Origin of the sequence: Aeromonas tecta (genome assembly GCF_000820185.1) — a bacterium.
Classification (GTDB): Bacteria; Pseudomonadota; Gammaproteobacteria; order Enterobacterales; family Aeromonadaceae; genus Aeromonas; species Aeromonas tecta.
Map to the genome: position 1 here is coordinate 1 of NZ_CDCA01000026.1, position 53,236 is coordinate 53,236.

Here is a 53,236-nt window from a genome sequence, read left to right on the forward strand (position 1 = left end):
GGGCGGGGGCTCAGCGGGGTGTGAGCAGACTGGAAAAAATCATGAGCGCTTTCATGTGGATACCATAACCATTCTGGGCGGCTTTGGCAATTGTCCCGACTCGCGCTCAGGGCGCCTGATAATCGTACTGCTTGAGGATGCGGGCCAGGCTGCCATCGCGCCGCATTCCCTGGATGGTCTTGCGCCAGCGAGTGGCCTCTGCGGGGGAGAAATCGGGGTGGGCGGCGAGGTAGATGGCCGTGCGTTGCAGGGTCTGGCCACGCACCAGGTTGGCCAGCGGCAACCCGGCCTGCTGCTGATTGTAACGGGCGCTGTTCCAGGCCACGGCCCAGCCCTGAATGCGGCCCCGTGCCAGCTTGCTGGCGTTGCTTATCTCCTCCGCCACCCTCTCCACCTGTATCCCGGGGATGGGCTGGATCAGGCTCTCGCCATAGGAGCCACGCATCGCCCCTATGGTGGGCGCAGGGGTCAGCGCGGACAGCGTCTTGACGAAGAGCGGATCGGCATGATGCCGCTGGTCGCTGACCAGCACGAAGGCTTCCTCCAGCAGGGGGACAATCCAGAGCAACTGGGATGCTCGCTGCGGGCTACGCACCGGTGGCAGCAACAGCACGTCGGGGCGGTGGCGAGTCTGGATGAGGGCGCGGGCCAGCGGCATCATCTCTATGGTCAGCGGCTCGTGCAACCTGCGCGCCGCCTCTTCCAGCACCTCGATGGCCATGCCGCTCGGGGCGCCCTGTTGGGAGCGAATGACGAAGGGGGGCACGTCGGCCGCGATCACCGTCACGGCATGGGCCATGGTCGCCATCAGCCAGAGAGGGCTGAGGAGGAAAAGCAGGGCAAGAGTGCGCATGGAGAGCCGATGTGGAGATGGGAACACTGAGTGTATCATTCCACGGGTTCAAAGCGGCCCACCCCACTCGGGGGAGCGCCTCAGTCGAAGAAATCGCGCAAGTCCAGACTCTGGTAGCCATCGAGTTGCTGCCAGGGCAACTGCTTGGGCAGAGATTTGGGGGTCACCTCCATCCGGTAGCTGCGATAGCCATCCAGGCTCGCGGATTCCACTACCAATGGGATCTGCCACTGACTCGACCAGAGGATGCGGGTGCGCTGCCTGCCCTCGCGTTTCTCGTACCAACGCGCCTGATTGGGGGCCGCCTCATCGAGGGGGGTCATGCCCTGCAACAGGGCCGGATCCACCAGATGGCGGATCTTGTCCCAGTCCGGGGTGAAGCCGACCTGACCGTACTCCTCCGCGGGCACCTCTACCAGCTGGTTGTGCCAGGCATCGGCGTAGCGCAGTTGCAGCCCGTCATCTTGCTCATGGGTGACCCAACGGGCCGCCATCTGGTGGGTGAAGTGTTTGTGGCCAGGATTGGCGTCATGGGTGGCGTGATAGGCGCGGGCAAGGGGCAGGGGAATGAGCCGTTGGCTCCACACCTGATCGCCGACACGCATCCATTTCTCCTGCCACTCATGCTGTTTGGTGACGCCATCGCTGCTGGTCACGCTGTCCTGGTAGCGGATACGGGCCGCAAGATCGGGGACCTCGTCGGCCCGCGCCTGGGTAAGGAGGGTGCTGCCGAGCAGCAATAAAGGGAGCAAGTGTTTCATCATCATTCGTCGCTCGAAAGAGCGGGGGTCCCTGCGCCTTGGCAGCCGGACCCCCGTGTCTTACAGGCCGAGCGCCTCCCGCAGTTTGCCGAACACCTTGGTGTTGTCCAGTGTGCCCTTGAAGCGGTTGCTGCCGGCGCCACCGGCGAACAGCATGACGTCGCCGCCACCGTGGGTCTCGGAGCCGAGCTTGACGCCGGTCTCCTGCAGGTAATCATCCGCCATCACCTGATCGCTGGTGAGGGTGGGGCGCAAGTCAGGGCGATTGGGGCCGTTACCGAACACCAGGGTGGTGAACGGCTTGCCGTCCACGTCGTTCTGGGTCGAGCCATCCTGGTTCTTGACCAGATCCAGCACCGGGTTGCCCTTGGCGGAGTAACCGTTGATGGTCATGGTGTGATCGTGATCCGCGGTGACCACGATCAGGGTGTTGGCGAGATCCACCTTAGCTAATGCCGTCTTCACCGCCTCGTCCAGCGCCACCGCATCGGTGAGGGAGCGTTTGGCGTTGGTGGCGTGCAGGGCGTGATCGATGCGCCCCCCTTCTACCATCAGGAAATAGCCCTGGCTGTTCTGGCTCAACAGATCGATCGCCTTGGCGGTCATCTCGGACAGGGACGGCTGGGTGTTGGCGGCCCCCTTGGCGACGCGGTCCAGCTCATAGTCGAGGTGGGACTTGGCGCTAAAGAGGCCCAGCACCTTGCCGCTGCCGACCTTGGCGAGATCGGCCTGGGTGGTGACGTACTGATAGCCCTGGGTACGAAGCTCTGCGGTGAGATCCCGGCCATCGGCGCGGCCACCCTTGTTGCTGGCGCTGTAAGGCGTCCAGTGGTTGGCTCCGCCCCCCAGCAGCACATCCACTCCGTCCCCCAGCGCCGCGTTGAAACCGGCGCCGCCCGGCACCGCCTGCTCGGCGATGGCGTATGCCGCATCCCGGTGGCAGATGTGGGAGTAGGTGGCCGCCGGGGTGGCGTGGGTCAGCTCTGTGGTAGTGACGGCGCCGACCGATTTCCCCGCCGCCTTGGCCAGCTCGAGGATGCTGGACACAGGGGCGCCGTTGTCGCTGGCGCAGTTGTTGACGCCTTTGTTGCCGTTCACATCTTTGCCGGGCGCCACGGCCTTGGTGTCACTGCTCATGGCGATCACCTCGTTGTTCATCTTGACGCCCGTGGTGTAGGCCGCCATGGAGGGGGCCGAATCCGTGGTCTGGGCGTCGTTGGAGAAGGTCTTGATGCGGGCGCTTTGGGGCAGCTTCATCATCTCCAGATTGCCTTCTTCCCCCACCTTGAACAGGCGGGTGGCTGTGAGCACGGTGGGGCCCATGCCGTCACCGATAAACAGGATCACATTCTTGGCGTCGCTGGCCTGGGCCTGGCCTGCCAGTGCCCCCAGTAGGGCGGTGCATACGAGGGTTTTGTTCATGCTTGTTTTCATCTGAATGTTCCTTACAGCTTGGCTGCGGCCTTGACCTTGCCAAACACGGCGGTGTTGTCGAGAGAGCCGTGGAAGCTGTCCGCTCCCTGGCCGATGGCGCCGAGGAAGACGTCGGTGCCGCCGTGGGTTTCGTTGCCTATCTCACCGACCTTGACCACCACTTCCTGGTGATAGTCGTTGGCCGAGACGGTGGCGTCATCGAGGGCGGCCACGCTGCTGCGCGGGCCATCCACCCGGTTGTAGCCGTTGCCAAAGCCGATGATGGTGTAGGGCATGCCATCGCTGTCTTTGCTGGGCTCGCCAGTCTCGTAGTTTTTCACCAGTCCGAGCACGCCCGGATTGCTGGCTGTGGTCTTGCCGGTGCGTTTGGCATAGCCGTTCAGCACCAGGGTGTGGTCATGATCGGCGGTGACCACTATCAGGGTGTTTTTCAGCTCAGGATCGGTCTTTTTCACCTCGTCGATGGCGGCCTTGATGGCATCGTCGAAGGCGAGGGTGTCTTGCAGGGCGCGCTTGGCGTTGGTGTCGTGCAGGGCATGGTCGATGCGGCCCCCTTCCACCATCAGGAAATAGCCCTTCTCCTTGTCCTTGAGCTGCTTGATGGCTGCCAGGGTCATCTGGGCCAGTGACGGCTCGTTGGCCGGTCTGTCCAGGTCGTATTTCATGTGGCTTGAGCCAAACAGCCCCAGCAGCGGCTTGTTGGCATCGGCCTGATTCAGCTGATCCAGACTGCTGGCGAACTGATAGCCCTTGGCCTGCATCTCCGCGATGAGGTCACGGCCATCGCTGCGCTTGCCCTTGGCTGTAGTGGGCAGGAAGAAGCTGCTGCCGCCGCCGAGCACCACGTCCAGCCCCTCTTTCAAGGCCGCGTTGTAACCGGCGCCACCCGGGACCAGCTGGGCGGCGATGTCGGCCTCCAGATCCCGGTTGCAGATGTGGGCATAGGTGGCGGCCGGGGTGGCATGGGTCACCCGGGTGCTGGTGACCACGCCGGTGCCGCGGCCATCGGCCTTGGCCAGCTCCAGCAAGGTGGTGACCGGTTTGCCGGCGCTCTTGCTGCAGTCGCTCTCCTGGGTGGCGTCGCTGTCCATGCTGATGACACCATTATTGCTCTTGACCCCGGTCATGTAGGCCGCCATGGAGGGGGCCGAGTCGGTGACTTGGGAGTCGTGGGAGAAGGTCTTGATGAAGGCCGTCTCCGGCAGGGTATCAATGGTGAGGCTGCCCTCTTCACCGACGCCGTAGATGCGGGCCGCGGTCAGGGTGTTGAGGCCCATGCCGTCACCGAGGAAGAAGATCACGTTCTTGGCGCTGGGCTCGGGGGTGGTGCTGTCGTTTGTGGAATTGCAGCCGGCAGCCAGGGCGGCGCCGATCATCAATGCAAGTCCTGCCATTTTTCTCATTGGGGTTCGCTCCTTGTAAAACCTGAGCGCAGCCTAACGGTGGCAAATGACACTTTTAGTGGATACAGATGACAATCCGGTGACGGTGCTATCTAAATGTGATGATGTATCAATCACTTATTGATGATAACTCTGTCACTTTAGGCAACTTGGCAGGGCGATCCGGTCCGCGTCACCGGCTTGGTGGTTTGCGTCTCTCGGGCTAGAATGGCCTGTCAAATTGCGGCGCCAACGGGTAAAATGCGCCCCCTTGCGACGCCAGACGTCCGCCACCGCTCGGCCCTCGCCGCTCGTTCTTATAGCAAGCCAGCGCCCGCAGCCCTTACTGAGAGTCACGGATATGTCCATCAACTGGTTCCCCGGCCACATGCACAAGGCCCGCAAAGAAATTGCCGAGGTCATGCCCCAGGTCGATGTCATCATCGAGATGCTCGATGCTCGCATCCCCTTCTCCAGTGAAAACCCGCTGGTGCCCGAGCTGCGCGGTGATACCCCGGTGATCAAGGTGCTGAACAAGGCGGACCTCGCCGATCCTGCCATCACCGAGCTGTGGGTGGCGCACATGGAAAAAGAGAAAGGGATCAAGGCATTGCCTCTGACCCAGCAGGAGCCGGAGAAGATAAAGAATCTGCTGGCCCTGTGCCACGAGATGCTGCCTGAGCGCAACTTCGACCTGCGCGGGGTGCGCGCCATGATCATGGGCATCCCCAACGTGGGCAAATCTACCCTGATCAATACTCTGGCGGGGCGCACCATTGCCCGCACCGGCAACGAGGCGGGGGTGACCAAGTCCCAGCAGCGGATCAAGCTCGACAACAACGTCATCCTGACCGATACCCCGGGTTTCCTCTGGCCCAAGCTCAATCCCCCTTCCTGTGGTTATCGGCTGGCGGTCACCGCGGCCATCAAGGATACGGTGTTCGACTATGCCGACATCGCCATGTTTGCCGCCGATTACTTTATCAAGGCTTATCCGGAGCGCATCAAGGCGCGCTACCAGATTACGGACTTGCCAGAGACCGAGATTGAGCTGCTTGAGCTGATCGCCCGCCAGCGCGCCTTCGTGCGCAAGGGGGGCCTCGCCGATCTGCACAAGGCGTCCGAAATCCTGGTCAACGAGTTTCGCTCCGGCCTGCTGGGTCGCATCTCGCTGGAGACCCCGGAGATGGTGGCGGCCGAAATCATAGCGGCGGAAGAAGAGGCGGCGCAGAAGGCAGCAGAGAAGGCCGAGCGGGAAGAGGAGCGCCAGGCGCGCGCCCGTCGCAAGTACGCCAAGAAGCGTCAGAAATAGCCGCCATTGTGCTTGGTATAAAGAAGAGGCGACCCCTGGGTCGCCTCTTCTGTTTATGGCGTTCAGGGTCAGAACAGGGGCCAGGCAAGACAGCGGTGCACCTTGGCCGACATTATGGTGCGCCTCCTCGGTGAGGCGGGAGCCGCAGCTGTCAGTAGCACCGGTCGCAGTCACAGGGTGCTTTGTGTTTGTCCTGCCTGTTCTCGAAATAACAACAGCACGTATTAATTTTGATGTTTCGGCTGGTACGTTTAACAGGGAGTGCCTTGCCGTGGCAGTTAAATATCCCGTCAATCAAGAAGATAAATTTGATGTCGAGTGGGCACTTTGCAGTGAAGAGAAACGGCTAAAACCCCTGGATGAGAAAAAGCCGCTTGGGCCATCTCAGGCTGATTGACAATGGTGTTGGCGGTGGCATGATGCGCTCGCATTTTGCATATCCTCAAGGTTTCCCCCATGACCACCTACACCCGGCCAGTGCTGTTGTTGCTCTGTGGCCTGCTGCTGCTTACTCTGGCTATCGCGGTGTTGAACACCCTGGTGCCGCTCTGGCTCGCCCATGAAAAACTGCCGACCTGGCAGGTGGGCATGGTCGGCTCCTCCTATTTCAGCGGAAACCTGCTGGGGACCCTGCTCGCGGGGGCGCTGATAAAACGGGTCGGGTTTAACCGCAGCTACTATCTGGCGTCCCTGCTCTTTGCCGTGGGCTGCGTTGGGTTAGGGATAACCCTCGGATTCTGGAGCTGGCTCGCATGGCGATTCATCGCTGGGGTCGGCTGCGCCATGATCTGGGTGGTTGTGGAGAGCGCGCTGATGTGCAGCGGCACCTCCCACAATCGTGGCCGTCTGCTGGCCGCCTATATGATGGTCTATTACGCGGGCACAGTGCTGGGGCAACTCCTGGTCAGCAAGGTGCCGACGGGCCTGATGGAGGTGCTGCCCTGGGTGACAGCGCTGGTATTGGCGGCCATTTTGCCACTGCTGTTCACTCGCCTCGTTCACGATCGCGGTGAGCCGCAGGCCACTACCCTGGTGTGGCCCATGCTGCGCCTGCGTCAGGCCCGTCTCGGGGTCAACGGCTGCATCATCTCCGGCATCGTACTGGGGTCGCTGTATGGGTTGATGCCGCTCTATCTGAACCATCAGGGCGTGAGTGATGCCGGCATCGGCTTCTGGATGGCGGTGATGGTGAGCGCCGGCATCCTGGGACAGTGGCCCATCGGCCGCCTGGCGGACAGGTTCGGGCGATTGCAGGTGCTGCGGGTACAGGTCTTTGTGGTGATCCTGGGGGCCATGGCGATGCTCGGCAACGCGGCCATGGGGCCGACGCTGTTTATCCTTGGCGCCGCGGGTTTTACGCTCTATCCGGTGGCCATGGCCTGGGCCTGCGAGAAGGTCGAACAGCATCAGCTGGTGGCCATGAACCAGGCGCTGCTGCTGAGCTATACCATCGGCAGCCTGCTCGGCCCGACCTTTACTTCGCTGCTGATGCAGCACTATTCCGATAAGCTGCTGTTTGTCATGATCGCCTGCGTCTCTTTTATCTATCTGCTGATGTTGCTGCGTAAAATGGGCGAGCATCCGACGCCGGTGGCCCATGCCTGATGGCCCAAGAGGCGCGCCTGTAACGGGTGGGCCTGATTGGCGGGAAAAAACGCGGTAGAACACTGTTGTGCTTTATATAAAGAAGAGGCGACCCTGGGTCGCCTCTTCAGTTTTTGGTATGTGGGAAATCACCTTCTTTCGATAACGCGATGCAAGGGGCTAGCCAAAGCGCCGCCGGGCTTCCTCAAATAGTGACTGGAGAAGCTCTATGAACTACATTTCGTGATTATTGTAGTCGTATTAACTAAATTTATTATAATTCGTGGTTAAGTTAACTTTAAATATTTAATTTAATGGTGATGTTATCTGATGTTGGTCGCATCGATACCCCCCTGCACGGCGGTGATGGCCAGGCCATGCTGCTTCGCGCAATCGAACACCATAAGTCCTATAGGCGCACGCCCGCATCACTCAAGGCGAGATAATCGAGCTTATCGACCTGATGCACGTCGACCCCGGCCTGATAGAGGATGATTTCCGGGCTGTAGAGGTGCTGCGTTAGGGAGGATAGGAGGAGCCGCTGCGATGATGAAAGGATGCGCAGGGACAGGAGATCCGAGTCAGTGAGACATAAAAAAGGGGAGCCATGCTCCCCTTTTTCTGTGGGCACCAGGGTGCCGTTACTGCTGCTGGATAACCCAGATCTGGAAGGCTTTGCGGGTTTCCGCATCGGCCTTATTGTACCAGCTTTGCAGCTGGGTCAGGGCTTCTGGGTTGCTTTGGGCTTTGCTCGGAGCCACTTCAACCGGCGCGCTGGCGGCGGCCATCACGGCGGCGGTGGAGACGGCGACCGTCTTCGGCTGGTTGAAGGCCTTGCCCATCTTCAGCAGCTCTTGCTGATAGTCACGGGTCAGCTGGAAGCCGCCCACGGTCGGCATCACGAACTGTTCGCTCTCGACCACTTGGCCGCTGGCTTTGTCCTTGAGCAGAACTTTCTGATCCTTGATGAAACGCTTGGCTTCATCTTCCTTACGAGGTTTCTTGAAATCGAGGAACAACTGCTGGTTGTCGCCGGCAGTGAAGTTGATCACCAGGGGCTCGGCAGTCACCAGTTTGGTTTCGCTACGGCTGGAGTAGTTACCTTCGAAGGCCACGACGACCTGGTGCTTGCCAGCACTCAGGGGGAAGGTGCTGGTTTTCTCGAGCAATTTGGGATTGATGGTCTCACCATCAAGCAGTTGCACCACGTAAGGGGTTGTTATTTCCAGTTGGCTATCAGCCAGGGCGCTACCTGCCCACAACAGACCAGCCAGGGCCGGCACCAGAACAGTCAGTTTCATTTCATCTCCTTTGAACAGTCAGGCAAGTGCCCACTGAAAAATAGGGGGTCATTTTTACAGGTTTGCTGCACAGCGGCAATAGGCGTTTAGGGCGTCTCTGGCGGGGTGGGCAGCCATTTTTATCGTGGGAAAGAGGGCAGGCAGCGAATTGTATTGCCTATTCCACCCGCCGGGTGAAGGGAGGCAGGGCGTCGAGCAGCCCCTTGCCGTAGCGTTTGGTCAGCAGGCGGCGATCGAGGATGGTGACCCGGCCCCGATCGGCTTCTTTTCGGATCAGACGGCCACAGGCCTGGATCAGTTTTCGGGATGCTTCTGGCACCGTCAGTTGCAGGAAGGGGTTACCCCCCCGTTTCTCGACCCACTCGGCGGTGGCCTCTTCCACCGGCGAGTTGGGCACGGCGAAGGGCAACTTGGTGATCACCAGATTGGTGAGGTAGTGGCCGGGCAGATCCAGTCCCTCGGAGAAGCTGCCGGTACCAAACAAGATGCTGGCCTGACCGCCGTCGCATTTCTGCTTATGCAGGGTGAGCAGGGCATTGCGTGACGCCTCTCCCTGCACCAGCAGCGACAGTCCCTTGGCTCGCAAACCGACCGCCACCTCGTTCATCTGCCGGTAGGAGGAGAACAGCACCAGGCTCGCCTCCTTGCCGGCCAGCAGGCGTGGCAGTACCTCGACCAGCTCCTGGGTAAACGCGGGGGCGCTGGGCTCATGGTTCATCTTGGGCAGATAGAGCTCCGCCTTGTGGTAATCAAACGGGGATCGCAGGCGCAGATAGCGGGTACCATCGTGCTCTTTGAGGCCGACCTGATGACGGAAATAGCTGAAAGAGGAGAGGGCGGTGAGGGTGGCTGACACCAGCACTGCGCCGAGGCAACGGGACCAGAGCCACTCCTCCAGCAGGTAGCCGACTTCGATGGGGGAGGCGTGCAACCAGATGTCGCCATCGTCGCTTTTGGCCATCCAGCGGGCGAGCGGGGTCTTGCCGGCGGGGACATGGCGGCCCAGCATCTCCCACAGGGCGCAGAAGCTCTCCAGCCGCTGCAGGTGAAAACCGCTTTCCGCCAGCAGGGGTTCAGCCTCCTTGCGACGAATTTCGCCATCCTTGAGCGCCTCGCCGATGGCGCCCTGCATCCGATCCAGTGCCCGCAGTGCCTTCTTGCTCGCCTCTTTCAGGTTCTCCGCCAGCATGGGCAGGGGATCTGGCAGCACCCCATCGGCAAAGCGGTGGTGCTGTTCGCTGCCAAACAGCTGATCGTTACCGGCGAGCCATTGCTCCAGCGCCTTGAGATCGGGCTGCAGGGAGGCCAGTGCGTCCTGCAGTTTGAGTTGGGGATCGAGCAAGCTCTCCTTGTTGAGGGCGCGGGCCAGCTTGCCGGCACTCTGCGCCAGCTTCTCCAGCCAGCGGCGAGAGCCCTTCACACTGGCCGAGGCGGCGCCGTGATCCCGCGCTATGGTGGGCAGGTGATGGGCTTCATCCAGCACATAGATACACTCGTCCGGTGGCGGCAATATGATGCCGCCACCCATGGTGAGATCCGATAGCAGCAGGGCATGGTTGACCACCAGCACATCGGCGGCATCCATGTCGTTGCGAGCGCGATGGAAGGGGCAGTGCTGATGGTGGCTCAGGGCCTTGTTGCAACTGTGGCGATCGGCGGCGATCCGCTCCCAGCACAGATCCGGGATGGGCTTGGGCCAGTTGTCCCGATCGCCATCCCACTTGCCCTCGGTATAGGCCTGCCACAGCGCCTGATAACGCGTCTTGTCGGCATCCGTCGGCTTGTGCTTACTCAGTGCGCCGAAATCCAGCTCGAAGTTGGCCATCTCGGCACCGTTGGCGGCCTGCTCCAGCAGATGCTCGCAGCAATAACGCTGGCGCCCCTTGACCAGCATGAAGCGAAACGGCAGCTCGCTGTGGCGATGATAGAAGGGCAAGTCCTTGTGGATCAGCTGCTCTTGCAGGGCAACGGTGGCGGTCGAGATGATCAGCTTCTTCTGGGTGAGGCGCGCCACCGGGATGGCGCCCTGGGCATAGGAGAGGGATTTACCGATGCCGGTGCCGGCCTCGGCCACCAGAATGCGGCGGGCCCTGTCATATTCCCCGGTCAGGGTCTTGGCGATTTCGGCCACCAGAAAATTCTGCTCCTTGCGCGGGACAAAACCGGGTAAGCCATCGGCAATCTGGCGATAGGTATTGCGAATGGCGGCTTTGAGGCGAGTAGATAGCATGAATGAGGTGTGGCCCTATCGGTGGTGAAGAAAGACAGGATACCCGCAACAGGCCGGTGGGGTCGAGGCGATGGAGAGACGAGAGCTACCGCCTGGGCCCTGCATTTATATTATGAGGACTCAATATGGTGCAATAAACCACCAAAAAGGGACGATTCAAGCAGTGAGTATCGCTGTAAACGTTTTCCCCAGCGGGGCAAACAATGTGAGATTCAGCTCACAAAATTTTTGTTTTGACTATGCATTTGCCAAAAAGTTCCAAGTTTTTTCGTTGCGGATTGGAAAACCCGGTGATAGTCTCGGCGGCATAGTGATGCAAAGAACATCGCTAACACAGGGAATAACAAGGACTTAGTGTTTAATTACAGTAGGCATTGGAAACAACTATGAAAAAGACAATTCTGGCTATCGCTATCCCGGCTCTGTTCGCATCTGCCGCTAACGCCGCAGTAGTTTATGACAAAGACGGTACCTCTTTTGATATTTATGGCCGTGTTCAGGCTAACGTATATGCAGATCACGACGACGCTGATACTGAGCTGGTTGGTTCCTCCCGTCTGGGCTGGTCCGGCAAAGTTGCGCTGAACAACACCTGGTCTGGTATCGCCAAGACCGAGTGGCAAGTATCTGCCGAGAACTCTGACAACAAGTTCAACTCCCGTCACATCTACGTCGGTTTCGACGGTACCCAGTACGGTAAGATCATCTTCGGCCAAACCGACACCGCGTTCTACGACGTGCTGGAGCCGACCGATATCTTCAACGAATGGGGTGACGTAGGTAACTTCTACGACGGTCGTCAAGAAGGCCAGGTCATCTATTCCAACACCTACGGTGGTTTCAAGGGCAAGCTGTCCTATCAAACCAACGATGACGTAGCCGTCAAGGTTACCGACATCGGCCAAGGCATCAAAGAAGACGCCGTTTACGGTCCGAACGTAAAACGTAACTACGGTTACGCTGCTGCCGCCGGTTATGACTTCGACTTCGGTCTGGGTCTGAACGCTGGTTACGCTTACTCCGACCTGGAAAGCACCACTACCTCCGCTTCTGGCGACAAGAAAGAGTGGGCCCTGGGCGCACACTACGCCATCAACGGTTTCTACTTCGCCGGTATGTACACCCAGGGTGACCTGAGCTATGACAATACCCTGGCCGGTAGCAACAAGGACAAGGGCCGTGGCTACGAGCTGGCTGCTTCCTACAACGTTGACGCCTGGACCTTCCTGGCTGGCTACAACTTCGCCGAAGGCAAAGTGCTGTCCAACACCTCCGGTTCTTCTTACGAAGACATGATTGACGAAACTCTGCTGGGCGTGCAGTACAACTTCACTTCCAAGTTCAAAGCGTACACCGAGTACAAGATCCAGAGCATCGACGACAAGGACGACGAGTTCACCGTTGCCCTGCAATACAACTTCTAATCCAGTCTTAGTACTGAGTTAGCGAGTAAACGGCCAAGCATAGCTTGGCCGTTTTGTTTTATATGCCATTAACGCATTGATTATTTAGCCCTTTCCCCTTTCCTTCTCGCACTGCGTCACATCACGTTGTCTCCCTTTTTCCCTTGGTTCCGGGTCGGTAAATCGCTAGATTATTCCTCTCGTTGAAACATGATCGACCAACAGGGAAGCACAGGCTTGATCGATTTCAGTCACCCCGAATGGCGGGCGCTGGCTCAGCAACTGCTGGGCGATGCCCCCTTGCCCGTCCGTGGTCGCCAATGGCAACCCCTCATCGGCATGCTCAAGGACAATCAGCTGTTGCTCGCCCTCGGCAATCATCGCTATGAGCTGACCCCGGCCGGTCGCCGTTATCTCACCCGCGAGTTGATGCTGGCGGAGATGGCTTTGGCGCCCCCCGAGCCGGAAGAGTGGCTGCAAGCCCACGGCTGGCAACTGGGTGAACGGGTGAACGAGCGGGTACTGGCGGCGCTCTATCGCAAGGGGGAGGGCAGCTTCAGCCCGGTGGAGCAGATCAACTTCGAAGACAAGGGTATCCGCTTGTGCCGCGATCAGTCGCTGCGGCTGCGCGCCTCCCGCCCGTTTAGCCTGTTTTTCAGTGGCGGTACTTTGCTGGATGCGGGCCCCTGGTTGCAGAGTCTGGGGGAGGTCGCGCTGCCCGTGCGCACCCTGGAGGGCCTTGGCAAGATCTTGTGGGGGGAGGGGGAGTTCCAGCGGGTGATCAGCACCGATTCCATCGGCGCCTTTGCCGAGCTGAGCTTGCCTGCCGATGCTCTGTTGGTCTGGCTCCCCCCAGAGGAGCCTGGCGCCTTGCAATCCCTGGTTGCCGCCTTGCCGCCCCATGTCATCTGGAGTCACCTCGGCGCCCTGGATCCGGCTGGGGTCGACCGGGTACTGGTGCTGGCCCAGCGACTGGGTCGCCCGGCTAGCTGGTGGCTGCCACAGGCGCTTTCCCCCATCAAGGCGACCTATGCCACTGTGCTGACTGATTCCCGCCCCTGGGAGCCAAGCCGGATCCCGCGGCCATTATTGGCAGTTTGTAGTGATTTAATTGAATCAAACAGTGGTTTGTCCGTCGAGGTCTGCGCCCTGGCGTCAGACTGGCATGCCGTCGGGTAATACAGTGGTGGATATGGTCAAAGATACCCGCGAAAAAGCGGTTTTCCCCTATTGAGCGCGGTGGTATAAAGAGTTGACGAGGCGCCTGCCAAACGGACGCCTTCGTTCGCCACCCTTTGTTTGCCGCTTTTCGTTTGCCATTGTGTTTTAAAAAAGCGCCTGCCACCCAACACATTCAATGGAATACAGGGACTACCATGTTTGAAAAGGTTGTTGCCGCCCCAGCGGATCCGATCCTGGGCCTGACCGAATCTTTCCGTGCCGATACTCGTAGCCACAAGATCAATCTGGGGGTCGGGATCTACAAGGATGAGTCCGGTGCCACCCCCATACTGCACTGCGTCAAGAAAGCCGAACAGAAGCTGCTCGAAGGCGAGAAAACCAAGAATTACCTCGGCATCGAGGGCAATCTCGAATATGCCCGCATCGTGCAGCAGCTGCTGTTCGGGCAAGATGCGGCCCTGATTGCCAGTGGCCGCGCCAAGACGGCGCAAGCCCCGGGTGGTACCGGTGCCTTACGTATCGCCGCCGAGTTCGTGGTGCGCAACGGTCTGGCCAAGACCATCTGGATTTCAGACCCCACTTGGGCCAACCACGTCAGCGTGTTCCAGGCCGCTGGCCTCACCGTCAAGCAGTACAAATACTATGACGCCGCCACGAAGGGGCTGGACTTTGCCGCCATGCAGGCGTCGCTCAGTGAAGTGCAGGCCGGTGAACTGGTGTTGCTGCACGGTTGCTGCCACAACCCGACCGGTATCGATCCGACCACCGAGCAGTGGCAGGCCCTCGCCAAGCAGAGTGCGGCCGCCGGCTGGTTGCCGCTGTTTGACTTTGCCTATCAGGGCTTTGCTCGCGGTATCGAGGAAGATGCCGAGGGTCTGCGCATCTTCGCCGAATGTCACGACGAGCTGCTGGTGGCGAGCTCCTTCTCCAAGAACTTCGGCCTCTATAACGAGCGGGTCGGCGCCTTCACCCTGGTGAGCGCGAGCAAGGCCGTTGCCGATGTCGCCTTCACCCAGGTGAAAGCCGTCATTCGTGCCAACTACTCCAACCCGCCCTCACACGGCGCCGCCGTGGTGACTGCCATCGTCAGTGACCCGGCACTCTACGCCGAGTGGGTGGAAGAAGTGACCGCCATGCGAGTGCGGATCCGCGAGATGCGCGAGCTGCTGGTGGCGAAGCTGGCCGAGCGTGGGGTGAATCAGGACTTTGGCTTTATCCGTGAGCAGAACGGCATGTTCTCCTTCTCCGGTCTTTCCAAGGATCAGGTTGAGCGCCTCAAGAGCGAGTTTGCCATCTACATCGTCGGCTCCGGCCGGATCAGCGTGGCCGGGATCACCCGTTCCAACATAGATCCCCTCTGCGACGCTATCGCCAAGGTGTTGTAAGCGAAGTAATGCGCTTGGATTGAGGTTTACCGCTGACAAAAAGCCCGCCAGATTTGGCGGGCTTTTTTGACTCTGGCCGTGACTCAGCGGCGGCCCTTGTTGCCACCCAGCAGGGAGCCCAGCACGCCGCGTACCAGCTGACGGCCCACCTCGTTGCCGAGGGTGCGGGCCACACTCTTGGCGGCCGTCTGCATCACACCGTCATGCTGACCGCCACGGGGGCCGGTGCGGCCAAATAGCATGCCACTCAGGGCATCGAGCAGGCCCCCTTCCGCCGGTTGGGCTGCCTGAGAGGGGGTTGGCGCTATCTCGGCGTCCTGCTTGTGCTCATCGGGTTTGCCCTTGAGGCGCTCGAAGGCGGATTCCCGATCCTCGGTCTGCTCATATCGGCCATAGAGCAAGGAGCCCTGGATCAGCGACTGGCGCTCGGCTTCATTGAGCGGGCCGATCCGGCTGGCGGGTGGCGCGATAAAGGCGCGCTCCACCACGTTGGGGCGACCCTTCTCATCGAGCAGGGAGACCAGCGCCTCACCCACCCCGAGTTCGGTGATGACGCCGGCGGCATCGAAGGCCGGATTGGCCCGCAGGGTGTTGGCGGCGATCCGCACCGCTTTCTGATCGCTCGGGGTGAAGGCGCGCAGGGCATGCTGTACCCGGTTGCCGAGCTGCCCCAGCACGGTGTCCGGGATATCGGCCGGGCTCTGGGTCACGAAATAAACACCCACCCCCTTGGAGCGGATGAGCCGCACCACCAGTTCGATTTTTTCCAGCAGCGCCTTGGGAGCATCGTTGAACAGCAGATGGGCCTCATCGAAGAAGAACACCAGCACGGGCTTTTCCGGATCCCCCACCTCGGGCAGTTGCTCGAACAGCTCGGACAGCAGCCAGAGCAGGAAACAGGCATAGAGCCGGCTGGACTGGGTCAGCCTGGCTGCCGCCAGTACATTGATGTGGCCGTGACCAGCTTGGTCTGTCTGCAGCAGATCCTGGATATCCAGCATGGGCTCGCCGAAGAAGTGATCGCCACCGGCGCTCTCCAGGGTGAGCAGGTTGCGCAAAATGGCGCCGACGGATGCAGTGGAGACATTGCCGTAGTGGGTGGTCAGCAGCTTGGCGTTCTCGCCCACGAACTGCACCATGGCGCGTAGATCCTTCAGATCGAGCAGCAGCAAGCCTTCATCGTCCGCCACCTTGAACACCAGCTCCAGCACCCCGCTCTGGGTGTCGTTCAGGCCAAGCAGCCGGGCCAGCAGCAGTGGGCCCATGTCGGAGACGGTGGCCCGCACCGGATGGCCCTGTTCGGCGAACAGATCCCAGCACAGCACTGGGTTGGGGGAGAATGTGGGGGCGCTGATACCGAGTTGGGCCAGCCGGGCATCCAGTTTGGCTGACGGCGTGCCAGCTGCGCCGAGCCCACCGAGATCTCCCTTCACATCCGCCAGAAACACCGGCACACCGATGCGGGAGAAGCCCTCGGCCATGACCTGCAAGGTGACGGTTTTGCCCGTGCCGGTGGCGCCGGTGATGAGGCCATGACGATTGGCCAGCGCCGGTAGCAGGCTGATGGGGCGGCCATTGGCATAGGCGACGGTCAGTGGTTCGGCCATGGAGGACTCCTTATTTCGGTCGGTCGTACGCGTTGTACAAAGAGAAATCAGGCTGATAGGAGTGTGGTGGCAGAGGCATGGGATGGCAAGGCGATGGCGTCGTCAGATGAGGGCGTGGCGCGGCTCATCATGGTGACGAGTCAATGACTTAGGGGGTATGAGAGCGCTGTTTGCCGAGCCTGCCCAGCTGCAGCAGCAACAGGGTGAGCAGGGCACCGGCGGCAGCGGTCAGCAGCGCCAGCAGCAGGCTGCCAAGCAGGAAGGGAGGCATCAGGGTAGCCGCCTCATGCTCCAGCCAGTGCAGGGACCAGGTGAGATGGAAGGGCTCTGGCGTCTGTTGCAACAGCAGGCAGCCGGTGCGATACGCATAGAGGTACATGAAGGGCAGGGTCAGCGGATTGTTGAACCAGACCGCCAGCAGGGCCAATGGCAGGTTGAAGCCAAAGACCACCGCCAGCGCTACCGCGATGAGGGAGTGCATGGGCACCGGGATCCAGCTGGCAAAGAGCCCGGCGGCAATGGCGCCACACAGGGCCCTGCGGCCATGCTGCCACAGGGCGGGGGCAAACAGGCGCTCCCCGAACAGGGCAAACCACTTCTGCTGGCGCAGGGTATCCGGGTTCAATTTGAGACGAGCCAGCCAACCACTCAGCATAGGCGCGCCGTCTTGCGTCTCTGCCATTGGCGCACCGTGTTGATGCGCCAGAAGGTGCGAATGAAGGCGTAGCCAATCAACGAACTCAGGATGGCGAGCACCAAGGATCCCAGCAGCAGCGGTGGGGCCAGGGTTTCAAACACCGAGACCAGCCAGGCCCAGGTGAACTCGATGTCGATGTGCTGGGAGGGTTGGCCCAGCAGTTGGCAGCCGACCAGATAGGCGGCATAAAACAGTGGCGGCATGGTGAAGGGGTTGGAGAGCCAGACCAGCGCCACCGAGAGTGGCAGATTGACCCGAAATGCGATGGCGCCTCCGGCCGCCAGCAACATCTGGCAGGGCAACGGGATCCAGGCCATGAACAGACCGACTGCGAAGGCGCCTGCGGCAGAGCGGCGATTGAGATGCCACAGGTTGGCATCGAGCAGCAGCTTGCCAAACAGCCGCAAATGCTTGTGTTCCTTGAGCTTCTCCTGATCGGGTAGCCAGCGTTTTATGAGTCGTTTGGGCATGTTTGAAACCTTGCTAAATACTTGCTCAATGGATCTGCGTCTGTTGTGCTTTGCCCTTGGGGCAAGCTCCTCACTGCTCTGGCCCTGGTTACCTTCGCTGGCATGGGGAGGGTTGCTGCTGGCTCTTGCCGCCCCGCTTGCTTTTGGTCGCCATTGGCGGCTGCTGTTCCTGTTGCTCGGCATGCTCTGGATGCAGCTCAACTTGCCGTATCGGCTGGCCTGGCTGGATAGCCTGGAGGCGCAGACAACCCACATCATAACCGCACGGGTGCAAAGTACGGAGCCCTCAGGTGATAAACAGGGAGATAAATTTGTCCGCCTGCTGCTGCGGGTGGTGACCCTGGATGAGCGCTCCCTCACCCCTGAGCCTCTGATCCGGCTCAACGCCTATCAGGCGCTGCCGCCGATGCCGGCGGGCAGTGCTATCACGCTGGTGAGTACCCTCAAACCCGCCCACGGGCTCGCCAACGAGGCGGGCATGGATGGGCGGCGCCTGCTGCTCGGCAAGGGCATCACAGCGACCGGCAATCTGCGCCGGGTGATTGAGATAAAAGAGGTACCTCCGGGCTGGCGTGAACGCTGGCTGGCGCAGGCGAATGCCGGTTGGCGGGGGCTAAGCCAGGCCCCCTTGCTGGCGGCGCTCAGCTTCGGTGAGCAGGCGGGCATCACGGACGGGCAGTGGGATCTGTTTCGCGGCAGTGGCCTGACCCATATCATCGCCATCTCGGGTCAGCATATCGCTCTGGTGGCGGTGCTTGGCTGGTGGCTGGGACGACTGTTCGGGTTGCGTGGCGCTATCCTGGTCTCCCTGTTGTTTGCCGCGACTTACAGCGCCCTGGCGGGATTTGCGGTGGCGACCGAGCGGGCACTCATCATGGTACTGGTCTGGAGCCTGCTGCGCTGGCTGAAACGGGACTGGCCTAGTTATCGCATCTGGTTGTGGGCCTTCGTTGTCATCACGCTCTGGGATCCCCTAGCCCTCTATTCGGCCGGATTCTGGCTCTCGTTCATGGCGGTGGCCTTGCTGTTGCTGGCCGGTTATCTGGATCCCAAGCCCGGTCTGGTGCGGCTGCAGTTCTTGTTGCTGCTGGGGCTGCTCCCCTTGCAACTACTGCTGTTCGAGGGCATGGCACCGCTGGCACTGCTACTCAATCTGCTGGCCCTGCCGCTGTTTTGTATCGGTATCATCCCGCTCGCACTGATTGGCGTGTTGCTGGCGCCACTCTCCAGCGATCTGGCCCACGGCCTGTTCTGGCTGGCCAATCTGGGATTGGAGTGGGTGTTGTGGGGGCTTGGCCTGCTGGCCGAACATCTGCAACTCTGGTGGCCGGTACCTGACTGGCTGATGCCCGCCAGCATCCTGCTCATCTTGCTGTGGGGTGGCTGGCAGTTGCCGGGTGGCCGCCCCTTGCTGCTGCCGGTGGCAGCGGCCCTGTTGCTGGCGGCCTGGCCAGCACCAGTTCGTTGGCAAATACGAGTGTTGGATGTGGGGCAGGGGCTGTCGGTGCTCATCACCCGTGGGGAGCGCGGCATCCTGTATGACACCGGCGATCGCTATCCTGGCGGCTACAACATGGCGGATGCAGCCATCTTGCCGCAGCTCAATGGACTCGGCGTGCGGGTGCTGGACGCGCTTATCATCTCTCATAAGGACAAGGACCACGCCGGTAACAGGGACGCCATCCTGCGGGCGGTGCCGGTACGCCGTGAACTCTCCTCATTCAAATTCGCGCAAAGCACTGAGCTGTGTCGGCGTGGCCAGCAGTGGCGCTGGCAAGGGCTTGACTTTGCCGTGCTCTGGCCCGAGCGACCGGGCGCCGGTCACAACAACGATGGTTGCGTGCTGCAGATAAGTGACGGCCAGCAGCGCATCCTGCTCAGCGCCGATATCGAGAAGGAGGCGGAGCGCCGCCTGCTTGCGCTCGAAGGGGAGGGGCTTGCCAGCACTCTTGCCAGTACTCTTTCCAGCACTCTGCTGGTGAGTCCGCACCACGGCAGCCGCACCTCCTCGACCCCGGTTTTCGTGGCGGCGGTAAACCCTGCGTTTGTAGTGCACAGCGCAGGCTATATGAATCAGTGGCAATTTCCCCGCCCCGAGGTGGTGGCGAGATACGAGCATGCCAGACAGTGGGTGACCGGTCAGGATGGCGCCATTCTGATCGAGGGCGGGGATCACGGGCTCGAGATCCGGGCCGAGCGCGGACAGGGGCCCTGGTATCGGCGAGGCGGCGCCTGGTGGCGACCCCGCCTCTGGCGAGAGGAATAAGCCGTCATTTCGTCTCTTTACGTCTGAAACCGCTAGAAATGATTCAAATTTGCTCTGGATGGGAGCTGCGGGTTGAGGGTATCCGCATGGCGGCACTTGGTGGTTGCCCAAGCTTTGGCTAGAATAGCCCGTCATTTCCCTTATTAACGGCTATTCATGCAACAAGAAACCTCACAAGAGAGCTGGCCCGTCTTCAAGCGCCTGCTCGGGTATGTCCGGGATCGCAAGCTGGGTCTGGTTGGCGGCATCATCGGCATGCTGGGCTACGCAGCCGTGGATACCACCTTCGTCTATTCCATCAAGCCGCTGATCGATCAGGGCCTGAACGGCAATGACAGCACTGTGCTGAAATGGATGCCCTTCTTCGTGCTCGGCATCGTCGCCCTGCGCGGCTGCGCCGCCTTCCTCTCCAACTACTGCATGGCCTGGGTCGGTAACCATGTGGTGATGCGGCTGCAGCAACAGGTGTTCAGCCACCTGATGGCCATGCCCATGAGCTTCTTCGATCGCCAGAACACCGGCAACCTGCTCTCCAAGGTGACCTATGACGCCGGTCAGGTGTCGTCCGCCGCGAGCTCCACCCTGGTCTCCCTGGTGCGGGAAGGGGCCACCGTCATCGGTCTGCTCGGCCTGATGTTCTGGCACTCCTGGCAGCTGTCGGTGATCTTCCTGGTGGTGGGCCCGGTGGTGGGCATCCTGATTGGTCTCATCAGCCGCCGTTTTCGCAAGATCAGCCGCCATATCCAGCAGGCGGTAGGCGATATCACCACTTCGACCGAGCAGATGCTCAAGGGTCATAAAGAGGTGCTGATGTTTGGCGGCCAGCAGGTGGAAGACAAGCGCTTCTTCACCGTCAGCAACCGCATGCGCCAGCAGACCATGAAGATGGTAGCCGCCGATGCCATCGGCAGCCCCATCGTCCAGATGGTGGCCTCGGTCGCCCTAGCGGTCTTCCTCTACGTCGCGACCATCGACAGCGTCAAGGCGACCCTGACTGCCGGTACCTTCACCGTCATGGTCACCTCCATGATGATGCTGCTCAAGCCGCTCAAAAGCCTGACCGACGTGAACAACCAGTTCCAGCGCGGCATCACCGCCTGCCAGAGCCTGTTCGGTCTGCTCGACTCGACCCCGGAAGAAGATACTGGCACCCGCACCCTGGAGCGGGCCCGTGGCGAAATCGAGTTCCGTAACGTCACCTTCACCTATCCGACCAAAGAGACCCCGGCGCTGCACAATGTCAGCTTCAAGGTCGAGGCGGGTAAATCCGTGGCGCTGGTGGGGCGCTCAGGTTCTGGCAAGAGCACCATCGCCAGCCTGCTGACCCGTTTCTACGACATCGAGCAGGGCGAGATCCTGCTGGACGGCGTCAACATCCGCGAATACAAGTTGAGCGAGCTGCGCAAGCAGTACGCCCTGGTGTCACAGCACGTGCACCTGTTCAACGACTCCGTGGCCAACAACATCGCCTATGCGGCGGAAGATCGCTACAGCCGGGAAGAGATCCAGCATGCGGCCCGCATCGCCCACGCGGACGAGTTCGTGCGCAAGATGCCGAATGGCTACGACACCGTCATCGGTGAAAACGGAGCTTCTCTGTCTGGCGGCCAACGCCAGCGGATCGCCATCGCCCGCGCCCTGCTGCGCGATGCGCCCGTGTTGCTGCTGGATGAGGCGACGTCTGCCTTGGATACCGAATCCGAGCGCCACATCCAGGCCGCCATCGACGAGCTGTGCAAGGCGCGCACCTCGTTGGTCATCGCTCACCGCCTCTCCACCATCGAGAAGGCTGACGAGATCCTGGTCATCGACGAGGGTCATATCGTCGAGCGTGGCAATCACAGCGAACTGATGGCCGAGCAGGGCACCTATGCCCAACTGCGCGCCATCCAGTTCGGTGCGAGCCACCCTGCCGTGAGCCAACAGGGCTGATGCTGGAGCAGATCTGGTATGGGCGAAGCGGCTGGCGCTGGTGGCTTGCCCCCTTCGCCCTGCTGTTTGCGCTCATCAGCGGTGCTCGTCGGGTCGCCTATCGCCGCGGCTGGAGCAAGGCCTATCGCGCCAGCGTGCCGGTGATCGTGGTCGGTAACCTCTCGGTCGGTGGCAACGGCAAGACCCCTGTGGTGATCTGGCTGGTGGAGCAGTTGCAGGCCCGGGGCTTCAAGCCCGGGGTGGTCAGCCGCGGTTATGGCGGCAAGGCGCCCCATTATCCCTATCGACTCGATCAGCAGAGCACCACCGCAGAGGCGGGGGATGAACCCGTGCTCATCGCCCGGCGCTGCGGCTGCCCCGTGGTGGTGGCCCCCAAGCGCGCCGATGCGGTGCGGCTGCTGGAGCAAAGTGGTGAGGTGGACATCATCATCACCGACGATGGCCTGCAGCACTACGCGCTGGCCCGGGATCTGGAACTGGTGGTGGTGGATGGCGTGCGCCGTTTCGGCAATGGCTGCCTGCTGCCCATGGGGCCCCTGCGCGAGCCGCTAACTCGCCTGAAGCGGGTGAATGCCATCATTTGCAATGGCGGCACCCCGGCCAGGGGCGAGTATCCCATGGCGCTGGTGGCGGATGCGCCGCGGCGGGTGCGGGACGACGCGCTGGCCGCTGAGCCCTTGCCGCGCGAGGTAGATGCCCTGGCGGGGATCGGTCATCCCCCCCGTTTCTTTGCGACGCTCACCAGCCTTGGCTATGAACTCAAACAGAGCGTTGGCTACGCGGATCATCAGGCGTTCGACAGCGCCGAGCTGCTGGCTCGTTTTTCTGATCGTCCCTTGCTGATGACCGAGAAGGATGCGGTCAAGTGCCGGGACTTCGCACCGGCGCACTGGTGGTATCTGCCGGTCAGTGCCGAGCTGCCGACCTCCTTGCTCGATACTCTGCTGGCGTCCCTGACAGAGTCCCGTGCTGGTGCGGATAAATAAACAATGCGTTTGTGCTGTTGGGGTGATATTTACCTTGTGTAATGACTGCCTAATCGGCCCGCTAAGCTGAAAATACTGACATGTCCGGCGTGAAGGTGAGGCGGGTGCCGTTGAAGGCATCTCCTCATCGGCGCCGGACATGTCCATTGGATTGCCCGGTATCATTGCCGGTATCGCCTGTCCGAAATCGTTAAAGGAGTTTCGTTGTGGCACTGGATATTAAACTGCTCGACATCATTGCCTGCCCGGTTTGCAAGGGGAAGCTGCACTACAACAAGGCCGCCCATGAGCTGGTCTGCCGCTTCGACAAGCTGGCCTATCCGCTGGAGGAGGGGATCCCGGTGCTGCTGGAGAACCGCGCCCGCTTGCTCAGTAGTGACGAGATGCCGTCATGAGTTTTGTGGTGGTCATCCCGGCTCGCTATGCGTCGACCCGGTTGCCGGGCAAGCCGCTGGCGGACATCCATGGCAAGCCCATGGTGCAGCACGTGGTGGAAAAAGCCCTGCAGTCCGGCGCCGATCGGGTGATCGTCGCGACCGACGATGTGCGGGTACAACAGACGCTGGCGGCGGTGGCGCAAGAGACCGGCGCCGAGGTGTGCATGACCTCCCCGGATCACCAGTCCGGCACCGAGCGTCTGGCCGAGGTGTGCCGTCACTACGGCTTCGCCAGCGACACCATCATCGTCAACGTGCAGGGGGATGAGCCACTCATTCCGCCCGTCATCATCCGTCAGGTGGCCGACAACCTGGCCGTCGCCACAGCGCCCATGGCGACACTCTCCGTGCCCATTGTGGACGCCGAAGAGGCGTTCAATCCCAATGCGGTGAAGGTGGTGACCGACAAGGATGGCTACGCGCTCTACTTCAGTCGCGCCAGCATTCCCTGGGACAGGGACAGGTTCGCCCAGAGCCATGAGCAGATTGGTGCGCATTATCAGCGCCATATCGGCATCTACGCCTACCGCGCCGGTTTCATCCAGCGTTATGTGGATTGGGCGCCGAGCCTGCTCGAGCAGGTCGAGGCGCTGGAGCAGCTGCGGGTGCTCTGGTACGGGGAGAAGATCCACGTGGCCCAGGCGCTGGAAGCCCCGCCGGTCGGGGTGGATACCCAGCGCGATCTGGACAAGGTCCGTGCCCTGCTGGCCCCTTGAGACGAGCACCGGTATCTGATGTGAAACGGCGCCCATGGCGCCGTTTTTTGGTTGAAACTTTATATAATTAGTTGATTGAAAAAGGTATTCACAAACAGGTTCAATCTTTTCCCGACCATGGTTTGCCAAAGCAGCGAGTTTGGTTATGATGCAAGACGCCGTGTTAACCCTAACTGGCATATAACGAGATAAAAAACGGGGTGTATGGGTGATTAATGTATTCCTGGTCGATGATCATGAGTTGGTGCGTACAGGGATAAGACGCATTTTGGAGGATGTCCGCGGGATCAAGGTGGTAGGCGAAGCACAGAGCGGCGAAACAGCCGTGACTTTCTGCCGACAGCACCACCCTGACGTGATCCTGATGGACATGAACATGCCGGGCATCGGCGGCCTGGAGGCGACCCGCAAGATCCTGCGGATCCGGCCCGATGTGCGCATCATAGTGCTGACCATTCATTCAGAAAACCCGTTCCCGACCAAGGTGATGCAGGCGGGTGCCGCCGGTTATCTGACCAAGGGCGCCGCCCCGGACGAGATGATCCACGCCATTCGGCTGGTGCACTCCGGCCAGCGTTACATCTCCCCGGAGATCGCCCAGCAGATGGCACTGAGCCAGTTTGCCTCGGCGGATGAGAACCCTTTCAAGTCCCTCTCCGAGCGCGAGCTGCAGATCATGATGATGATCACCAAGGGGCAGAAGGTGACCGACATCTCCGAGCAGCTCAACCTGAGCCCGAAGACGGTCAACAGCTACCGCTACCGGCTGTTCAGCAAGCTCAACATCAATGGCGATGTGGAGCTGACCCATCTGGCCATTCGCTATGGCATGCTGGATGCCGACACCCTGTAACTGGGTGTGATGAACTCTGGTGAATAGACAAAGGCGGCCCGGGCCGCCTTTTTGCTTGCTGCGCTCTCATGCCTTGAGGCCTTGCCGCCAGTGCTTTTTGCTTTCCAGCGAGGGGACGCAGTATGATCTCCCCCGTGAATCCTTGTCCTAAGCCGAGTCGCCGATGATCCCTTCTCCCGCGCCCCTTTTTGATAATCAGGCTTTGCCGAGTGCCGTGACCCAGTCCATTCCTCTTTGTTGCGGGGCTCATCGTGACGGCCTCTGAACCTATCTTCGACAGCAAAGCCTTCCTCAGCGCCGTGACCAACCAGAGCGGCGTCTATCGCATGTACGACAGCGGTGGCACCGTCATCTATGTGGGCAAGGCCAAGGATCTCAAGAAACGGCTCGCCTCCTACTTTCGCACCAACGTCGACAGCATCAAGACCCGCACCCTGGTGCGTCAGATTGCCGACATTCAGGTGACGGTGACCCACACCGAGACCGAGGCGCTGATCCTCGAGCACAACCTCATCAAGCAGTACCAGCCGCGCTACAACGTGCTGCTGCGGGACGACAAGTCCTACCCCTGGATCATCATCACCGGCCATCGCCATCCCCGCATCGGTGTGCACCGCGGCGCCCGAAAAATCAAAGGGGATTATTTCGGCCCTTATCCTTCTGGTGGTGCGGTGCGCGAGAGTTTGCACCTGATGCAGAAGATCTTCCCGGTGCGCCAGTGTGAAGACGCCGTTTATGCCAACCGCAGCCGCCCTTGTCTGCTCTATCAGCTCAAGCGCTGCGCCGGCCCCTGTGTCGCCGGTCTGGTAAGCGAGGCGGAATATGCCCAGCAGGTGGAGCTGGCGAGGCTGTTTCTGGCGGGCAAGAACCAGCAGGTGATAGGCGAGCTGGTGGGCAAGATGGAGTCTGCCAGCGGCGATCTGCGCTTCGAGGAGGCGGCCCGTTACCGGGATCAGATCCAGGCGCTGCGGCGGGTCACCGAGCAGCAGTCGGTGAGCGGCAACGTGCTGGACGAGCTGGACGTGGTGGGGGTGGCCTTCGATCAGGGCACCGCCTGCATCCATGTACTGTTTATCCGCCAGGGCAAGGTGCTGGGCTCACGCAGCTACTTCCCCAAGGTGCCGGCCGACACGCCGCTCGATGAGGTGGTGCAATCCTTCCTGCTGCAGTTTTATCTGTCGGGGCAGGGGGGACGGCAGATACCGAGCGAGGTGCTGCTGGATGTGGCGCTGGAGGACGAGGAGGTCATCGCCCAGACCCTGAGCCAGACCGCGGGTTACAAGGTGCGGGTACAGAGTCGCACCCGCGCCGAGCGGGCCCGCTTTATCAAGCTCGCGACCATCAATGCCGAGACGGCGCTGCGCTCGCGCCTCGCCCACAAGAGCACCACCACCGCCCGTTTCACTCAGTTGGAAGAGCTGTTGGAGCTGGAAGCCCCTATCGCTCGCATGGAGTGTTTCGATATCTCCCACACCATGGGGGAGCGCACCGTGGCCTCTTGCGTGGTGTTCAACCGGGAGGGGCCGCTGAGCTCCGAGTATCGCCGCTTCAATATCGAGGGCATCACCGGCGGGGATGACTACGCCGCCATGGAGCAGGCGCTGGAGCGGCGCTTTGGCAAGTTGCAGGAGCCGGACAAGGTGCCGGATGTGCTGTTTATCGACGGCGGCCTCGGTCAGTTGCGCCGTGCCGAAGAGATCCTGGCGCGTCAGCTGGAGTTTCTCGGCGGCAAATACCCGCTGCTGGTAGGTATCGCCAAGGGGGTGACCCGCAAGGCGGGGCTGGAGACCCTGATCCTGGGGGATAGCCACGAAGAGCTGCACTTGCCGGCAGATATGCCCGCTTTGCACCTTATTCAGCACATTCGCGATGAATCTCACCGTTTTGCCATCACCGGTCACCGGGCGCGGCGCGCCAAGGCCCGTACCACCAGTACCCTGGAAGATATCCCCGGCGTGGGTCCCAAGCGCCGTCAGGCCCTGCTCAAATACCTGGGAGGCTTGCAAGAGGTGAAGAAGGCGGGGGTGGACGAGCTTGCCAAGGTGCCTGGCATCAGCCAGGAGCTGGCCCAGTCCATTCACGATGCCCTGCACTCGCTCTGAGGCTGGGTTATTTTGGTATCCGGCATCAACCAGGCGCAGGCGTGATCCACGCCTGCTGTTCGGGACAAGTGGCATCCGGCGGTATCAGCCAGGGGCGGGCTTGGCTTCGGCACCCAAGTTGCGTGGTTCTCGTTCTGGTGTTGTGGATGGGAGCAAATGCACCCTCTCGGTGTACAAGGGCCGTGACGCAGGGGGGCCGCGAATGTCATAATAAGCGGCATCCTGAGGTTATTGATGGATTAATAGACCAAGGCGGGCGCCGGCCCGGTTGCATCGGCAATCGGCTTGGGGCTACCATCTAGCGGCATACAAGAAGTGGCTGAAAAATAATGACAAATATTCCTAACCTGCTGACGTTTTTTCGGATTTTACTGATCCCCGTCTTCGTCATCCTGTTCTATTTTCCGTACCAGTGGGCCTACATGGCGGCCGCCATCGTCTTCATCCTGGCCGCGGCGACCGACTGGTTTGACGGCTATCTTGCCCGCAAGCTGAATCAGTCCACCGCCTTTGGTGCCTTCCTCGATCCGGTCGCCGACAAGATCATGGTGGCCGCCGCGCTGGTGGTCATCGTCGAGCACTACAACACCGTCTGGGTCACCATCCCCGCCATGACCATGATTGGCCGCGAGATCATCATCTCCGCCCTGCGTGAGTGGATGGCCGAATTGGGTAAACGCTCCTCGGTGGCGGTCAGCTGGATTGGTAAGTGGAAGACCATGATCCAGATGGTCTCGCTCACCGGCCTCATCTGGCAGTACGACATCTGGATGGTGTGGCTCGCCTATGTGCTGCTCTACGTGGCGACCGTGCTCACCTTCTGGTCCATGTTCCAGTACATGAAAGCCGCCTGGGGCGATCTGAGCTACCACTCCCGCTTCTAGCCCGTCTGCCACTGCACAAACCACTGTTTCCCCGTCGTTGGGGCCGGGAAACAGCCATGAGTGGCAAAAATGCAGGGGAAGGGCAAAAAACATCCGAACGATCAGCGTATTAAATGTTTTTGGTTGACTGGGCGAGGAACATCGCTAGAATGCGTCCTCGTAGTCAGGCAATCAGCCAGACCGATGCGGGAATAGCTCAGTTGGTAGAGCACGACCTTGCCAAGGTCGGGGTCGCGAGTTCGAGTCTCGTTTCCCGCTCCAAATTCAGACAATCGAGAGCCAACTCTCTTTTGCATGGCGCGTTAGCAAAGCGGTTATGCAGCGGATTGCAAATCCGTTTAGTCCGGTTCGACTCCGGAACGTGCCTCCATATTGATATGCCCGCCACGCGGGATTGATACCGATTGCGGTGCCCGAGTGGTGAAATCGGTAGACACAAGGGATTTAAAATCCCTCGCTTTTCGAGGCGTGCCGGTTCGATTCCGGCCTCGGGCACCATTAAATTCAAAGAGTTACGAAGGCCACTAGCGATAGTGGCCTTTTTTGTTTTCTCTCAGTGTCCACATTTGATCCACACAGATTATTCTTGTCATCACTGAGCCCCTGTATTGCTCTAGGCATCTGACCGTACTGAAGCCCCTTAGATCAGCAGATCATGATTATCGGTGAGCCTATTTGTCTCTGCCCCCCAAATTCCCCAAGGAGTTCTACGATTTTTAGTGCAGGGTTTTATTTTGTGCTTTTGTTGTTATAAATAAATTGGTTATTGATTATCACTATGTTGTCTCTGCATGCAGTGGCGACAAAGTGGCGGTAAGAGATTTGATGATCGAGAATGGCGGCAGAGTGTAAGCTCTGCCGCCATTTTTCATTCTGGTAGTTCTTCCAGCTTCACTTCAAGTTGTACGCGGTTGGTGTAGCCCTGATTGGTGAGGTCGTGCACTACTTGGGTGAGAAGCCAGGGGGCGGCATCGATATCAGGTTTGAACCCCCTGACTGTGGTTGGTTGTTCGGGATAAAGCTCGGGGCGACCCTTAGCCAGGGTGATGTCGAACTCGGCCACCCCTCGCTGGATCCGCTCCCACTCTGCACGGGTGGCCCGCATGGCGTTGGTCTGGTTGGCATAGACGTGGCGCAGCTCTTTGACGTTCTCGCTGCCGCCGACCAGCAGTTCACGTTCCTTCTTGTTGACGACTACACCCGGTGGCAGGGACCGTTCCGGTTTTGGTTTGATCTTCTTCTTGCGTTTCACCTCGATTTTCTTTTTCTCGGCGGCCTGGTTGTCCTGCCAGTAGGCCGTCACGCCGGTGTAAGCGTCGCGGTCTGCCACCGAAAGCGGTACAGGTCGCCATCTTGGCGGGTGATGGTGATAGCAGGTAGGGGCTGGCCACTGGCGGTGGTGCCCTGGCCTGCCTTGATGAACATCAGGCGGCCAGACTTGACGGTGGTGATGGCATCACACTGCCCGGTCAAGCGAGTGAGGAAGGCGAGATCGCTTTCATTGGTCTGGTCGATGTGGTCGATCAGCTGGCCTTTGAGTGAGTCACCCACGCAGGGGGTGAGCTTGTAGGGGGCGGCGACCTGGTCGACGATGCTGCTGACGATAGTCTGGTGCCAGCTGCGTTCGCGCAGTTTGTTCATGCCGTCGCGCAGGTCTGCCGATTTGCCCCGAATGGTGAGCACATCGGGTGCGCCGTTGTGCTCTACCTCTGTCGACCAGGGCACTGCCCTGCCAGCCGATGATGGCGCGCAGGGTAGCCCCACGGCGTGGCATGTCGAGCTGACCGTCACTGCCATCGAGGGTTATTTCGATGGTGTCGGCGGTGAAGCCCCGGTTATCGGTGATGGTCATCGACATCAGGCGTGGTCGAATGGCGGTCGAGATGTCACTGCCATCGACCAGCACCTGGTAAGCCGGTACCGGATGACCTTGGCGCAGGGCATCGAGCGGGTTGTTGATGCCTAAATTCTCGGCCAGGCGACTGCAGAACTGGTCGAATGGGCCCATCAGAGAAGCCCCCGAGTTTATTGCCTATGCTGCCGAGCAGTTTGCCCGCGGTTCGATTGAGCAGGGTATTGCCAAAGGTGGTGTCGTTGTCATCGACCCGCTTGAGCTTGATGTTGAATTCAATCTTGCGGGCGGCACCATCGTCGAAAAACTCGGTGCGGGTAGTGCTGATACCCTCTATCACGAATGACCCGCGCATCATGCCATCGCCTTGGATCAGGGGGAGGGCTTCACCGCTGTCACCCATCTGGTGCAGCATGTCGAGGGAGACGACTCCACCGGTCAGTTCCCCCGCTCAGGGTGGTGGTTTCATCGTCAGGGCCGAGGAATTGGTAAGACGGGCGAGCACCGACCCGGTTATTGCCGGGGTGGCACCATGCCCATTCGTCTTGCTGGGATTGAGGGGCGACGGTTGAGCGCATAAACACGAACCAGCCCAGGGTCATCATCATGGTGTTTGCTCCTTAGTTGCGATCGCCAAGGCTGGCTCGGCTACGGGCCGCTGCGCCTTGTTCACGCTTATCCAGTTCCTGGCTGACCGCTCTCGCAACATCAGCGCCGGATTGCCCTGGTTGCTGAACGATGTGGATGGGGGCGCTGATCTGGGTGGTTGACGTTGCCCCTCTGGCTGCAACCGGCTTTGGGGTCTGCACGATACGTGGGCCGTAACTGTAACCGCTAGCCAATGCGGGCTGGTTGTAGTTGCCGTTCAGGTAACCTGGGGTCGACGCAGTGTGTAACCGGCCTTGGTCAGGCGGCGCTGCAGATCGGCCACGCTGGCGCCGGTATCCCCTTTTTCAGGCTCATGGCTGGATCTTCCGGCAGAGGTCACGGGTGCTGCTTGTCCTGTTTGTAGTCACAGAAGACCGGCGGTAGGGCAGTAGGTGATGAACCGAGCCGCGTGTTTTGAAAAGAGCGCATAGCAGGAAGGCGGCCAGTACGACGCTGGATAGGTCAGGAATCGGAACACCGCCGACGAGTAAGCGTATTGGCACAGATCCAGAGGCCACGCAGAACAGCCATGCCAACCAGGCTGGCAGGGCTTTATATTCGCCACCTCGACGGTCGAAGAACATCACGAGCAAGAAGGTACCAGCAATGCGGGCGGCATGGATGCGGGTAGCCAGTTGCTGCTCGCTGATTTTGGCCAATCGTTCGAGTTCGTCGTCTAGGCGGCTCATGGTCAGTCCCATAGCTGGATCAGCGGCTGCTCGGCCTGGGTGGGGGCCGCTGGCATTGTGATGAGGGTTCCGGTCGGGATGATGGGGCCGAGCGCGGCCAAACCGGGGTTGAGGTTGAGCACTTGCTCGGTGATACCTGCGGTGTAGCCGTAGTGTCGGAACAGGATGAGATCGACGGTGTCACCCTGTTGGCTACGCAGTTGCATCAGATCAGTTCCACCGTGTTGTGGGTGGTGCCGAGGATGTCGCGAATGGCAAAGCGGGCATCCCGGTAAAGATCGTCAGAGCTCACGATCTTGGCATCTGCCCCTTTGACGCCGTCACAGGTGGCGCTGTAGTCGGTGTAATGCTCCAGCAGGTTAGCGCGGGTCATGGCGTAGACGGCGCGTCGGCAGCTTGTGCAGGTGCGCCGATTCGTTGTTGATGCGCTCGCTCGGCGCGGCAGCCAGTGTGGTGTGGCCTTCGCTCTGGCGGGTGCTGCGCCACTCGGCCAGATCGCGGTTGACGCTGGCGATGGCGTCGATCACGGCATGGGTGAGGCGTGCGGTGGTGACGGTGCCATCCAGCCGGACGGTTCCGCGCAGATCAGACAGCGAGATCGCCGGCCAGAAGGGGCTGGAGGTTAGAGTTACACCGAGCGCCTGGAGTTTGTATGTGTTCATATAGCTTAAGAAAAGCCCCCTCATTGAGGGGGCTTTGTTTTGTCTCTCATCTGACGGTCTGAGCGCTCTGCTACTGCATCGACCGACATATTCCCTGATCCTTGAGCACCTGCTCAGAGCAGTAGGCGCAGCCTGCTGACCCCTGTCAGCACCGCTGGCGCGCAATCGGGACCCCGCCTCCCTGCGCGCTTTATGTGTCGATTAGCATGCAGACGTATAACTGGGGGCGGGGAGTTGCATCCCGCGCCAGCATTGGCCGTGCGCGGATGATATGGCGTGTGAGATTACACTGGCGATAATTACTCGAACATTGGCTTGATAACCTTAAATAGTTCATCTGAAATTAACACCATGCCTTTGTCAGATGGATGGAGAGCAACAGTGCTATTGTCATATAGTCCTTTTGCTGTGGCGCCCTCCACAAACATGACCTTACTTATATCAACAAATGAATAATCATTCTCTTTTGTGAACTTTAACATGGCCTGATATTTAATTGGCTCTGGCCAAAACTCACTAATAATGACTACGTGCTGTGGTTTTATATATTCAATTAATTTTTTAAGATGCTCAGTGTATTTGTACTTTTCGAAAGTGCTTGGCTCTACGTTTTCACCAGCCTGATATACCATGATAAATGGTCGTGCATCCTGATATGCTTTAAAAAACGACAAGTCCATTGTGTTGTATTTATATTCAAAATCACCAAGGTTGATCACTTGGAATCTTGGGTTATCAAGTTTGCTGACTGTTATATGGACATAGTCATTATTTTCACTGCTTGCAGCCATCCCCCAATTGCCATACCAGCCAATATCTGGGGATAAACCATAGGCGGTTATGCTGTTTCCGACGAAAACTATATTTTTGTTAGAATTCTTATAGTAAAGATAGCCCAATGTAATGGAAATTAGTGCTGCTATAGCGATAATTATCTTCTTCATATATATCTGAGCCGATATGTTAATTATTAGATATTGAGTGTGAGCATAAAGATTTAATACTCCACATCGCAGTTTAATGTAGTTTGTCGTTGATGTATAGAATTGATACCAGCCACGCTTTTTGCTTAATTTTTAGTCTAGCTGTGCTTTTTTAATGTTATTGTTCTGTGGTAATTGATTATTATTTGTGTGAAATTATCAAAGCAACAAAGGGCTCTATCGGGGGAGTTTCATGCCAGATCGTGGCGCTGTGACCGGTCACAGCGCCACGGCTTTGTCCCCGCAGGTGAGCCACGCCTCGCCCTTGAATGCGCCGGCGCACCTGGACGCTGGTTGTCGCAGTGTTGGCAGGCTTGCGCGGCCAGCTCCGCTTGTTGTTGCTGCCAGCGTTCTCAGTCGCGGCGTAGCAGGGTGCTGATGTACTCGTCGGCGCTGTAGGGCTCACCGGATCCGGCCCGGCGCAGGGTCTCCAACTGCTCGCGTTCACGGGCGAAGAGCTTCACCTCCCCCCGCTTGATACCAAGTGTGACCTGCCTCGCTCGCTGGGCTTCCTTACGAGCCTTGGCGTCTTTGCGGGTGCTCTTTGGCCCACCATGAAGGCGTTGGTAGGTGGCCATTGGGAATGATCTCGTGGTCATCAGGGCGATAGATTGGGTTGAGCCACTCACGGGCACCGGGGTTCGCTTTGTCATAGTTACAGCCCTCGGCAATCCACAGAATCTTGCCGATGGTGCAGCAACTGATGGAGCCGCCGTAGAGAACGATAGCCGTTTTTTTCTTTACCACCATCTGTCCTCCTCCGCTTTCTTCCATATGGCTCGCTTGTACTCGGCATCGCTTTGCCCATCTGCCTGGCGGACAAAAGACTCATCGGCCCAACGTGTCAGCGCACTGCGTTCAAAGTGCTCTAGTTCTGACCTCGTGGAGCGATCTCCTTGCAGCAGGCCAACGGCATACTGTCGTTCGGTGGGGCGAGCATGTTCAGCCAGCCGCCGATCTCATGCTGAGGCCATTTCCTGTCGAGGATGATTTTGCAGCGGTTCTCTATGGCGATGGCGCCATGTATCCGAACGGTGCGATTTGCCTGTCATTGGGCATCACGTCCTCTCTTGGTTTGTTGTTTCATGAGTGGCTGCATGCTCGGTAGGAACTCCATGACTTCTTTACTGGTGGGCGGGTTCTCTTCGGCGTTCTAGACCCAGTCGATGGCATTACGAAGCTCTTCCAGCGCGATATCCAAGTCGGGCTCGGATACCTGCTCTCCAGTTCGCCAGTATCTGGCATCCAGCAAGTTCATCGTCACCGAGGATGGCGAGCACATTGACGGTCTTTCACCAGAGGCTGAAAGGCTCATATTCGATAAAGACCCCCACCTCAATGATCCCTATTTTAAGCGTAAGGAATTTGCATTCGAAAGTCTGAGATGGTTGGTTGATGCTGGATTTATCCATGGCACACCATCGGAATATAAAGGTATCAGCAATGCAGTGTTGACAGCCAAAGGGCTGGAGGTACTCAAGGCTACCCCCGATAGCTTGCAAGGGCGCTTGGGGGAGAGGCTGGTCGAGGCCGTCAAGGCGGACTCACGGGAGGTCGGCCGTTCGGTGTTGGGGCAGATTCTTGGGTTGGGAGCAGGTTTGTTCTTATGACCGTCCGCAAACGCGATGACGGCGAGCCAGCTGAATTCAGCTAACTGCCACGCCCTGTCAGGTACAGCAGCACAAAATAGGGCACAAGGTTGAACAGCAGCACCCCGATTTTGTAGATCGATATGCCCAGATAGTGGACGACATTAAAGTGCTCCACGGAAAGGGGAAACCAGCGGTTGTGCAGCCGGTACATGCGGTCGTGGGCAAACACGAAGGCGGCAAACCAGACGATGATGATCAGATAGTTGATGGAGAGGTTCCAGAGCAGGAATGTCTTGAGCAATTGCAGATCCATCACAGCACCTTCGGGTGGTCAGTCAGGGGAAGTGCCCATCACCAGCGTCATCACGGGATGATGGGCACCTTTGGTATGACAAACGGCCCAGCGGCTTAGTAGGTGAAGTAGTGACCTCCACCAGTACCCGGCATGCCTGGACCACCATCAATGCCCCCACCTTTATCAATGTCGAAACCACCGTCAAACATCCCGCTATCTGCGGGAGGGGGAGGGCTCGAACCTCCGGATGACGCGCAGGCGGCCAGCATCAGTTGGGCCACTATCAGGCAAATTTTCCAGATTTTCATGACCATGTCCTCTACTGCTCGCTTACCCAGTGGCCTGGTTGGACCAATCGGTCGAACTGGGCAAGATAACGCTGAGTTTAGCCCAGAGCCCCATGTATGGAACTGCCTCGGCCCAACCCTGTCAGGCGGGCGAGGGCTATCCAGAGCTGCAGCCGAGCACGGTGGATCCCTGCAGTGGATCCCAACGTAGCTCAAAGCGTTCGCTTCGAGCTGCGGGGTGGGCTAGAGTCGGTCTCCTGGCGTTATCGTCAGGCTGAACAAGGGGTGGGCTATTCATGTTGAAAGTCATCGCGCAGGATTTTATCAAACTGGATCGTATCGAGGAGGTCATGCCTCTGTATCGGGATCTGGTGGAGAAAACCAGGGCAGAGCCACTGTGTATCTCTTATGAGCTGTGCATTGATCAGAAAGATCCCGGGCACTTCGTGTTCGTGGAGGAGTGGCCCGATAGGGACGCCCTGGATGCCCATTGTGCCACCGAGCATTTTCAGCGGCTGCTGCCGCTCATCGATCGGCATCAACGACAGCCCGGCACCTATCTGCTGATGGATGCGTTCGCGTGAGCCAGCTTGGCCACGCCTCCAGGCGGGTACCGAGCGCCCATAAAAAATCCGAAACACCAGGTTTCGGATTCTTGGCCCGCGGGGGCACACACAAATTATCGCCAGAGGGAGTGGTCGATCAGCTGCGTACTTTGTTGTAGATAAACAGCACGAGCAAGGCGCCGACGGTGGCGATAAGAATGCTCGACAGGTTGAAACCGGTGACGGTGCCCATGCCCAGCAGGGTGCTGACATAACCGCCGACCATGGCGCCGATCACGCCCAGTATCACCGTCATGAAGAAACCACCACCATCCTTGCCCGGCATGATCCATTTGGCCAGAATGCCGACGATCAACCCCAATACAATCCAGGTAATAAAGCCCATTACTTCATCCTCGTTGTGTGCGGAGATCTAGAGTATACGCAGTGGATTGCATTGTATCCCGCCTGGGACTCGCGTTGGTCAGAAATGGTCATATGAGAACCCCCCATCCCCGAGGCTTTTGCCCCTCAACTACGCGAGCGGGCGTGTTTCCAAGCGCTGACCCGAGTGCGAACAGGTCAGGATGGAGCCTTGCTCGAACCAGTCCCCCAACACGATGCGGCGAGCCGGTGCGCCATCCAGCACGAAATCATGCACGGCGGGTCTGTGGGTGTGGCCGTGGATCATCAACCGGCAGTCGTGGCGTCTCATCATTTCGTCCACGGCGGCGGGGGTCACATCCATGATGGTCTGCTGCTTGCCTGCATTTTCCATCTGGCTCTGGCCCCGCATCTTGCAGGCGATGCGCTGGCGACGGGAGAGCGGCAGACGCAGGAACAGCCAGCGCAGCCATGTCAGCTGGGTGATGCGGCGAAACTTCTGATAGTCGACATCCAGGGTACAGAGCAGATCGCCGTGGCTGAGCAGTGCCCGCTCACCGTAGAGCTCGATGACGCAGGGGTCGCCGAGCAGGGTCATGCCGGCGCGCTTGGCAAACTGCTGGCCCAGCATAAAGTCGCGGTTACCGTGGATGAAATAGATGGGCACCCCTTGCTGGCTCAGGGCGAGGAAGGCGTCGGCCACCTGGTCGTGGAGCGGGTTGGGGTCATCATCGCCAACCCAGAATTCGAACAAGTCTCCCAGTACATAGAGCGCATCGGCGCCGGGGGCATCGTTGGCCAGAAAGCGCACCAGCGCGGCGGTCATGTCGGGGCGGGCGTTGCTTAAGTGAATATCACTGATAAAAAGGGTGCTCATGAGGTCCTGGGCGTCATGGTAAGAGGGTGTCCTCGAGACGGACTGCGTGGGTGAGGGGAGCAGATTGCCAGACGAGCCGATTCAGATCGACCCCTTCCTGCGCCAGCAGCGCCTGATAAGGGTCGCCAGCAAGACCCAGCAACTGGCAGATGGCGGCCTCGCCTTTGAGCCCTTGCTCGCGGCGAAGGCGCAGCACCGCACGATAAAAATCGTCACCAAACTGTTCGAGCAGGGCGGCCATCAGACTGAGATGGCGCCAACCGTGCAGGGTCTCGAGCCTTGCTGGGGTGACATAGAGCTCGACGGGCCAGGCTTGGGCATTCATGCCAGTCAGGGTGTGTGTTACCAACCAGTTGCCACCCGCCAGCGGGCGGGTCTGCCATTGCCCTGAGGCAAACAGAGCGGCGAAGGCGGCGGGATCCGGGTGCTGACAGAGGATATCGAGATCGCTGCCGGGCTTGTCGAGTCCAATCGCCACCGTGCTCACCAGAGCCAGGTCTTGGCAGAGGCGCTGTAGCTCAGCCCACAGCCCCGCCGTGAGCAGGGCATGGGCCGAGCGCTGGCGCGGGTTGCCCTCGGCCAGATAGTCGAGGCGGCGCCAGTTCGGGCCGCCGCTGGCTCGCGCAGATGGAAAAACTGCGGCCGGGGCCGCAGTTTTATCCGTGCCGAGTTGGCAGCAATCAGTCAGCAAGGGTGACCTTGGTGATGACCACGTCTTCGACCGGGACGTCCTGGTGCATACGGCCGGCGTTGCCGGTCTTGACGCTCTTGATCTTGTTGACCACGTCCATGCCGGCAGTCACTTCACCGAACACGCAGTAGCCGAAGCCCTGAGTGGTGGCGGACTTGAAGTCGAGGAAGTCGTTGTTGTTCACGTTGATGAAGAACTGGGCGCTGGCAGAGTGCGGCTCAGAGGTACGGGCCATGGCGACGGTACCAATCTTGTTGGACAGACCGTTGGCGGCTTCGTTCTTGATGGGAGCGCGAGTCTCTTTCTCTTTGAAGCCAGCAGCATAGCCGCCGCCCTGGATCATGAAGCCGTCGATGACGCGGTGGAAGATGGTGTTGTCGTAGTGACCGTCACGGCAGTATTGCAGGAAGTTGGCAACGGTTTCCGGCGCCTTGTCAGCATGCAGGGTCAGGGTGATGTCGCCGTGGTTGGTGTGCAGAGTAACCATGATATGTCCTTTCAAAATTGCGCGAGCACCGAAGGGCCCGCGGGTGTATGGCATAAAGTGGTGGCAATTCTAGCCCATCAAGGCCGCCTGGCATAGGGCGAACGCCATCTCTGGCACGTTTTGCGCCTCGTTTTCTCTACCGGATGCGGTTAGAATGTCAGACCATTTTACTCACAGGCAGTGGTCATAAGATGCTGAAGATCTACAACACACTCACTCGTCAAAAAGAAGAATTCAAACCTATCCACCCGGGCAAGGTGGGCATGTATGTGTGTGGGGTCACCATTTACGATCATTGTCATATCGGCCACGGCCGCACCTTCGTCGCCTTCGACGTGGTGGCCCGTTACCTGCGCTACAGCGGCTATGAGCTGAACTATGTGCGCAACGTCACCGACGTGGACGACAAGATCATCAAGCGCGCCGCCGAGACCCAGGTCACCTGCGACGATCTGACCGAGCGTCTGATCGGCGACATGCACGCTGATTTTGATGCCCTCGGCATGCTGCGCCCGGACATCGAGCCCCGCGCCACCCAGCACATTCACGAAATCATCGATCTGGTCGAAACCCTGATCGCCAAGGATCACGCCTACGTGGCGGACAACGGTGACGTCATGTTCATCGTCGAATCCTTCGCCGACTACGGCAAGCTCTCGGGCCAGGATCTGGAACAGCTGCAGGCCGGCGCCCGGGTCGACGTGGTGGATGCCAAGCGCAACCCGCTCGACTTCGTGCTGTGGAAGATGTCCAAGCCCGGCGAGCCGACCTGGGACAGCCCCTGGGGCCCGGGTCGTCCCGGCTGGCACATCGAGTGCTCCGCCATGAACTCCAAGCACCTTGGCAACCATTTCGACATCCACGGCGGCGGCTCGGATCTGCAGTTCCCGCACCACGAGAACGAGATTGCCCAGTCCTGCTGCGCCCACGGTGGCGACTACGTCAACACCTGGATGCACAGCGGCATGGTGATGGTGGATAAAGAGAAGATGTCCAAGTCCCTTGGCAACTTCTTCACCATCCGCGACGTCCTGGCCCATTACGACGCCGAAACCGTGCGCTACTTCCTGATGTCCGGCCACTATCGCAGCCAGCTCAACTACTCGGAAGATAACCTCAAGCAAGCCCGCACCGCCCTTGAGCGCATGTACACCGCCTTGCGTGACCTGCCCGTGGTGCCCGCCGCCGGTGGGGAAGAGCAGCTGGCTCGCTTTGTTGATGCCATGAACGATGACTTCAACACCCCGGAAGCCTACTCCGCCCTGTTCGATCTGGTGCGTGAGATCAACCGTCAGAAGAGCGAAGACGTAGCCGCAGCTGCCGGTCTTGCCGCCCGCCTGCGCGAACTCGGCGCCGTGCTCGGCATACTGCAGCAGGATCCGGACGCCTTCCTCAAAGGTGACGAGGCCGACGACGAAGTGGCCGAAATCGAGCAACTGATCGCCCAGCGCAACCAGGCCCGCGCCGACAAGAACTGGGCCGCGGCGGATGCCGCCCGTAACCGTCTCACCGAGATGGGCATAGTGCTGGAAGACAGCGCCGGCAAAACCAGCTGGCGCCGTGCATAAGGCCGGTTGTCCTGTTGGTGCCAACAGGTCAACCCAATAAAAAATCGCAGCCCTTGGGCTGCGGTTTTTGTTTGTGCCTTTTCCCTCGAAGCCTCTTAAGCCTTTGCTGCCTCTGCTCTGATCCCCTCGCCCCTTGGGGGAGAGGGCTAGGGTGAGGGGTCGCTAACGTTATTCCCCTGCGGAATGCCGTCCTACGCCTGAATGGCATGGCTTCGCCATGCAGGACACGAGGGCTCTGCCCTCGAAGGGGTTTCGCCCGCCCTTCGGGCTGGGGCGAGTGACTTTGGAAAGACCCAAAGTCACCAAAAGTCTTCTCCCCCGGCAAACCGCCCACTTCGCGGGTGCCCTAGTCTCGTCCAACGGGTCGGACGGAACGCCGCAGACGGCACTTTGGCCTACGCCATCCATGGCTTCGGCCAAAGCCCACTTCGAACCTCCCTGTTCTCGCGCCAAATCGGGGTCGAGCAGTGCTCGCCCTGACCCGATTTGGCCCCTATGCCGGCTGCGCCATCATCCGTGACGGCGCTCCTGACCCGTTGAACTCGACTCGGCGATTGTGCTTGGCCTTGTTATGCCTTACCTACACCAAACCACGATTTGAGCTTTGAACCCCATTTTTTCTCGTAGAATGGTTTAACTTGATTTGTAAAGTATTGGCTAAGTCCAGAATCACTTTCATTGACCTTGTACAGATCAACAGACTCGCCTTCTGGCACGGTATCGCCAGCCACGTTGCCAGCCTCCCTCATTACCTTTTCAATATCACCATCTGCTTCTATACCAACTATTAGATGCGGTTTCTCATCAACAGATGTGTCATGCATAAGTACCAAATAAGCTTTTTTTACATTGCCATGTTTTGCCAATAGCTGAGTAAGTGAATCAACCATTTTTGATGGATAATTAGACGGCTCCCCCAGCAGCACCTTAGTTTCTTTCTCCACAATTCTCTGGGATGGCTCCCGACTGATGCCGATAGATAACAAGTGTGCTACTTCTTCAGGAACAAACTCTTTTCCATAGTCTGATTTTGGGTTAAGAAATAGCGTAGCTCCTTGTGTCATTTCAAACAAAGAACGTACTGGTAGGGCCAAATATGATTCTTCGCTATCGATAGATTTTTGTAACACTTCTAGCGAGGAAAAGAAAGGAATTACAGGTGAGCCATCAGCCTTTTCCCAATGCTGTATTTGAATTTTACTTCCAGCTGCGAGATTCACTTGTCCGTCCGTGCCTGGCACTCCAGTTGTACCAAGCAAAAAGACGTGCGAACTTAGCAGGACTTCACAGAATTGTGGTCGATGGGCTGGTTCGTTTGCAGCCAATCTTAAAATCTCTTCAAGTTTATTTTCTTCGGTTATTTCCACGGTTTGTCCTTTAGACATAACAGTGATTAGATAGACGGTGGTACTAATCCGATAGCAAAGCCTTCCATATAACTCCGTTCTGTCCTGATAGTTGTCACGAAAAAAATCAAATTAAATCAAAATACTACTAGTCTATCTCTGATGCTTGAATGTATTCGCTTGACCTCCTCTTTTTACTCTATCATTACCACTGTATAAAAAAATAGTTTAGGAGCCAGCTATGGAGAGTATCGCCAAACCCTGTCTGCGTGAACAGGTCTGGATAGTGATGCGTTTGCATTAGGGTCGTAGGTTCGATTAGCGAAGCGTAATCGGACCTTCTATATACAACCGTTCCCGATAGATATCTGTGCCGCTTGCTGCTTTGCTCACCATGATTTTTTCACCTATTCAACCATGTCGATATCACTGGTTGTATAGGCGCGATAATCTGGTCTCGCCATGAAGTGGGCGAGGGGTAGCTGCGAGATAACAACCCACCCGAGCTTTACCCCGAATAGACAGGGGCTGTTAACTGGTCTTGGGGCTGAAGGTTCGGGCTTGCCCCTGTTGTTCGCCGAGATGAAAGCACAACTTCAGGACGAAGGCCATTGCTTGTTCAAGGCTAGCGGCAACAAGCTTGTCCCAAAACCTTAGCTATCAGAAATAGCATTGAATTAATGATTATGAATACGTGCAGTTTGATAGTCTATTTATTAAGCTTTCTATTTTTCCTTTCAGCTAGTTCATTAAGTTCGTGTTCGATTAACTCAAACCAGGTTTTATCTACGCGCTCGAAGGTATTCTCTTCATGTAAATATCTTACCAGTCGGCCCTCTTCATTATAACAATAGACATTGGCATCAGCCAAAATCCTGAGAACTGGAATTGCTTTGTGACCTAACTCTTTGAACTGTTCTGCTGCTATATTTATATTCATCCATTCAGGAGCATCCTCGCTATAAGCGTAAGAATAGACACCTCGCAAAAACTCCCAATATGGTGCCACAGCCAGCACTTCTGCATATGGCCACAATTCCTCTTTAACCTCTATAAAGAATCCACCCAGCGTTCCCATAGCATGAGAGATATAGTCATCTGGAAATTTAATACCATACCTCTCTCCAAGAGTTATCACCTCATGTTTTGTGGGAGCCTGATCTCCTGCCGCAACAATGTAATAATAATCATCCCAGATCTCAAGTATTAGTTCTCTTGTTTTATCTGTTACGTTAACCATTGTTTATTGTCATCCTGTTAGCATTGTCTGTAGAGACGATGGTTCAATTAATAAAGCGTAATTCAGCATTCGAAAAATTAAAATTCTGCCACGGTGAAATACTTACTATAAGGCCTTCTATATAAGGTTATTCCCAGATAAGATGGTGTGCCGCTTGTTGTTGTATTCAAATTTACTTTTTTACCCATCTGTATAAGTGCGACCATTTAACCTCGGGGCTGAAGATTCGGGGTTGCCCCCTGTTGTTCGCCGAGGCTAGGGCAGAAGGTCAGGTGCGCTGTCATGGACGACGGCGCAGACGCAGGCGGTACAGGGATGTACCGTCTGCGTCGTTCCGCCAGGCCTTTTGCCCTAACCGAGGGCACTCGACGCAGGAGGGCGAACAAGCGGGGGTTGCCTTTCTTTTGGTGACTTTTCTTTGGCCACGCAAAGAAAAGTCACTCGCCTCAGCCCGAAGGGCGGGCGAAACCCCGTCGAGGATGGCGTTCTCGCGTCCTGCATGGCGAAGCCATACCAATGCTGCGGCCTACGACATTCCGCAAGGCAATGACGTTACCTCGCCCCTCACCCTGACCCTCTCCCGCAGGGGGAGAGGGGACAGCCCTCGCCGAGGCGCGGGATGCCGGGCTGGCATCCGTCAGGGACGCTGCCGCCTAGCGTTGACTGCCAGAGTGCGTCGTGAACTGTCACAAAAAGAGGGGGCCTGCGGCCGCGCCACCATCTTACGGAGCCATTTTGGTCTAATCCATGGCTTTGATTAGTTAACTGTCAGAAATGAATGAATTTTTGCGCTGCTTCAAAGTTCCGAGAAGGAACCTGGACTCGGGCCCGAATTTTATCGCGCCTGAGCCTTGCTTGGCTCCAGAGGGGCTTGATTGCCCATGGGCGGGTTGGCTATCGTGGGCGGGTATGACATGCAAGCTGGGAGTATAGGCATGGACAAGATATTGCAGGCCCTGTCGGTACAGGTCACGGCAGCGCGGGATCTGGAGAGCCTGACGCGGCCGTTGCTGGAGATGCTCGAAGCGGTGACCGGGCTGGAGTCGACCTATCTCACCGAGATCGATCTGGGGGAGGGCAAGCAGAGCATTCGCTACGCCCGCAACGTGGCCGGATTGCAGATCCCGGAGGGGATCTCGGTGGATTGGAGCGATACCCTGTGCCGGCGCGCCATCGATGAGGGGCGCATGTATACCGACAACGTCGCCGACTGCTGGGGGGATTCCGAGGCGGCCAGTGCGCTCGGCATTCGCACCTACCTGAGCAGCCCGGTGCGCACGCCATCGGGCTCGCTCTATGGCACCCTGTGCGCCGCCAGCGCCGAACAGCGGCCCTTCGTGGCGGGCTCGGAGCAGCTGATCGCCTTCTTCGCGCGGCTCATCGCCGAGCACGTGGAGCGCGAGCAGTTGCTGCAGCAGTTGCAGCAGGCGAACCATGAGCTGTCGCGCCAGGCGCTGTGCGATCCCCTGACCGGCCTTGCCAACCGCCGCGCCCTGATGCACGAGCTGGCTCGGCTGTTCCCCCTGTCGGAGCGGGCCGGTCATCCGGTGCTCGTCGCCTTCATCGATCTGGACGGTTTCAAGGTCATCAACGACACCCACGGTCACGAGACGGGGGATCTGCTGCTCAGCACCCTGGCCAGGCAACTGGGCTCGGCCCTGCGCAGTGGCGATCTGCTGGCGCGGGTGGGGGGCGATGAATTTGTCGCCGTGGGCATGGGCCCCATTCACGGGGAGGAGACAGTGGAGGCGGCGGTGCACTGTTTCCAGCGCCGACTGTTCGAGCACAGCGTGCTGCAACTGCCGCTCGGCGCCCAGGTGCTGCATTACCCCGGCGCCAGCGTGGGGGTGGTGGCCATCGATCCGGCCTACACCAGCATCGACGATGCTCTGCGCCAGGCCGATGCGCGCATGTACGCGGTCAAGCGCCAGCGCCGTGCCCAGGGATAGGCAGGCGCGGCCTGTTCACTGGGCCACAAGCAGCCAGCGCCTCTAGTGGGCCCGTTGGCAACGGCCAGCATCCTTGATGTTGCGCATTGTTGCCTTGGCAGGCACGATGCTAGGATGCTCACCTCTTCACCACAGGCAGTCCCGATCATGGCAAACCGGATTATCAGCAGCGCCCGCGCCCTGGGGGCGAAAGCGGCCTCACTCTTTGCCGAGCTCTCGGAGTTTCAGCAGCGGATCTGGGTGGTCAGCATCATGCAGGAGTCCTACACCGACACCTTTATCGTCAACGAAGGCAGCTTTGAGGAGCCGATGCAGTGGATGGTGCGCAAGGGCTATGACGGCGAGATGCTGCGCCAGGTGAACGAGATGCGCCCCTCCCAGGCCATCGAGCTCGACTTGGGTCATATCAGCCACCGGTTGATGCGGGTCAAGTAGACCTGGCTGTAGTCGAGTAACGTGGTGATATTTTATCCTGATTCTTAATGATATTTAGGTGTTTTATACCGCAAAATTATGAAGCAGGGGCCCATCTCGGGCCCCTGTTTCGTTATGAGTGTCGTTATTAGTTTCGTTATGAGAAGGGTGCGACGTTTCAAGGGGTGGGGAAGTACTTGGCCTGCAGTTGCTGGAAGGCGCTGCTGGCCAGCACCTGGGTCAGGCCGCGCTGGAACTCCTTGACCAGGGCATCGTCCACCGGGTGGCTGAAGGCGAAGCAGAACTGCTCCGAGCTTAGCACCCAGCTCACTTTGAATAGCGCGGGATCCAGCTGCTGGGCGCGGATCAGATCCTGCATGGTGGTCTTGTTGCTGGAGACGAGATCGACCCGGCCCGAGGTGAGCATGCGCAGGGCCTGGGAGAGGCGGTTGGCGGTCATGATCTTCTGCTCGTCGAAGCCGCTGTTGAGCAGCAGTTGCTCCCCCACGTCGGTGCGCACCGCGCCTATGTTGTACTGCTGGGCCTCTTCCAGGGTGCTGAGCCGAATGTCCCGCGAGGCGAGCCCCATCAACACGATTTCGGCATAGCCGATGGGGCAGGCCCACTTGAACAAGGGGCTGCGCGCCTCGGTGCGGGCGGTGGAGAAGAGCACCACGTTGGGTTTTTGGGTCAGCAGGTAGTAGCCGCGCGCCCAGGGCAGGATGCTGATCGCTTGTGGCGGGGTGTCGGTTTTTTGCCACACCAGTTGCAGCAACTCGATGGCGAGGCCTGCGGGTTTGCCATCCTCGCCGGTGAAGTTATAGGGCTTGTACTCTTCGGTGAGGTAATGCAATTGGGCTAGGGCGGGACTGGCCTGGGCGGCGTTGACGCAGGCAACGAGCATCAGCAAGAGGGTGATAACGCGTGAGGTAAACAGCGCGGTAAGGCGCGTCGTCACTGGTATCCATATCGGTATCCATCTGCTCATCCCGACCATCCTGAGGCTGTGTGTTCAGCTTCAAGTGTTGCCAAGACGGGCGGTTTCGCCACCCTTGCGCGAACGAGGGGGCGGGATATGGGGCGAAAAAGTGGGCAGGCGATGGCGCAGATGATATCCGCGCGGCGCGCCTGCCGAACTCTTTATGACGGCGGTGAGGGCGATGAGCCGGGGCCTCGGTCAGTGCCGGCTGACCCAGTGCCGTCTTACCAGGCACCTCTGATCTTGCCGATGGGGTTGAGGCCTTCGTCCCGCAAGCCGACCAGCAGGGTCTTGCCATCGGCCTGCAGGCGGAACTCGCCGTAGCGGGCCGCCTCGAACTGCTCACCGGTCCCTTCCTCGAAGAAGTAGGCATCCGGCCCTATCCGCCACTGGCTCTCTTGCTTGCGCACCTGCAGCAGTCGCTGATCCGGCCCGAGTGATTCCGGATTGCCATCGCGCACCCAGTGCCCTACCTGCTGGTTATCGAGGCGGATAACCAGGGTGTCGAGGGCCGCCACCTGCTCCTTGTCCAGCCCCACCAGATCCCGGGCCAGCTCATAGTTCAGGCGCATATAGTCCCCTTGCATCAGGGAGCGGGGGTCGACCGGCGCCAGGCGCAGCAGCACCACCTCGCCGCTGGCCATGGCGTGCTCGAAGCGCCAGACGGTCAGATTGATGCCGACGAGGATCAGTAGGCCGGTCAGCAGCAGTGAAAGACGCCTCATGAGGAGCTCCTGATAGTCGAAATGATCTGGGTAAGGTCCAGTGTCAGATGTTTCATGCGCTTTTCCTCACGCTGAGCAGTTTCAATAACTGCCTGGCACCGAGCAACAGGGCGCCCGAGCCCAGCAAGAGCCAGGACTTGACCATCAGGGTGAGCCCCAGATCGTAGTAATAGAGGGAGCCAAAGCCCAGCAGCAGCAGGCCCGCCAGGGTCATCAGCCCCAGACTCCCGCCATAGAAGCCGAGTACCAGCACCAGGGCGCCGGCCCCCATGCCGGGGATGATGGCGCTGATCAGCACCAGCGGCAGGCCATACAGGAGCGGCAGTTTCAGCTTCACCATGACTCCGAGCAGCAGGGCCGCGCACAGCAGAGGATTGAGCCAGAGCGGCAGGCGGGAGTGGCCGAGCTCGTCGAGCACGCTGTCGCCGCCATCCCACAGTGGATGATGCAGCCGCCCCAACACCAGCAGGGAGAGTGCCAGCCCCAGGGTGAGGGATTCATACAGCTGATGGCGCATCGGTTGGCGCTCGGCTTGCAGCCAGCAGACGGTGAGCGCCGTCATCACCAGTGGCAGGGCCAGCAGTTGCAGGCCGAGGCAAGCCAGTCCAAGCGCGAGCAGGATGGCGGCGGCGAAACTGTGAAACAGCCGCACCAGCCAATGCTCAAACAGGGCGGCGATACCTAACGAGAGCAGACAGAGGCCGAACCAGAGGGGGGCCGAGTGCAGATCGAGCCGGTCGATCAGGCCATAGAGCAGCCAGGCATCGGCGGCGAGCGCCAGCGCCAGCACGAACTGCTCCCCCAGATCGCTGGACTTGGCGCTGTGGCTAGCCTGGTGGTTGAGGACTAGGGCGGCAACCATCAAGACGGCACCCATGGCGAGGGCGTGGTTGGCCTCACGGATGACACCTTCGAACGCCATAAACAGGAAGAACAACAGGAAGAGGGCCGCTATCCAGCCCACCATGCCGAGCAGGAAGCGGCTCGACCAGTGAGGTTGATCGTCAAGGGGGGCCTCACCTTCGACCAGATCGGCGGCCAGCAGTCGTTGCCAGGGGGTCAGTTCAGACATAGGGCCTCCGTGGTTGTGGTAGTCAGTGATGGTAAAGGCAGTGAATACGGTTCGGAGATCAGCTTATGCATGTTGCCTCCGTTGTTGTTGCAGCCAGCGACTGGCGACGACGGAGAGGCCGATGGCGATGAGGCTGAGCAGCAAGAAGCCGTTCACGTCGGGCTCCATCCACTTGCCAAGGGCCGCCAGGATGACGGCGATAAGACTCAGACACCCCATGGCGAGGCCGGCGATGAAGCGGCCGTGCCAGCGGAGGTAGGCGGCGACCAGCCAGCCGAACCAGACGGGCCAGACCCAGGGGACGGTGGCATCGAACAGCGCCAGCAGGGCCAGCAGGGTGACGCCGAGCCCGGCGGCCAGCCCCGCCAGCCAGGAGGGCATCAGCCTGGCGCGGGCGGGCACCAGGATGAGGACGCCCCAGAGGGCGAAGTTGAACAGGGAGAGGCTCCAGGCGAGGGCCTGCTCGTCGAAGGCGAAGAAGAGATTGAACAGGCCGAGCCGCCAGTAGAGCACCAGCGCCAGCTGGCCGAGCAGCCAGCAGAGGGTCCACAGCAAGGGGCTCATGCCGAGGGCCGCCAGGGGCAACAGCAGCAGGGCCCAGGTGGCGAACAGCTGCCAGGGATCGGCGCCGGTCTGATAGGTCTGCCCTACCAGCGCCAGCAGGGCGCCGATATTGAGGGCAATGGCCAGCAGCAGGGCCTGGCGTGCCCCGTCCGTCATGGGCCGCTTCCACAGCAGCACCAGCATGGCGAGCAGAGGCAGCTCCAGCAGGGCGAGGCGAGAGAGGCGGCCGAGCTCCTGCCAGTTGAAGGCGACGAAGAACACCAGGCCAGCGCCCAGACAGAGGCTGCCGAGCCACAGCAGCAGCCTGTCGAACAGCCACTGCCAGCGCTGCTCGGCGGGGGGCAAGCCTAGCTGGGCGAGGGCGGCCGGCAGGCGATCCTGCGCGAGGCGGCCGCGTCTGACCCAGTCGAGCAGGGTCTGTCTGGAGGTGTGGTGCATGGCGAGGCTCCCAAGTGCCTGTCTGTCCTTGTGTTTGTCGCATTATGGCACGGCGAGGCGACGCGGGGCAGGCCCTGCCCGGGTGGGTGCGACAAGGAAGCGCACCTGAGAGAAGATCGGACCTTGCGGGCACAAAAAAGCCCCAATGCGACATCGGGGCTTGATGAGGCTGGCGTTCTGGTGGGGTAAGTCAGTGCTCACGCTGACCTCCCGACCTTATGGCGCCAATCAGACGAAGAGCAGGGTACTGACCCCCAGTCCAACGAACAGCACGGCGCAGGCGATGCGGATCCCCTTGAGCGGCAGCTTGTCGGCGCCGAGCTTGCCGAGCAGCACCACGGGTACGTTCGCCAGCATCATGCCGAGGGTGGTGCCGGCGATGACCTGAGTGAGGGAGTCGTACTTGGCCGCCAGCAGCACTGTGGCTATCTGGGTCTTGTCGCCGATCTCGGCGATGAAGAACAGCACGAAGGTGGCCATAAAGGGGCCGTACTTGTCGAGGGAACTCTCCTCATCGTCCATCTTGTCTGGCACCAGGATCCAGACCGCCATGGCGATGAAGGCCGCGGCCACCAGGTAGGTCATGATCTTGGGATCGAGCCAGTTGCTGATGAACCCGCCTATCCAGGCGGCACCGGCGTGGTTGAGCAGGGTCGCCGCCAGCATGCCGGCGATGATGGGCCAGGGTTTTCGAAAACGACAGATGAGCAGCAACGCCAGCAGCTGGGTCTTGTCGCCAATTTCGGCGATAGCCACGCTCAGGGTTGAGGTTAACAAGGCTTCCATAAAAAATAACCGGGGGACGGAATTGTTATACCTAAGACAAGCCTGCGCCATCCGTCCCCGGTATTGGCACTGGCCCGTCAAAGGTCTTGTCAAATCCGGCATTGCCCGGATCATCCTGACCATGGTGAGTTGGCACCAAGTATGTTGATCAGGATCGCGCGTCGGGTTTGGCTCAAAGCGAAACCGGCGGCGAGACTACTCCCCCTCGATGGGAGCGGGCATTCTAGGGAAAAAATCGAAGCGAGACAAGGCTATTAGCCACCCACCAGCTTGACGCTAAAGCCGGCCTTCTCCAGCTCGGCCTTGATCAGCTCCCTTTTATCCCCTTGGATCTCGATGATCCCATCCTTCAGACCGCCGCCGGTACCGCACTTCTTCTTGAGCAGGGTGGCGATGGTTTTTTGCTGATCCTGGGGCACCCCATGGATGCTGATGACCCCGGCGCCCTTGCGCCCCTTGGTCTCGCGGCGGATGCGCACCACCCCGTCGGTGGGGAAGGGGGAGGCACTCTGGGGGGCGCTTTGTTCCTTGATGATGCCGCCGTCGGTGCTGTAAACCAGGCGGTTGTTATTGTCCGGAGTCATGACAGTTCTTTATGAGTTAGCTGAGCGGAGTTTGATTTTACGCAAATAAAAGTTGAGGGCACAGCTTATAATTCGCCAACTAAAAGCGAATTATTCTTGTTTAACTTCAGGAGTCAGTCATGGTTCTCACGCAGTTGTCGCCGGGGCAGAGCGCTCGCATCAAGAACATGAACCACCTTGGCCGTACCCTGCGGCGCAAGCTGATGGTGATGGGGCTGCTGCCTCAGACTGAAGTCATCTTCCTGCGCGCGGCACCGCTCGGTGACCCGCTCCAGATCCAGTGCCAGGGCATCTGTCTCTCCATGCAAAAGAGCCTGGCACAGCAAATAGAAGTGGAGCCGGTATGAGTCATCCGCAAGATCTGCAAGAGAAGAAGAGCCTGATACAACACATTGAGGTAGAGCCGGTATGAGTTACAACCTGGTCACCGTCGGCAATCCCAATAGCGGCAAGACATCCTTATTCAACGCCCTGACCGGGGCCCGCCAGCAGGTGGGTAACTGGAGCGGGGTCACCGTCGACAAGAAAATGGGCGAATTTTCCGCAGGCGGCCACGACTATCAGCTGATGGACTTGCCCGGCATCTACTCCCTTGCCAACCAGGAGGCGAGCCTGGACGAGCAGATCGCCAGCCGCTTCGTGGAAGGCCAGCAACCGGATCTGCTACTCAACGTCATCGATGCCGCCAATCTGGAACGCTCCCTCTATCTCACCCTGCAACTGCGCGAATTGGGCCTGCCCATGGTGGTGGTGCTCAACAAGATGGATATCCTGCAAAAGCGCCGGGTCACCATCGACGAGGCGTTGCTCAGTCAGGCGCTCGGTTGCCCCGTGGTGTCGCTCTCTGCCCATAACCGCCAACAGGTAGCGGCCCTCAAGGGACAGATCCACCAGTTCATCGGTCAGCCTCAGCCCGCGCTGGTGCTCGATTACGGTCAGCCGCTGGAAGCCGACATCGCCGAGCTTGAGACCCTGCTTGCGCCGCATCACCTCAGCGCCCGTGGCCGCGCCCTGCGCCTGCTGGAAGAGGATGAAGCCATCCAGGAAACCCTGCAGCCAGGTCAGCAGGCCGCCGCCAGCAACCTGGTCAGCCGGGCCCACAACGCCCAGGATATCGACTTGCAACTGGCGGACTTGCGCTACGGCCATATCCATCACTGGTGTCAGCAGGCCTGTCAGCAGAAGGGCAAGCTCACCGTCGCCCAGAGCGAGCGGCTGGATCGGGTGCTGCTCAATCGCTGGGTCGGCATTCCCTTCTTCCTGCTGGTGATGTACCTGATGTTCATGTTCGCCATCAAGGTGGGCAGCGCCTTCATCGACTTCTTCGACATCATGGGCGGCGCCCTGTTTGTGGACGGCGTGCATCATGTGCTGGGGCTGGTGAATGCGCCCGAGTGGCTGGGCGCCGTGCTGGCGGACGGCTTCGGGGTCGGTCTGCAGACGGTGGCGACCTTCATTCCGGTGATTGGCTGTCTGTTCCTGTTTCTGGCGGTGCTGGAGAGCTCTGGCTATCTGGCCCGCGCCGCCTTCGTGGTGGATGCGCTGATGCGTCGCCTCGGTCTGCCAGGCAAGGCCTTCGTGCCGATGCTGATGGGCTTTGGCTGTACGGTACCGGCGGTAATGGCGACCCGTACCCTCAACTCGGAGCGCGAGCGGCTGATGACCTCGGCCATGTCGCCCTTCATGTCGTGCGGTGCCCGTCTGCCGGTCTATGCCCTGTTTGCGGTGGCCTTCTTCCCCGAATCCGGCCAGAACCTGGTGTTCGGCCTCTACCTCATCGGCATTGTGGTGGCGGTGCTGACGGGCCTGTTCCTGCGCAACACCCTGCTGCCGGGCAAGAGCGACTCCATGGTGATGGAGATGCCGGACTACGAGTGGCCCCGTCCGGTGGACGTGGCGATCAAAACTTGGCACAAGCTCAAGTCCTTCGTATTGGGGGCGGGCAAGACAATAGTGCTGATGGTGGCGGTGTTGAGCGTGCTCAATTCGCTGGGCACCGATGGCAGTTTTGGTCATCAGAACCAGGGCAACTCCGTCCTGAGCCACATCAGCCAGGCGGTGACGCCGGTGCTGCACCCCATCGGCATCAGGGATGACAACTGGCAGGCAACGGTCGGCATCGTCACCGGCATCTTCGCCAAGGAAGCGGTCGTGGGTACCCTCAACAGCCTCTACGCCGGCAACGGCGGGGAAGAGGAGGAGAGTGAATACTCCCTGCTGGACAGCTTGCAGGAGGCGCTTGCCACCATTCCCGCCAATCTGGCCGACATAGACCCGACCGATCCCATGGGGATCAAGGTCGGCGATCTGGAAGACAAGCAAGCCGCTGCCGAGGCGCAAGAGGTGGATACCTCGACCTACGGCAACATGCAGACCCACTTCGACGGTGCGGCCGGTGCCTTCTCTTATCTGCTGTTCGTCTTGCTCTACATGCCTTGCGCCGCCGCCATGGGTGCCCTGGTGCGGGAGACTGGCCGCAAGTGGGCCCTGTTCACCGCCGCCTGGTGCAACTACATGGCCTTCCTCTGTGCCACTATTTTCTACCAGTTGGCGACCTTCGCCGCACACCCCGAGCAGAGCCTGCTCTGGGTCGCCAGCTACGGCATCTCCCTGCTGCTGCTGTGGTGGCTTGGGCGCCGGCATGGTGACATCGCCTCGCGCAAGGTGGTGGCCTTATGATCTTGAGAGAGTTGGGTGCCTACTTGGCCCAGCAGCACAAGGTGAGCCGGCGGGAGCTGGCGCGCTATTTCCACACCTCGGAAGATGCGGTGGAGGCCATGCTCGGCGTCTGGATGCGCAAGGGGCGCGTCGCCAAGCGCGAGACGCAGGTGTGCGGCGGTAGCTGCTGCGGCAAGAGTCAGGAGGTGATGTTCGAGTGGTGTGAGCCCGGTCAGATTGGGCTGATACAAAAGAGCTGAGTGAACCGCGCATCCCAGAATAAAAGACCCGCCATTGGCGGGTCTTTTATTATTTGTGGCCTGATCGCCGGAAGGCGCCGGGCTCAGGTCAATCTGGCCAGCATCTCCTTGGTGACCAGTACTATGCCCTGCTCGGTGCGGTAGAAGCGGCGAGCGTCCTCATCGGCATTTTCCCCGATCACCATGCCCTCCGGCAGTTGGCAGCCCTTGTCGATCACCACGCGGCGCAGTCGGCAGCCGGCGCCTATCTCGACTTGCGGGAAGACCACCGCCTGATCCAGGGTGCAGAAAGAGCCGACCCGTACGTTGGGGAACAGCACCGAACTGGTGATGAAGGAGCCGTTGACTATGGTGCCGCCGGCGAACATGGAGTTGATGGCCAGGCCGTGCTGGCCGTTGTCGTCCTGCACGAACTTGGCGGGCGGGATCATCTTCTGGCTGGTCCAGATGGGCCAATCCTGATCATAGATATCGAGCTCCGGGGTGACGGAGGTGAGATCCATGTTGGCTTCCCAGAAGGAGTCCACGGTACCCACATCGCGCCAGTAGGGGCGGGTCTGCTGGCCGCTGCCGACGCAGGAGAGGCCGAACGGATGCGCATAGGCGGTGCCCTCTCTGACCACCCGCGGGATCACGTCCATGCCAAAGTCGTGGTGGGACTCTTCATTGGCAAGATCTTCTTCCAGCAGCTGATAGAGATACTCGGCCTCGAAGATGTAGATCCCCATGGACGCCAGCGCGGTATCGGGCTGGCCGGGCATGGCGGGAGGATCGGCGGGTTTCTCGACGAAGCGCTGGATCTTGCGATCCTCATCGATAGCCATCACGCCAAAGGCGCTCGCCTCGGTGCGTGGTACCTCGATGCAGGCCACCGTCACCTTGGC

54 protein-coding genes, 3 tRNA genes and 2 pseudogenes are annotated in these 53,236 nt (G+C 59.6%); 25 read left to right on the forward strand and 34 right to left on the reverse strand.

The window, feature by feature from the left end:
* Nucleotides 1–106: 106 nt before the first annotated feature.
* From BN1137_RS11065 to BN1137_RS11080, 4 genes are all read right to left on the reverse strand, one after another.
* On the reverse strand, nt 107–853 hold the full coding sequence (locus tag BN1137_RS11065; protein ID WP_157433727.1) for a substrate-binding periplasmic protein: 747 nt from the start codon (nt 851–853) through the stop codon (nt 107–109).
* Nucleotides 854–933: 80 nt separating this feature from the next.
* The gene (locus BN1137_RS11070) at nt 934–1,617 is read right to left on the reverse strand and encodes a hypothetical protein (RefSeq protein ID WP_050718712.1); all 684 of its coding nucleotides are present in this window, start codon (nt 1,615–1,617) and stop codon (nt 934–936) included.
* A gap of 57 nt (nt 1,618–1,674) precedes the next feature.
* Nucleotides 1,675–3,048: an alkaline phosphatase gene (locus BN1137_RS11075; protein WP_050718673.1), complete on the reverse strand. Its 1,374-nt coding sequence runs from the start codon at nt 3,046–3,048 to the stop codon at nt 1,675–1,677.
* 11 nt (nt 3,049–3,059) lie between these two features.
* Nucleotides 3,060–4,451 carry an alkaline phosphatase gene (locus BN1137_RS11080; RefSeq protein WP_050718674.1) on the reverse strand — a complete coding sequence of 464 codons (1,392 nt, stop codon included), beginning with the start codon at nt 4,449–4,451 and terminating at the stop codon, nt 3,060–3,062.
* A gap of 340 nt (nt 4,452–4,791) precedes the next feature.
* Here BN1137_RS11080 and ylqF point away from each other — a divergent pair, with 340 nt between their 5' ends.
* The 3 genes from ylqF (at nt 4,792) to BN1137_RS11090 (ending at nt 7,347) form a co-directional block, all read left to right on the forward strand.
* The gene (gene ylqF, locus BN1137_RS11085; protein ID WP_050718675.1) at nt 4,792–5,742 is read left to right on the forward strand and encodes a ribosome biogenesis GTPase YlqF; all 951 of its coding nucleotides are present in this window, start codon (nt 4,792–4,794) and stop codon (nt 5,740–5,742) included.
* A 184-nt stretch (nt 5,743–5,926) separates the two neighbouring features.
* Nucleotides 5,927–6,139: a hypothetical protein gene (locus BN1137_RS22430; RefSeq protein WP_157433724.1), complete on the forward strand. Its 213-nt coding sequence runs from the start codon at nt 5,927–5,929 to the stop codon at nt 6,137–6,139.
* 59 nt (nt 6,140–6,198) lie between these two features.
* Entirely contained in the window at nt 6,199–7,347 is a 1,149-nt protein-coding gene (locus tag BN1137_RS11090) for an MFS transporter (protein ID WP_050718676.1), read from the forward strand.
* Between the two features lie 326 nt (nt 7,348–7,673).
* On the opposite strand, the pseudogene BN1137_RS23170 reads toward BN1137_RS11090, so the two are convergent.
* The 3 genes and pseudogenes from BN1137_RS23170 to dinG all read right to left on the reverse strand — a co-directional run.
* Nucleotides 7,674–7,852, reverse strand: a pseudogene (locus tag BN1137_RS23170) (histone deacetylase); the annotation flags it as partial.
* 115 nt (nt 7,853–7,967) lie between these two features.
* Nucleotides 7,968–8,627: a YccT family protein gene (locus BN1137_RS11095; RefSeq protein ID WP_050718677.1), complete on the reverse strand. Its 660-nt coding sequence runs from the start codon at nt 8,625–8,627 to the stop codon at nt 7,968–7,970.
* A 157-nt stretch (nt 8,628–8,784) separates the two neighbouring features.
* Nucleotides 8,785–10,857, reverse strand: a complete 2,073-nt coding sequence (gene dinG / locus BN1137_RS11100; protein WP_050718678.1) for an ATP-dependent DNA helicase DinG — start codon at nt 10,855–10,857, stop codon at nt 8,785–8,787.
* A gap of 386 nt (nt 10,858–11,243) precedes the next feature.
* Here dinG and BN1137_RS11105 point away from each other — a divergent pair, with 386 nt between their 5' ends.
* The 3 genes from BN1137_RS11105 (at nt 11,244) to BN1137_RS11115 (ending at nt 14,827) form a co-directional block, all read left to right on the forward strand.
* A complete protein-coding gene (locus BN1137_RS11105) occupies nt 11,244–12,281 on the forward strand; it encodes a porin (RefSeq protein WP_050718679.1) in 1,038 nt (345 codons plus the stop codon).
* A gap of 216 nt (nt 12,282–12,497) precedes the next feature.
* Nucleotides 12,498–13,439 carry a hypothetical protein gene (locus BN1137_RS11110; protein ID WP_050718680.1) on the forward strand — a complete coding sequence of 314 codons (942 nt, stop codon included), beginning with the start codon at nt 12,498–12,500 and terminating at the stop codon, nt 13,437–13,439.
* 197 nt (nt 13,440–13,636) lie between these two features.
* Nucleotides 13,637–14,827: an amino acid aminotransferase gene (locus BN1137_RS11115; RefSeq protein WP_050718681.1), complete on the forward strand. Its 1,191-nt coding sequence runs from the start codon at nt 13,637–13,639 to the stop codon at nt 14,825–14,827.
* Nucleotides 14,828–14,910: 83 nt separating this feature from the next.
* On the opposite strand, the gene BN1137_RS11120 is transcribed toward BN1137_RS11115, so the two are convergent.
* The 3 genes from BN1137_RS11120 to BN1137_RS11130 form a co-directional block, all read right to left on the reverse strand.
* On the reverse strand, nt 14,911–16,434 hold the full coding sequence (locus tag BN1137_RS11120) for a helicase HerA-like domain-containing protein (protein WP_050718682.1): 1,524 nt from the start codon (nt 16,432–16,434) through the stop codon (nt 14,911–14,913).
* 148 nt (nt 16,435–16,582) lie between these two features.
* Nucleotides 16,583–17,089, reverse strand: a complete 507-nt coding sequence (locus BN1137_RS11125) for a DUF2062 domain-containing protein (RefSeq protein ID WP_050718683.1) — start codon at nt 17,087–17,089, stop codon at nt 16,583–16,585.
* Nucleotides 17,083–17,601: a DUF2062 domain-containing protein gene (locus BN1137_RS11130; protein ID WP_050718684.1), complete on the reverse strand. Its 519-nt coding sequence runs from the start codon at nt 17,599–17,601 to the stop codon at nt 17,083–17,085. The genes BN1137_RS11125 and BN1137_RS11130 overlap by 7 nt, the downstream gene beginning before the upstream one ends.
* A 28-nt stretch (nt 17,602–17,629) precedes the next feature.
* On the opposite strand from BN1137_RS11130, the gene BN1137_RS11135 reads away from it, so the two are divergent.
* From BN1137_RS11135 to BN1137_RS11185, 11 genes are all read left to right on the forward strand, one after another.
* Nucleotides 17,630–19,867, forward strand: a complete 2,238-nt coding sequence (locus BN1137_RS11135; protein WP_083443429.1) for a DNA internalization-related competence protein ComEC/Rec2 — start codon at nt 17,630–17,632, stop codon at nt 19,865–19,867.
* A 156-nt stretch (nt 19,868–20,023) separates the two neighbouring features.
* Nucleotides 20,024–21,799: a lipid A ABC transporter ATP-binding protein/permease MsbA gene (msbA, locus tag BN1137_RS11140; protein ID WP_050718685.1), complete on the forward strand. Its 1,776-nt coding sequence runs from the start codon at nt 20,024–20,026 to the stop codon at nt 21,797–21,799.
* The gene (gene lpxK, locus BN1137_RS11145) at nt 21,799–22,785 is read left to right on the forward strand and encodes a tetraacyldisaccharide 4'-kinase (protein WP_050718686.1); all 987 of its coding nucleotides are present in this window, start codon (nt 21,799–21,801) and stop codon (nt 22,783–22,785) included. Before msbA ends, lpxK begins: the two co-directional genes overlap by 1 nt.
* A gap of 206 nt (nt 22,786–22,991) precedes the next feature.
* On the forward strand, nt 22,992–23,180 hold the full coding sequence (locus BN1137_RS11150; RefSeq protein ID WP_050718687.1) for a Trm112 family protein: 189 nt from the start codon (nt 22,992–22,994) through the stop codon (nt 23,178–23,180).
* Entirely contained in the window at nt 23,177–23,938 is a 762-nt protein-coding gene (gene kdsB / locus BN1137_RS11155) for a 3-deoxy-manno-octulosonate cytidylyltransferase (RefSeq protein WP_050718688.1), read from the forward strand. Before BN1137_RS11150 ends, kdsB begins: the two co-directional genes overlap by 4 nt.
* 208 nt (nt 23,939–24,146) lie before the next feature.
* Nucleotides 24,147–24,791: a UvrY/SirA/GacA family response regulator transcription factor gene (gene uvrY / locus BN1137_RS11160; protein ID WP_011706579.1), complete on the forward strand. Its 645-nt coding sequence runs from the start codon at nt 24,147–24,149 to the stop codon at nt 24,789–24,791.
* 251 nt (nt 24,792–25,042) lie between these two features.
* Nucleotides 25,043–26,893: an excinuclease ABC subunit UvrC gene (uvrC, locus tag BN1137_RS11165; protein ID WP_050718689.1), complete on the forward strand. Its 1,851-nt coding sequence runs from the start codon at nt 25,043–25,045 to the stop codon at nt 26,891–26,893.
* A gap of 329 nt (nt 26,894–27,222) precedes the next feature.
* On the forward strand, nt 27,223–27,777 hold the full coding sequence (gene pgsA, locus BN1137_RS11170; protein WP_050718690.1) for a CDP-diacylglycerol--glycerol-3-phosphate 3-phosphatidyltransferase: 555 nt from the start codon (nt 27,223–27,225) through the stop codon (nt 27,775–27,777).
* 185 nt (nt 27,778–27,962) lie between these two features.
* Nucleotides 27,963–28,038: transfer RNA gene (locus BN1137_RS11175), tRNA-Gly, on the forward strand.
* Between the two features lie 35 nt (nt 28,039–28,073).
* A tRNA-Cys gene (locus BN1137_RS11180) sits at nt 28,074–28,147 on the forward strand.
* A 41-nt stretch (nt 28,148–28,188) separates the two neighbouring features.
* Nucleotides 28,189–28,275: transfer RNA gene (locus BN1137_RS11185), tRNA-Leu, on the forward strand.
* A 370-nt stretch (nt 28,276–28,645) separates the two neighbouring features.
* Here the strand turns inward: BN1137_RS11185 and BN1137_RS22870 are convergent.
* From BN1137_RS22870 to BN1137_RS22720, 9 genes and pseudogenes are all read right to left on the reverse strand, one after another.
* Nucleotides 28,646–29,107: a contractile injection system protein, VgrG/Pvc8 family gene (locus tag BN1137_RS22870; protein WP_232306930.1), complete on the reverse strand. Its 462-nt coding sequence runs from the start codon at nt 29,105–29,107 to the stop codon at nt 28,646–28,648.
* Nucleotides 29,077–29,502: a contractile injection system protein, VgrG/Pvc8 family gene (locus BN1137_RS22875; protein ID WP_232306931.1), complete on the reverse strand. Its 426-nt coding sequence runs from the start codon at nt 29,500–29,502 to the stop codon at nt 29,077–29,079. Before BN1137_RS22875 ends, BN1137_RS22870 begins: the two co-directional genes overlap by 31 nt.
* A gap of 161 nt (nt 29,503–29,663) precedes the next feature.
* Nucleotides 29,664–30,237, reverse strand: a pseudogene (locus tag BN1137_RS23105) (phage tail protein).
* A gap of 351 nt (nt 30,238–30,588) precedes the next feature.
* Nucleotides 30,589–30,966, reverse strand: a complete 378-nt coding sequence (locus BN1137_RS22715) for a phage holin family protein (protein ID WP_083443430.1) — start codon at nt 30,964–30,966, stop codon at nt 30,589–30,591.
* A 2-nt stretch (nt 30,967–30,968) separates the two neighbouring features.
* Nucleotides 30,969–31,172 (reverse strand): tail protein X, encoded by a 204-nt coding sequence (locus BN1137_RS11205; RefSeq protein WP_050718691.1) that lies wholly within the window; start codon nt 31,170–31,172, stop codon nt 30,969–30,971.
* Nucleotides 31,172–31,339, reverse strand: a complete 168-nt coding sequence (locus BN1137_RS22880; protein ID WP_232306932.1) for a head completion/stabilization protein — start codon at nt 31,337–31,339, stop codon at nt 31,172–31,174. Before BN1137_RS22880 ends, BN1137_RS11205 begins: the two co-directional genes overlap by 1 nt.
* The gene (locus BN1137_RS11210; protein WP_232306933.1) at nt 31,326–31,628 is read right to left on the reverse strand and encodes a head completion/stabilization protein; all 303 of its coding nucleotides are present in this window, start codon (nt 31,626–31,628) and stop codon (nt 31,326–31,328) included. Before BN1137_RS11210 ends, BN1137_RS22880 begins: the two co-directional genes overlap by 14 nt.
* Before the next feature lie 299 nt (nt 31,629–31,927).
* Nucleotides 31,928–32,572: an SGNH/GDSL hydrolase family protein gene (locus BN1137_RS11215; protein ID WP_050718692.1), complete on the reverse strand. Its 645-nt coding sequence runs from the start codon at nt 32,570–32,572 to the stop codon at nt 31,928–31,930.
* A 552-nt stretch (nt 32,573–33,124) separates the two neighbouring features.
* Entirely contained in the window at nt 33,125–33,361 is a 237-nt protein-coding gene (locus tag BN1137_RS22720; RefSeq protein WP_198150630.1) for a hypothetical protein, read from the reverse strand.
* Between the two features lie 416 nt (nt 33,362–33,777).
* On the opposite strand from BN1137_RS22720, the gene BN1137_RS11225 reads away from it, so the two are divergent.
* Complete coding sequence (locus tag BN1137_RS11225; protein ID WP_050718693.1) at nt 33,778–34,221, forward strand: hypothetical protein; 444 nt, start codon at nt 33,778–33,780, stop codon at nt 34,219–34,221.
* Between the two features lie 40 nt (nt 34,222–34,261).
* Here BN1137_RS11225 and BN1137_RS11230 read toward each other — a convergent pair whose 3' ends face one another.
* Entirely contained in the window at nt 34,262–34,516 is a 255-nt protein-coding gene (locus BN1137_RS11230; RefSeq protein ID WP_050718694.1) for a DUF6868 family protein, read from the reverse strand.
* 95 nt (nt 34,517–34,611) lie between these two features.
* Nucleotides 34,612–34,806 (reverse strand): hypothetical protein, encoded by a 195-nt coding sequence (locus tag BN1137_RS22440; protein ID WP_157433726.1) that lies wholly within the window; start codon nt 34,804–34,806, stop codon nt 34,612–34,614.
* A gap of 275 nt (nt 34,807–35,081) precedes the next feature.
* Between BN1137_RS22440 and BN1137_RS11235 the strand changes: the two genes are divergently transcribed.
* Entirely contained in the window at nt 35,082–35,369 is a 288-nt protein-coding gene (locus BN1137_RS11235; RefSeq protein WP_050718695.1) for a putative quinol monooxygenase, read from the forward strand.
* Between the two features lie 118 nt (nt 35,370–35,487).
* Here the strand turns inward: BN1137_RS11235 and BN1137_RS11240 are convergent, their stop codons facing one another.
* From BN1137_RS11240 to BN1137_RS11255, 4 genes are all read right to left on the reverse strand, one after another.
* A complete protein-coding gene (locus BN1137_RS11240) occupies nt 35,488–35,736 on the reverse strand; it encodes a GlsB/YeaQ/YmgE family stress response membrane protein (protein WP_050718696.1) in 249 nt (82 codons plus the stop codon).
* Between the two features lie 129 nt (nt 35,737–35,865).
* Nucleotides 35,866–36,591, reverse strand: a complete 726-nt coding sequence (gene lpxH / locus BN1137_RS11245) for a UDP-2,3-diacylglucosamine diphosphatase (RefSeq protein WP_050718697.1) — start codon at nt 36,589–36,591, stop codon at nt 35,866–35,868.
* Nucleotides 36,592–36,604: 13 nt separating this feature from the next.
* Nucleotides 36,605–37,282 (reverse strand): DUF4269 domain-containing protein, encoded by a 678-nt coding sequence (locus BN1137_RS11250; protein ID WP_083443431.1) that lies wholly within the window; start codon nt 37,280–37,282, stop codon nt 36,605–36,607.
* Nucleotides 37,272–37,769 (reverse strand): peptidylprolyl isomerase, encoded by a 498-nt coding sequence (locus tag BN1137_RS11255; RefSeq protein ID WP_050718698.1) that lies wholly within the window; start codon nt 37,767–37,769, stop codon nt 37,272–37,274. Before BN1137_RS11255 ends, BN1137_RS11250 begins: the two co-directional genes overlap by 11 nt.
* A gap of 191 nt (nt 37,770–37,960) precedes the next feature.
* Between BN1137_RS11255 and cysS the strand changes: the two genes are divergently transcribed.
* The gene (gene cysS / locus BN1137_RS11260) at nt 37,961–39,337 is read left to right on the forward strand and encodes a cysteine--tRNA ligase (RefSeq protein ID WP_050718699.1); all 1,377 of its coding nucleotides are present in this window, start codon (nt 37,961–37,963) and stop codon (nt 39,335–39,337) included.
* A gap of 569 nt (nt 39,338–39,906) precedes the next feature.
* Here the strand turns inward: cysS and sseB are convergent.
* Together sseB and BN1137_RS11270 are read right to left on the reverse strand one after the other, a co-directional pair.
* Nucleotides 39,907–40,704 (reverse strand): enhanced serine sensitivity protein SseB, encoded by a 798-nt coding sequence (gene sseB, locus BN1137_RS11265; protein WP_083443432.1) that lies wholly within the window; start codon nt 40,702–40,704, stop codon nt 39,907–39,909.
* A 688-nt stretch (nt 40,705–41,392) separates the two neighbouring features.
* Nucleotides 41,393–41,923: a hypothetical protein gene (locus tag BN1137_RS11270; protein ID WP_050718701.1), complete on the reverse strand. Its 531-nt coding sequence runs from the start codon at nt 41,921–41,923 to the stop codon at nt 41,393–41,395.
* Between the two features lie 935 nt (nt 41,924–42,858).
* Between BN1137_RS11270 and BN1137_RS11275 the strand changes: the two genes are divergently transcribed.
* Nucleotides 42,859–43,872 (forward strand): sensor domain-containing diguanylate cyclase, encoded by a 1,014-nt coding sequence (locus BN1137_RS11275; RefSeq protein ID WP_050718702.1) that lies wholly within the window; start codon nt 42,859–42,861, stop codon nt 43,870–43,872.
* Between the two features lie 147 nt (nt 43,873–44,019).
* On the forward strand, nt 44,020–44,307 hold the full coding sequence (locus tag BN1137_RS11280; RefSeq protein WP_050718703.1) for a hypothetical protein: 288 nt from the start codon (nt 44,020–44,022) through the stop codon (nt 44,305–44,307).
* Nucleotides 44,308–44,464: 157 nt separating this feature from the next.
* Here BN1137_RS11280 and BN1137_RS11285 read toward each other — a convergent pair whose 3' ends face one another.
* The 6 genes from BN1137_RS11285 to BN1137_RS11310 all read right to left on the reverse strand — a co-directional run bounded on the left by BN1137_RS11285 (nt 44,465) and on the right by BN1137_RS11310 (nt 49,434).
* Nucleotides 44,465–45,190, reverse strand: coding sequence for a substrate-binding periplasmic protein (locus BN1137_RS11285; RefSeq protein WP_050718715.1), 726 nt, complete (start codon nt 45,188–45,190; stop codon nt 44,465–44,467).
* 299 nt (nt 45,191–45,489) lie between these two features.
* The gene (locus BN1137_RS11290) at nt 45,490–45,990 is read right to left on the reverse strand and encodes a GDYXXLXY domain-containing protein (protein WP_050718704.1); all 501 of its coding nucleotides are present in this window, start codon (nt 45,988–45,990) and stop codon (nt 45,490–45,492) included.
* A gap of 52 nt (nt 45,991–46,042) precedes the next feature.
* The gene (locus tag BN1137_RS11295) at nt 46,043–47,062 is read right to left on the reverse strand and encodes a DUF4401 domain-containing protein (RefSeq protein ID WP_050718705.1); all 1,020 of its coding nucleotides are present in this window, start codon (nt 47,060–47,062) and stop codon (nt 46,043–46,045) included.
* Nucleotides 47,063–47,125: 63 nt separating this feature from the next.
* The gene (locus BN1137_RS11300) at nt 47,126–48,064 is read right to left on the reverse strand and encodes a DUF2157 domain-containing protein (protein ID WP_050718706.1); all 939 of its coding nucleotides are present in this window, start codon (nt 48,062–48,064) and stop codon (nt 47,126–47,128) included.
* A gap of 228 nt (nt 48,065–48,292) precedes the next feature.
* Entirely contained in the window at nt 48,293–48,850 is a 558-nt protein-coding gene (locus tag BN1137_RS11305; protein ID WP_050718707.1) for a TMEM165/GDT1 family protein, read from the reverse strand.
* A 254-nt stretch (nt 48,851–49,104) separates the two neighbouring features.
* Nucleotides 49,105–49,434 carry a translation initiation factor gene (locus BN1137_RS11310; RefSeq protein ID WP_050718708.1) on the reverse strand — a complete coding sequence of 110 codons (330 nt, stop codon included), beginning with the start codon at nt 49,432–49,434 and terminating at the stop codon, nt 49,105–49,107.
* A gap of 119 nt (nt 49,435–49,553) precedes the next feature.
* On the opposite strand from BN1137_RS11310, the gene BN1137_RS11315 reads away from it, so the two are divergent.
* The 3 genes from BN1137_RS11315 (at nt 49,554) to BN1137_RS11325 (ending at nt 52,352) form a co-directional block, all read left to right on the forward strand.
* Nucleotides 49,554–49,781: a FeoA family protein gene (locus tag BN1137_RS11315; RefSeq protein ID WP_050718709.1), complete on the forward strand. Its 228-nt coding sequence runs from the start codon at nt 49,554–49,556 to the stop codon at nt 49,779–49,781.
* Nucleotides 49,782–49,842: 61 nt separating this feature from the next.
* Nucleotides 49,843–52,113, forward strand: coding sequence for a Fe(2+) transporter permease subunit FeoB (gene feoB, locus BN1137_RS11320; protein WP_050718710.1), 2,271 nt, complete (start codon nt 49,843–49,845; stop codon nt 52,111–52,113).
* On the forward strand, nt 52,110–52,352 hold the full coding sequence (locus BN1137_RS11325; RefSeq protein ID WP_050718711.1) for a FeoC-like transcriptional regulator: 243 nt from the start codon (nt 52,110–52,112) through the stop codon (nt 52,350–52,352). The genes feoB and BN1137_RS11325 overlap by 4 nt, the downstream gene beginning before the upstream one ends.
* Before the next feature lie 83 nt (nt 52,353–52,435).
* Here BN1137_RS11325 and BN1137_RS11330 read toward each other — a convergent pair.
* Nucleotides 52,436–53,236, reverse strand: an 801-nt coding sequence (locus tag BN1137_RS11330; protein WP_269745114.1) for a GlgC family sugar phosphate nucleotidyltransferase, incomplete at its 5' end; no start/stop codon positions are given.

What these genes read in the sequence shown, in the direction of transcription:
- BN1137_RS11095 (WP_050718677.1), bottom strand. Translation starts at nt 8,627, where the DNA reads ATGAAACTGACTGTTCTGGTGCCGGCCCTGGCTGGTCTGTTGTGGGCA.
- BN1137_RS11225 (WP_050718693.1), top strand. Translation starts at nt 33,778, where the DNA reads ATGGCATTACGAAGCTCTTCCAGCGCGATATCCAAGTCGGGCTCGGAT.
- BN1137_RS11325 (WP_050718711.1), top strand. Translation starts at nt 52,110, where the DNA reads ATGATCTTGAGAGAGTTGGGTGCCTACTTGGCCCAGCAGCACAAGGTG.
- feoB (WP_050718710.1), top strand. Translation starts at nt 49,843, where the DNA reads ATGAGTTACAACCTGGTCACCGTCGGCAATCCCAATAGCGGCAAGACA.
- BN1137_RS11070 (WP_050718712.1), bottom strand. Translation starts at nt 1,617, where the DNA reads ATGATGAAACACTTGCTCCCTTTATTGCTGCTCGGCAGCACCCTCCTT.
- BN1137_RS11305 (WP_050718707.1), bottom strand. Translation starts at nt 48,850, where the DNA reads ATGGAAGCCTTGTTAACCTCAACCCTGAGCGTGGCTATCGCCGAAATT.
- BN1137_RS22715 (WP_083443430.1), bottom strand. Translation starts at nt 30,966, where the DNA reads ATGAGCCGCCTAGACGACGAACTCGAACGATTGGCCAAAATCAGCGAG.
- BN1137_RS11105 (WP_050718679.1), top strand. Translation starts at nt 11,244, where the DNA reads ATGAAAAAGACAATTCTGGCTATCGCTATCCCGGCTCTGTTCGCATCT.
- BN1137_RS11295 (WP_050718705.1), bottom strand. Translation starts at nt 47,062, where the DNA reads ATGTCTGAACTGACCCCCTGGCAACGACTGCTGGCCGCCGATCTGGTC.
- BN1137_RS11315 (WP_050718709.1), top strand. Translation starts at nt 49,554, where the DNA reads ATGGTTCTCACGCAGTTGTCGCCGGGGCAGAGCGCTCGCATCAAGAAC.
- BN1137_RS11255 (WP_050718698.1), bottom strand. Translation starts at nt 37,769, where the DNA reads ATGGTTACTCTGCACACCAACCACGGCGACATCACCCTGACCCTGCAT.
- BN1137_RS11285 (WP_050718715.1), bottom strand. Translation starts at nt 45,190, where the DNA reads ATGCTCGTTGCCTGCGTCAACGCCGCCCAGGCCAGTCCCGCCCTAGCC.
- BN1137_RS11125 (WP_050718683.1), bottom strand. Translation starts at nt 17,089, where the DNA reads ATGCTGAGTGGTTGGCTGGCTCGTCTCAAATTGAACCCGGATACCCTG.
- BN1137_RS11090 (WP_050718676.1), top strand. Translation starts at nt 6,199, where the DNA reads ATGACCACCTACACCCGGCCAGTGCTGTTGTTGCTCTGTGGCCTGCTG.
- BN1137_RS11215 (WP_050718692.1), bottom strand. Translation starts at nt 32,572, where the DNA reads ATGAAGAAGATAATTATCGCTATAGCAGCACTAATTTCCATTACATTG.
- ylqF (WP_050718675.1), top strand. Translation starts at nt 4,792, where the DNA reads ATGTCCATCAACTGGTTCCCCGGCCACATGCACAAGGCCCGCAAAGAA.
- BN1137_RS11065 (WP_157433727.1), bottom strand. Translation starts at nt 853, where the DNA reads ATGCGCACTCTTGCCCTGCTTTTCCTCCTCAGCCCTCTCTGGCTGATG.
- BN1137_RS22440 (WP_157433726.1), bottom strand. Translation starts at nt 34,806, where the DNA reads ATGAAAATCTGGAAAATTTGCCTGATAGTGGCCCAACTGATGCTGGCC.
- pgsA (WP_050718690.1), top strand. Translation starts at nt 27,223, where the DNA reads ATGACAAATATTCCTAACCTGCTGACGTTTTTTCGGATTTTACTGATC.
- BN1137_RS11115 (WP_050718681.1), top strand. Translation starts at nt 13,637, where the DNA reads ATGTTTGAAAAGGTTGTTGCCGCCCCAGCGGATCCGATCCTGGGCCTG.
- BN1137_RS11275 (WP_050718702.1), top strand. Translation starts at nt 42,859, where the DNA reads ATGGACAAGATATTGCAGGCCCTGTCGGTACAGGTCACGGCAGCGCGG.
- BN1137_RS22720 (WP_198150630.1), bottom strand. Translation starts at nt 33,361, where the DNA reads ATGGTGGTAAAGAAAAAAACGGCTATCGTTCTCTACGGCGGCTCCATC.
- BN1137_RS11210 (WP_232306933.1), bottom strand. Translation starts at nt 31,628, where the DNA reads ATGAACACATACAAACTCCAGGCGCTCGGTGTAACTCTAACCTCCAGC.
- BN1137_RS11310 (WP_050718708.1), bottom strand. Translation starts at nt 49,434, where the DNA reads ATGACTCCGGACAATAACAACCGCCTGGTTTACAGCACCGACGGCGGC.
- cysS (WP_050718699.1), top strand. Translation starts at nt 37,961, where the DNA reads ATGCTGAAGATCTACAACACACTCACTCGTCAAAAAGAAGAATTCAAA.
- BN1137_RS11130 (WP_050718684.1), bottom strand. Translation starts at nt 17,601, where the DNA reads ATGCCCAAACGACTCATAAAACGCTGGCTACCCGATCAGGAGAAGCTC.
- lpxK (WP_050718686.1), top strand. Translation starts at nt 21,799, where the DNA reads ATGCTGGAGCAGATCTGGTATGGGCGAAGCGGCTGGCGCTGGTGGCTT.
- BN1137_RS11080 (WP_050718674.1), bottom strand. Translation starts at nt 4,451, where the DNA reads ATGAGAAAAATGGCAGGACTTGCATTGATGATCGGCGCCGCCCTGGCT.
- BN1137_RS11240 (WP_050718696.1), bottom strand. Translation starts at nt 35,736, where the DNA reads ATGGGCTTTATTACCTGGATTGTATTGGGGTTGATCGTCGGCATTCTG.
- BN1137_RS11120 (WP_050718682.1), bottom strand. Translation starts at nt 16,434, where the DNA reads ATGGCCGAACCACTGACCGTCGCCTATGCCAATGGCCGCCCCATCAGC.
- BN1137_RS11235 (WP_050718695.1), top strand. Translation starts at nt 35,082, where the DNA reads ATGTTGAAAGTCATCGCGCAGGATTTTATCAAACTGGATCGTATCGAG.
- kdsB (WP_050718688.1), top strand. Translation starts at nt 23,177, where the DNA reads ATGAGTTTTGTGGTGGTCATCCCGGCTCGCTATGCGTCGACCCGGTTG.
- BN1137_RS11280 (WP_050718703.1), top strand. Translation starts at nt 44,020, where the DNA reads ATGGCAAACCGGATTATCAGCAGCGCCCGCGCCCTGGGGGCGAAAGCG.
- BN1137_RS11290 (WP_050718704.1), bottom strand. Translation starts at nt 45,990, where the DNA reads ATGAGGCGTCTTTCACTGCTGCTGACCGGCCTACTGATCCTCGTCGGC.
- BN1137_RS11135 (WP_083443429.1), top strand. Translation starts at nt 17,630, where the DNA reads ATGGATCTGCGTCTGTTGTGCTTTGCCCTTGGGGCAAGCTCCTCACTG.
- BN1137_RS11300 (WP_050718706.1), bottom strand. Translation starts at nt 48,064, where the DNA reads ATGCACCACACCTCCAGACAGACCCTGCTCGACTGGGTCAGACGCGGC.
- BN1137_RS11205 (WP_050718691.1), bottom strand. Translation starts at nt 31,172, where the DNA reads ATGCAACTGCGTAGCCAACAGGGTGACACCGTCGATCTCATCCTGTTC.
- BN1137_RS11075 (WP_050718673.1), bottom strand. Translation starts at nt 3,048, where the DNA reads ATGAAAACAAGCATGAACAAAACCCTCGTATGCACCGCCCTACTGGGG.
- msbA (WP_050718685.1), top strand. Translation starts at nt 20,024, where the DNA reads ATGCAACAAGAAACCTCACAAGAGAGCTGGCCCGTCTTCAAGCGCCTG.
- lpxH (WP_050718697.1), bottom strand. Translation starts at nt 36,591, where the DNA reads ATGAGCACCCTTTTTATCAGTGATATTCACTTAAGCAACGCCCGCCCC.
- BN1137_RS22880 (WP_232306932.1), bottom strand. Translation starts at nt 31,339, where the DNA reads ATGACCCGCGCTAACCTGCTGGAGCATTACACCGACTACAGCGCCACC.
- dinG (WP_050718678.1), bottom strand. Translation starts at nt 10,857, where the DNA reads ATGCTATCTACTCGCCTCAAAGCCGCCATTCGCAATACCTATCGCCAG.
- BN1137_RS11270 (WP_050718701.1), bottom strand. Translation starts at nt 41,923, where the DNA reads ATGGTTAACGTAACAGATAAAACAAGAGAACTAATACTTGAGATCTGG.
- BN1137_RS11230 (WP_050718694.1), bottom strand. Translation starts at nt 34,516, where the DNA reads ATGGATCTGCAATTGCTCAAGACATTCCTGCTCTGGAACCTCTCCATC.